Below are 43,383 nucleotides of genomic sequence, written 5' to 3' on the forward strand. Positions count from 1 at the left end.
TTCCGCTTCCTCCGAATGCGTATCTGCTTTCGATCTCATCTCCGCTCCTTTTGGGGTTAAGATGAGCCAAAAACCCTCTCTTCCTCAATCGCTGCAAACTGTCCAACTTGTGCTGACGGGGAACACCTGCGTGCCGAAGCGCGGACGATCTGCACCTCCGTCAAGGACGCGAAAGGCGCCGGCGAAGCGGTGAAAAAGCACTTCACCCGCGAACGGATCGATAACCTCCGCGCGCTCAAACTCGGCGCCGGACTCGACGCCGCAATGTTCGGCCGAATGGTCACCGGCGATATTCTCGCCCGCGTCGATGCTGCCCTCCATGTCGCTCATGCCTTCACTGTTCATGCGGAACAGTCCGAAAGTGATTACTTCTCCGCAGTTGATGATCTGCTCAAAGACAGTCCTGAGGGTGGCCTGGGCAGCGGCCATATCAACTCTTCCGAGCTCACCACCGGCCTCTTTTATGGCTATGTCGCGATCGACGTTCCCGGCCTGGTCCGCAACCTTGGCGACGATCGCGCGCTTGCAGCCGAAGTCACCCGCCGGATGGTCCACCTGATCGCAACGGTCACGCCCGGAGCCAAGCTCGGTTCAACCGCACCGCACGCCTATGCCCATCTGATGCTGGCGGAAGCCGCTAGCGCGCAGCCCCGCACCCTCGCCAACGCTTTTCTCACCCACGTGCGGCTGGAGCCAGATCCGCTCGCGAACGCTTACAACGCGCTGTCCACCCATCTCGGTGAGCTCGACCGGGTTTACGCCCGCACCGCGCGCCGCGGCTTCGCGCTCGGCCATCCCAACCTCCTGGCTCCCGTGCTTGAAGCCGAAGAACGATCGCCGTCGCTCGCCGAACTAGCCAAATGGACGGCGGCGTGCGTGGAGGAAACCGAATGATCGACGCAATAATCCTGCGTTTCGACGCGCCGCTGATCTCGTTCGGCGGCGTCGTGATCGACAATAACGGCGTCACGCGGACGTTTCCGGCGCGCTCGATGCTGGCCGGAATGCTAGGCAACGCCCTCGGCTACGACCATCGCGACGCCGCCGCGGTCCAGGCGCTGCAGACGCGCATCGTTTACGCGGTGCGCTGCGATCGCCCCGGCGAATTGTTGCAAGACTTTCAGACGGTCGATCTGTCGCAACCATTCCTGTGGCAGGGATGGACCACGCGCGGGCGAGTTCAAGAGCGCGCTGGCGAGGGTGGAAATGAAATTCGATCTCTTATGAGAGCCACGCAGCGTGGTGAACCGCTCCCGCGCACCGAAAAGACCACTCATATCCGTTATCGCGATTATCTCGCCGACGCGGTTTACACGGTCGCGCTGGAACTCAAACCGCCCGACGCCGATCCCGACGCGGCTCGGCTCGAGGCCGCATTGCGGGCACCCGCTCGGCCACTCTTTATCGGACGTAAACCCTGCCTGCCGGCGGAGCCGATTCTCCTCGGCCGATATCCGGCCGATGACCTGCGCACGGCCCTCGTACGAGCGCCGCTCTCTCCGCGTGCATCCGATAGTCGCCGCCTGCGCGCATGGCTGCCCGCCGACGGCCCGCACGTGCGCGGCGCGCTGCCGGTGACCGATGACCGCGATTGGACCAACCAGATCCATGTCGGACGCCGCTTTATAAGGGAGGACTTCATCGATGTCTGACGCACCCATCTTTATGCTCCGCGCCGAGTTCGACCAGCCTGCGCTGATGCGCTTCGCCGTTCGATCCGGTCTCAACCTGCGTATCGCCGACGGCGGATATATCCTTCACGCCGCGCTGCGCGCCCTGTTTGGCGACGCAGCGCCGCTCCCGTTCGTGGTACACGACTGCCGCGCACGGCGCCTGACACTCTTCGGGTACACGCTATGTAGCCATCGCGAATTGGTTGATCGCGCTCGCGCGACAGCGGATCCGCTCGCCACCTCAGCAGTCGATCTCGAATCTATTTGCTCCAAGCCGATGCCTGACACTTGGCGTTCCGGCGCGTCCTACCATTTTGAAACCCGCGTCTGCCCAGTCGTTCGTATCAGTGGACGCGCCGCCGGCGAAAAACCCCGCGAAGTGGACTTGTTCATCCATCGATGCCTGCGCGTCGGGCCCGATACCTTCGTCGATCGACAGGCCGTCTATCGCGAATGGCTTGCCGGCGAACTCGGCCGCGGCGGAGCCGCACGGATGCGTGACGCGCGCATGGTCCGATTTCGGCGCCAGAGTCTCGCTCGCCGCGATCGCTCCGGGAGCCAATCCCGTCTCGAACGCTGCGAACGCCCGGACGCCACAGTCGAAGGCCTCCTCGAAGTCGCCTCCCCCGCAGCTTTCGCGGCGCTCCTGCGCCGTGGCGTCGGGCGCCATCGCGCCTTCGGTTTCGGGATGCTCCTGCTCCGCCCCGCAGGTGACGGCCATGCTTAAGGGCCGCCTCGGACTCGAAACCGCGCGTATCCCGCAAGCGGATCGGCACGGCCTTCTATGGCTCGGGCGCGGCAACCTTACCGTCGAGGACGGGACGTTGCGCTTTACTGCGGCCGGCGATCAGGATCTGGCTCCTGGCGAGTACCTGATCCCGTTCCAGATGGTCTCGTGCTTCTTGCTCGGCCCAGGAACCACCATCAGCCACGATGCGCTGCGGCTGCTGGCGCGGCATGGAACAGGATTGGTATTCACCGGCGAAGGCGGAGTCCGTCTCTATGCCAGCATGCCCTTCGGCCCCGACGATTCCGCCCTGGCCCGCGCGCAAGCCCGAGCATGGGCCAATCCTGATACGCGGATGCGTTTGGTCCGCCGGATGTACGCGTGGCGCCTCGGCGAGATCGTGCCTGATACCGACCTTGACGCCCTGCGCGGACTCGAAGGCGCCCGGATGCGCGAGACCTACAAGCTGCTGGCGCGCCAGTTCGGAATCGAATGGTCCGGACGCCACTACGATCGCCAGAATCCCGAAGCCGCCGACCTGTCAAATCAAGCGATCAATCACGCTGCCACCGCCGTTGAAGCCGCCGCGATGGTCGCGGTCGCCGTCACAGGAGCCCTGCCCCAGCTTGGCTTCATCCACGAGGACTCCGGGCTTTCCTTCTGCCTCGACATCGCCGACCTGTGCCGCCATTCCGTCACCCTGCCGATAGCGTTCGGCGCGGTGCGCCAGTGGAATAGCGACCGACGCGGCGTACAAACGATCGAAGCAATGGTTCGCAAGCTTGCAGGGCGCACCTTTCGCAAGGAGCGCCTCATCCCGAAGATGATAGATCAAATCAAGGAGTTATTCGCCGATGACAGTGGTAGTAACCCGTGATGTGGCGCCGCGATTCCGTGGCTTCCTGGCGTCGTGCATGCTCGAAATTGGACCGGGGGTTTATACCGCTCCACGTATGAACGCGGGCGTGCGAGAGCGCGTGTGGGCTGTGATGCAGGAATGGTACTCGGAGCTCGGCGGCGGCAGTATCCTGATGACCTGGACCGATTCGCAGGCGGTCGGAGGGCAGCAGATTGCGGTCCTTGGAGCACCCTCGTACGAGATGTTTAACCGCGACGGTATTTTTCTCGCGATGAAGAGAACGCTGACGTCGGTCGAGTGACCGAAGGGTCCGCAGCCATCGAGGTTTGCGGCTGTTCTTTGAAAACTTAATATGCTCTAAGCGTGGATACGGGGTGTCCACGCTTCGTAAGAGGTTCCCCCGCGCACGCGGGGATAGACCTGTTGTTGCCATATTGAACGCATTCAGACCGCCGGTTCCCCCGCGCACGCGGGGATAGACCTTTTGATAATGCGCGGATTCTTTATATGAAGGCGGTTCCCCCGCGCACGCGGGGATAGACCTTCCATACGTGGCCTCAGACGTCAACAGCTTGTGGTTCCCCCGCGCACGCGGGGATAGACCTCCCTAGTCCGCAACCACCACGATGTGGCAGCGGGTTCCCCCGCGCACGCGGGGATAGACCGCAATCCCGGTAGTAGGTGGCGTTGTGCGCTGGGGTTCCCCCGCGCACGCGGGGATAGACCTGCCAGTATAAGGTCGGCTGGGCGATTGGTGCCGGTTCCCCCGCGCACGCGGGGATAGACCCAGCTATTATGCTGAGGTCAGGATTCTTTACTGGGTTCCCCCGCGCACGCGGGGATAGACCTTGCCTTCATCGGGCGCGAGACGTCGAGTAGAAGGTTCCCCCGCGCACGCGGGGATAGACCTTGATCTCGGTGATGATTGCCCCGGGGTTTGTGGGTTCCCCCGCGCACGCGGGGATAGACCCGATTCTTGTACGATGGGAAGGGTTTGAGGCCGGGTTCCCCCGCGCACGCGGGGATAGACCTCAGCACCTTCCGGCTTTTCGAGCTGTTGAACGGGTTCCCCCGCGCACGCGGGGATAGACCCCTAGCAGCGGGCGTGAATTCGATTCGGACCACGGTTCCCCCGCGCACGCGGGGATAGACCCTACGAGTTCACGGTGCGCGGCACGCAGATGATGGTTCCCCCGCGCACGCGGGGATAGACCGTATCGAAAAGTGGGGGAGTTTCATTTGTCATCGGTTCCCCCGCGCACGCGGGGATAGACCCTGGGCTGAACGTGGCTGTCCTGACCTCGAGATGGTTCCCCCGCGCACGCGGGGATAGACCCAGACTTTGGTAGCGCGCAGCGTTCGCTTAGAGGGTTCCCCCGCGCACGCGGGGATAGACCCCGTATACCGTTCAAGCAGCCGAGTCCGATGGAGGTTCCCCCGCGCACGCGGGGATAGACCGTCCACCTGACACCGTCGACATGCCGCCATCGTGGTTCCCCCGCGCACGCGGGGATAGACCCTAACATTCCATTTCGCAAAGTACATGTGCGTAAGGTTCCCCCGCGCACGCGGGGATAGACCTTATTGAGTTGAGTGCTCCTTCTGAAATTTACGGGTTCCCCCGCGCACGCGGGGATAGACCATATCGGCACCGACTGCGCGGCGATTTGTCCCGGGTTCCCCCGCGCACGCGGGGATAGACCTGGATATTGTTGCACTGGCGGATGCTGATGCTAGGTTCCCCCGCGCACGCGGGGATAGACCTGTTAGGTTTGTGGCTCCACTGGTGAGTGATGAGGTTCCCCCGCGCACGCGGGGATAGACCCGGAATCGGAAACCACCGAACGGATAGCCGCAGGGTTCCCCCGCGCACGCGGGGATAGACCGTCAGCAGCTTCTTGGCTGCCTTATCATCACCCGGTTCCCCCGCGCACGCGGGGATAGACCTGATGCACCCTTGGGCACCCTCCATTCTACCCCGGTTCCCCCGCGCACGCGGGGATAGACCTTGCAGATACAGATACGGGTCGCCGAGCTCGGCGGTTCCCCCGCGCACGCGGGGATAGACCTTGGACGACCGCAAAGTTATCATCCTGCGCCAAGGTTCCCCCGCGCACGCGGGGATAGACCTGATACCTTTGCCATAGAGATAGGCAGCAGTGTGGTTCCCCCGCGCACGCGGGGATAGACCGTATATGGCGAACAAAATCGCCGCGCTCGAAAAGGTTCCCCCGCGCACGCGGGGATAGACCCTCTCCACTCGATTGGGAGCTCTACCATGTCCCGGTTCCCCCGCGCACGCGGGGATAGACCGCGATGCCGATGGACGACCTGGTGCAGGCATACGGTTCCCCCGCGCACGCGGGGATAGACCCTCTTTGCCGCTTCCGCATTGCACGCAGCCGCCGGTTCCCCCGCGCACGCGGGGATAGACCCTCATCGGGAATCCCGATGATCGGATCGTCGTAGGTTCCCCCGCGCACGCGGGGATAGACCCTTAAAAAGTCGATGACCGCGGCCGAGATCGCGGGTTCCCCCGCGCACGCGGGGATAGACCCTGTTATTGCCGCTCGCCACGGTCACGAGCATGGGTTCCCCCGCGCACGCGGGGATAGACCGGTCACGGCGGCGGTTACGACGGCGGCGGAACGGTATGGGGTTCCCCCGCGCACGCGGGGATAGACCGTATTGTTCCCCGTCAGCACACAAGAACCCTTCAGTCCACGGGACACTTTTTGCACGGCTTCGGCGACAGTAAGCTGCGCCACCGCTTGATCGGCCGGTTGGTGCTGCTGTGTTATGCATCCCACAAGGCTTACTACGATGGCACATGCGAGTGCGACAATTGCGTAGGCATAGGGCGCGCACTTCAACAAGCAAGAAACGACTTCTCTCCTTGGCACGAAGCGTTGCGGCGAGTTCATCTGTTCACTGTCCTCTCTGTGCCTGACCTTGCCATAGATAGATTTGATCCTGCGCGGCGCGAGCGTCAGGAGCGTTGGGAACCAGCATCAAATACTTCTTCATTTCAGGGATTGCATCGTAGTAGTCGCCTTTGCTGGCCATGATTTGGGCGACGTTATAGTGAGCACCCGGAATCCATGGCGCGACTTCTAGCGCCTTTTGATAGAGAGAAATCGCGTCATCGTCGTTTCTGTTATTGAGGGCGCCCTGCGCCTGCACCATGTAGGCTCGCGCCTGCTCGGGAAGCGGCGGCTTGACCGCCGCTGAGCGGTATTGGTCTGCTATCTCTGCGAACGCCGCATCTTCCTGTCTCCGAGCTTCTGCCGCTCCGTGAGAAAGTACATAAGCAGCATTAACAAATTCCTTGGCTCGTTCCGTCGCCCCCGCCCCCAGCCATGCCAGTCCGTCCATCTTGCATACCGTCAAATCGACATACGCGTAGTGACCTAGGGGGTCGGCGTAAACCTGTGTGTTCGCAATCCTGCTAGTCGAGAGAGAGCATGGGGACCAAGGGGCATCATGCTGGTTGCTAAAGATCAGCGTAACTTTTGCCCCTTGGTCCTCGAAGCGGACTTCCTCGATTTTGTTGAAATTCTCGGTACGAGTGTAAAAGTCTATTGCGTAAGCTGCTTCCGTGAACATTGTGCGTGCCTGAGGTAGGTTCATTCCGGCGACGGTAGCTTCGGACGGTGTATAGGTCTCGGAGCAGCCCGATACGACGAGCGCGGCCAGAATTGCCAACCAGAACTGCGGCCAAGTCAGTCTGTGAGTCATAATTGGAGTGATTTTCTTTTCACCCTAGCGCATCTGCGCGACGATGGCAGACGCCATTGCGGTCGCCATAAAATCTGACTCATCTCAGCGCCGGAAAAGAACAGTTTTCGTTGTATGCGGTTCGCGCTGGGGAGACGTATCGCAAAGCGATCAGGCTCGGCCTCAGTTTCCGCTGCCGTCCTTGTAGTTTTCGTACACTCCCGCACCAGCGCCAAGGGCCGCGCCACCGACGGCTCCGGCAGGGCCTGCCACTGAACCCTCCTCAGCCCCTTCCGCTGCTTGTACCGCCACTTTCGCCGCGTTCACCGTCGCACGCTCTGCTTCCGGGCCCTCTTGGCCGACATCCTCATATTCCTGCGAGCTTGCTTGGTTAGCAGATCTTGCGGCTGCATCCTGACGCGCTTGACCCGATAGACCGTTATCGTAAGCCGACTGAGGCGGGTTCGGTGGCGCCGACGCGGCGGAGGGAAGCGCGTTCGCATTGCCGCTTGGCATCGGCTCTCCGACCGGCGCACCGCATTGGGGCATCCCGTTCGCATCGAGCGGGCACGGGCCGCCCTGCTTTACCATCGAAGGATCGACAGTCGTGCCTGCGCCGCGCAGATCGACCGCGCCAGCGTCGGCTTGCGGTGGCGGATTGGTCCCGAACAGATCGTTGCCGGTCTTGAGTTGAAGCGGGCCGCCGCCGGGCGGGCCGCCGCCGCTGGCGTCATCAATGCTCTTCAGTCGAACCGGCTCGCTGGCGGTGCCGATGCCGTCGATGCCTTTGAGGTTGGCCATCAACTGTTGATGGCGCCGCTCCTCTTCTTCTTGGCGGCGGGCGGCTTCGGCCCTTGCCGCCGTTTCTGCGGCCTGCCGGGCAGCTTGTTCCTGGGCCGCTCTGGCCGCACCTTCCTGCTGCTCTTGCTGCTGCTCTTGCTCGCGTTGTTGCCTGATTTTCTGCCCGAGAGCTGTTCCAAGGTTCCACATGCCCTGCATGTAGGCGCTCCCCATGTTCTGCATCATCTGCTGCTGGACGGGTGAAGGTCCGCTGTAGGTGGAAGTGCTCGCGCTGGGAGCCTGATACGTCGGCGCCGCTGGCGGCGGCGAGCCGCCGCAGTTGGCAACGCAAACGCCCTGCTGCGTCGGTGGAGGAGGTGGAAGACTATAGCCCCCGCCTCCGGCGCCGTCCCAATTCTGGGCGCGCACCGGCGTAGGCGAAATCGTGGCCAGTACGAAGACCGCAAGGGCAAGAGTCAAAAGTCCGAGACGAGCCTTCCCTTTGGCGAGCAAGTAATCCGCGTTTCCGGCCGGGTCAGAACGCATCGTAGTTCCTCCCAACGGTATTGATTACGCCTTGTGGGTGGTATCGGTCAATTGACCGGAATCCCCGTTTTTGACGCCCCAGTAAAGGAAGCCAATTTTCAAAGGTCGCCCTGCATCGCGACGTTTGCACTTGGTTGGACGACCACGCGGAGATGGGAGCTTGCCGCCTTTGCTGACAAACCGGCCGGTTATGCGGCGGCCTGATTGCCCCGAGCACTCCAGCCTTCACGCCGCGCAAGGGCGAATAGTTCAAGCTTGGGCAGTGCTTACTTCGGATGGACCGCGCGATTAGACCGACAGGCCGCTGTGAACCTCTCTTACGTGGCGGTGTCAATCGTTCTTCTCAGGCTTCTGCCGTCGGTTCCTTGTCCTCGAACGAGGTCCGGTACAAGGCCTCTATCTGCTCTGCTTCTCGGTCCGTAAGAGCGCCAAATTCATTCTCCCGAGCGCGTTTGGATAGCCGCCCGTTCTCCTGGCGCAGGAATCGATGCAGGAGCTCAATCTTCTCGGCAGGCATGTCGGCAATTTCCTGGATGCCATGCGCGAATCGATCGTAGGCCTGCAAATAGGCGACCTCCTCCGGAAGATCATGCTCAATCGTCTGCTCCACGCATCGATAGAGAAACTCGGCGTGCACGGTCGCGTCGAAATATCGATAATAGTCGCCAGTGTCGTTCAGAACCTCGATGTTCCCATTCGGCGCAGCGTGCCAGTCGATGTAGTCCAACAGGGGTCGGGAGTGCGATTCAAGGACTTCTCGATAGCTTTGGATGTTCCGCAGAATCGCCGCACTCACCGGAAAGACCACGCCTGGCGGATTATAACCCGCGGCTGCGAGCACGTGATGGATGAGCCATCGATGCAGTCTGCCGTTTCCGTCGCTGAACGGATGGACGTAAACAAATCCGAACGCCACAGCCGCCGCGATGACCACCGGATCGACCCGGCCAGCGACCCCACGCGCCGCATACGCAATCACTCCTTCAACGAGACTCGTGAGATCCTCGGGACGCGCGCTGATGTGGTCCGGAATCGGTTCGTTATTCGTGCGGTCGTGCGTCCCCACGAATCCACCTTCGGCACGCAGTCCAAGATGCACGAAGCGCACGTCGCCGATCACGATCTGCTGCAATCTCTCCAACTCGACGATGCTGAGCTTGCGCGAACCCGCCTCACCTATGATCTGACCCCAACGCACGGCGCGCTTCGGAGATGGCCGTTCGCCCTCGATCGAAAATGACGACTTGCTATCACTGAGGAGCAGGAAGGCAGCTGCGCGGGCCATTATATCGGCGTGAATGCGACCCACCACGTCGCGGGCAATTTTGTCGAGGCCTTTCGCCGCGTACCCTTCGAGGGTTTTGGTACGCCGCACCATCGGGCAGAAGGCGCGCGTTCCTGGAAGATTATCGATGACTTTGTGCCGCGAAGAGACCTTTCCGCCTGCGATGGCGAATTGTTTGGTCGGGTCGACGACTGCTACCGCTCGCACTTTTCCCGGATCCCTTATGTCGAGCTGCCGGCCGGTCAGCCACTCATGCAAATACCAGAGGCGCCGGGCGTAAGCGCCGGTGGGTTTGGAGCGAACGGCGGCGGCGATCTCCTCGTCCGGTACGACCTTGAACAGCGCGGACAGAACACTGAGATCGACGCCCTCCCATTTGAGGGCGAACTCGAGGTGCCCGCTGAGCATGTCCTCTGGTGCATGTCGGGGAGTGAAGAGCTGCCAAGCTTCTGTTGACGCGGGGTGATGTCGGGATGCCGTCGCGGCGAGTCGAGGAGGCAATGGAATCTGCAGATTGTAGCGCTCGATTAAGGCCGCATAGCCGACGGGACGCGCTGGTTCGGGCAACGAGCGACCGCGAAAATCTGTCACTAGATGAGAATTGTCTTCACCCATCAGAAATTTCGTGATATTTCGTCACGAACCCAGTCATGCTCGTTCTTGGCCTGAATTGGTTCTGCGCGAAAACCTTTCACCTTTTGCGTCAAGGCTTCACTAGTCTCATTCATTGCGAATATTAGTCACCAAAGTGCCATTTGTAAAGAGGGCCGGTGCGGACGGCGCCTGTCCACGCCGTCGGGAGCCTTTCATGAAAAATGACGCTTTCACCAAACGGTGAAACCAGTTGCGCAGACGGGTAGTGGGTCAGTTTGAGTTTCCCGGCTTCCCGGCAAAACCGCGCGCTCGATTCAGTCGCCAAGCGATTCGGCGAGGAGGCGGTGACGCGCGGCTTCGCCCACGCCGATCGCGCCGCCCCGACGCCGCGGATCAAGTGAGGTGCGCGATTAGTGCGGCAAAAAACCGCAATGCGGCGGAATCCGACACTGGTTGCAATTGCCGGGTTCGGCTCGTAAAGCTGTGACAGTCAAAATGGAAGTTCCCGCTTACGGAGGCGTTTATCGTGTCAGACCGGCAGATAAATTGGAAAGGACCTTTCTTGGTGGAGAGCGAAAACGCCACCTATAGTTCTCAACTCCCAGACTCACCCGGGATCTATCGAATCCGAGCGTTAACTTCTACGCAGAAGCCAGCAAGCATTCCTCGGTGCAACGGAACGGACCCGAACGGAATCCTTCACATTGGTGAAACCAAATACCTGCGAACGAGGGTCAGAGACTTTCGCAATGCGGCATTCCACAGTGGAGAGGCCCATGCCGCCGGCTGGGAATTCTGTGATTCTGGGTTCACTTCTCAATTTTCCAAAGAGATGATCTATTACGATTTTGCCGAGCGGGAGTCGAAGGAAGCCGCAGAAGAGTGCGAGCGAGCGTTACACGAGGAATACCGTAAGCGTTTTCACGACAAGCCGCCTCTCGATGCCAATAGGGGGAAGAAGGAGAGGAAGCCGTAGGGCAGTAGTATGGCCTTAGGCACCTGCGCCAGCTGCGGTCACAAGGTTTCAACCACCGCACGTTCCTGCCCAAAATGTGGCGCATCGCCGCCTAAGTCCGTTTATTGCACTAGGTGCGGCGGAAGCATGCTTGACAGCGTAACAGTATGCCCCGCATGCAGCGCCGCTCGATATGACAGCACCCCCACAGGCAGCTTTGAGAAGCGGGGGGACCTATCACCCGCAAATCAACCGACGGCAGTGCCGCCGCCGTGCTCTACCACAAAAGAAGCTGCTACCAGCCAGCCAATATGGCAGTGCCCCAAGTGCAGAAGTGAAAACGTACAGAAACTCTCTGTGATTTTTTCGGAGGGTACGACCTCTACTAGACAGGGGATCATTGGATTAGGGCTTGGCGAGAGCGGAGCGATTGGAGGTGCGGTGGGAGGTGGAACGAGTTCAACCACCTTGGCCAAGAGCGTTGCACCACCAACCGCCCCGGAAGAACCGCCAGCGGTGCGGGACATGGGGGGCGTGGGCGCTGCATTTGTAGGTTGTTTGCTATTCTTCCTTGTCGGTTTTCTTGCTTTCGTAATGGTGATGGGAATATTCGCCGGGTTGAGCGACGATCAGCCAAATGCGTCCCCTGTCTTACAGTTCTTGCTGGCCGTGGTAATTTCGTTCTCGCTTGGTTTGTGGGTCGCTCGTTCTGTTGCAAGCTCCTCTAAGCCGAAACTAGATGCAGAGTACCAAGCCAAGCTCGCAGCCTACAACAAGGCGCTGCCTATCTACAACGAGGCACTGGCTATCTACAACGAGGCGCTGGCTAAATGGCAGCGATCTTATTTTTGTCACCGCTGCGGAAACGTCTTCGAGTTGCAAAGCTCATAGACCTAACTGCATTGGCCTGCCTCACGAGATTCCTATAATCCGTGGGTACCGGCGGGACTGCGTGGGCTTTGCGCGGTGCGCACTGGTTCATGAGATACTGCTTGTTGCGAGCAAGCTAAACAGGAGGAGCAAAAGACAATGGTTCTTACAGCCGAGCATATCGAGGCCGCCCTAACCGACATCGATCGGAACAGGCTGCCGGCCAGAAGACGGTCTACTCGCTACTGCCTCGTGCGCAGGAGGACACGCATACACTACCCTCCGAAGTACGTTGTGGGGTTGGCACATGCCCATGAACGCAACGGACGCGAGTGGAGAGCAGACGAGCATTATGGGGGCGAACCAACCAATCGCGTTCTCCGAGATCTTGGCTTCGTGGTCATCACATGTGACTGTCGGAATGATCCTTCGAACTCAAACTGAACCAGCTTTGCGCGGTGTCACCATCGCGCGGCAGCCACGCTCGGAAATGGCGGTGAAAAGCTTCGCGCGGACGGCAAATCAAACTGACCCACTACCCACAGACGATGGCCGGTGGCTATGTCCTTCAGATTTTGTATCCGGCCGGGGATCGCGAAATCAGGGCGAGCCTATGATCCTCACAGAAGACCGGTCTGGGCGGTGTGCTTGGCCTGTTGAGTTGCCGAGCCGCGACCAGCACGGCCGGTTGGCTTCAGTTCGGGGTGGGCTAGGAAATCACGTTACCGCTTGCGGGCATCCGTACCGTGGGCCGGGACGAGGCCGAACTGCCGTGGTTGTTGGCGGCGGCTCTGTCGCCAGCTTCGAGACTTGCGCCCAGCGAGTGGGCGCCTTGCGAGGCTGAACCCGATTCAGCTCCGGTCATGCCTTGGTTAGAGAGAATCCGACCCAAACCATAACCGGCCATCGCGGCTTCGAACGCGTGGCTTAAATTGAGCGAAACCGCACCTCCGACGATCGATGCGGCAGTGTTTGGAATGGTCCAAGCGAGAAGCGCGAAGATCATCGCTCCGCCTGCGATCGTTAGGGGAAGGGATGGGTCGCCGGCTGTCCAACCGATCAGAGCGGTGTTCCAACCCGCCGTGATAGTCAGTCCAATCCCGACCATCAGATATAGGAAAAACAGTTTGATCCCCACTCCCACGATCCAGCCTAAGAAGCCTTCCGCAAACTTGATCGTCCAGCGTGACCCGCTAAATCCCAGAAGAAGCACACCACCTCCAGCGCCAACGTATGCCTCGCAAAGAGCCAGTAGCATTTGGGCGGCTATGAGGGCGAACGATAAGAACATGATCAACCCGGCGATCAATGCGATCAGAGCTGCCAGCGTTACGTGAAACCAACCGAGGCTCCCGAAGCCACGATAAATGATCTGAAAAAGTGCGAGCCCACTGTTGAAAGCGGAGCTGGGGCTGAGCCCCGGTATACCTGCGGCTTGTCCACCTATCTGCTGGAAGCCCTGGATAATAGCGCTGAACCATATTGGCGCGTTGACGATCATCGCGTACAGAAAGCCGAGAGCGAGTGACTTTTTAACGAACTCGGCGAGAAGGCGGGTGGGCTCATCTTGGTCGGCGAGGAAGTGCACGCACGTTATGATTATCTCGACGAGTACCAAACCCAGAAAGATCTTCTCCGCAAAGGGCTGCATGATCGCCATGTATCGCTGACCGGCCCATTGAAATGTCTGGCCTATATTGTCGAGGTTGTTCATATTCGCTGCCTCTAGTGGCTTGGGCTTCCAGTTGGTTGCGGCTGCAGTCCGAAGGGAACGTTGGCGCCTCCTCCCAACCAGTGTTTCGCGCTGGGATTCTCCGTTTGGCTGAGGACTGCTGCACAGTTCGCATAATCCTGATGTGCGGGCTGGCTGCAGAAATCGAAGGCGCGCTGCCATAGATCAGTCTTCCGCTGGAACTCGTCGCTCCAGAAAGCGGGACCATATTGCTGACTGGGACTGTTCGACTCTAGAGCCGCAAGCGCGTCGTGCGTTTGGTCAGTATTGTTGTTGTGGCAAGCGGTAACGATGAACGCGGAGACTAACAAACAGAGCGCGACACGTTTCATGGCGGGCCTCTCTCGGTTCTATTGGCCGCCGGTCGGCGCCACTGAAAATGGGACGGTCGGGCCGGCACTAAGCCACTGCTGGGTGCTGGCGTCTTCGGCCGCCTGCCGATTGACCGCATTCGCAGCGGCGACGTTCTGCGCGTTGATCATGGCGACAACCAACTGCCTCAGCATCTGAATCTGTTGCACCTGTTGCAAGGCGATTTCGTTGCCCACCTGGATTGCCTGCAAGTTTCCCGCAGCGGTCTTGTTCATACCTTCGAGCCCGGTGAGTTGCGCCTGCTCGTTGGCAAAATTCTGCGCTTGCAATTGAGCGGCTGCCAGAGTGCCGTTGAGGGTGTTCAAGGTGGTGGCGATGTTGCTGGCTTCCTGTTGGTTCGGATTGGATGGCACAATGTAGCCGGGAAATTGTTGCTGGAATTGCGCTTGCAGATTACTGAGCGTGTAAGAAAGTCCGCCCTGCTGCTCAATGATCCCGCCCAGTTCGTCGAGCATAGACTGGCTCGATTGCCACCCGCCCGCGTATCCGCCGGTGGTGTTCCTGATCATGTACTGGAGCTGCTGCGCTTCAGTGAGGACGGTTTGAGTCTCTTGCTGAAGCTGTTGAAGCTGGCTCGCATACATCGTCGGATCGAACACCACGTCGCCGACTCCGAACAGAGCGTGCGCAGGAACACACGTCAACGACAGCCAAGCGATGGCGACCACGATTGTTGACAAGAATTCGAAGAATCTTTCTCTCTTCATTGATCTATCTCCGCTTGTTTTGCCGTGCCGTTGATGTAAGGCGGCGGCACGCGGCTATTGCTGAGCAAGGGCCTGCCGGGCGCTTCGACACGAGCGCAGAGTGTGCCGAGGTATTCCGCCCAGTCGCCGAATCCTCTGACGCGGAGCCATTCGCCCGCCCAGCAATCTCCGTGTTTTGTGATCAGCTGTCGGGCCTGAAGGATGTCCGGCTTCGATCCAGCCCCGATGAAAGCCAGCGTGGCCTCTCCCAGCGCGAGATCGAAGAGGCGACGGCCGGCGGGCGAGAGGTAGTAGTACTGGCGCTTCGGCACTGCGAACGACAACATCTCGATCTGCCTGCTCGTCAGGCCGAACTTGCGATAGAGGTCGGCAGTCACGGGATTCTGCGCCTCGGGATTGGGTAGCAGAATCTTGGTTGGACACGATTCGATAATCACATCGCGTTGAGGCGAGTTGGCGACTTCAACGAGACTTTGGGTGGAGAGGATGACGGCGGCGTTCTTCTTGCGCAGCGTTCGCAACCAGTCTTCGATCTTCGCACCAAACGCACCGTTGGCGAGCATCACCCATGCTTCATCGAGCACGATGAGGGTCGGTCTCCCGTCCAGGCGCTGATCGATCCGGTGAAAGAGATATGTGAGTACGGGTAGGAGGACCTTCTCGCCCATCGCCATCAGCGCCTCGATCTCGAAAGTCTGAAAGCGGCTGCTGCCAAGTACGTCTTTGTCGGCATCGAGGAAACGGCCCATCGGGCCGTGGAGGGAATAGAAGTCGAGGCCGTCGCGGAGCGTCTGATCCTGAAGCAAGCGAACCAGATCGGTAATGGTTCGGGCGTCAGATCCGCTGTCTCCCAAGAGCTGCAGAGCACGCCAGATGGCTTTCCGATGCTGCGGAAGTAGCGTCACGCCTTGCAGATTGAGCAGAGTTTCGAGCCAGTCCTGCGCCCACATCCGCTCGTTGTCGTCGTTTACATTCGCGAGCGGGCAGAAGGAGATTTCGCTCTCTCCGAGATCGTAATGGTCGCCGCCTGCGGCTTTGGTCAGCACGAATGCCGACAGGCCTTTGTCGAAGCAGAAAACTTGCGCGTCCGGGTAGCGGAAGAACTGCGCGATTAGCAGGCCGAGCAGCGTCGATTTGCCGGAGCCAGTCGGACCAAAGATCAGGGTGTGGCCGACGTCGCCAACGTGCAGGTTGAGGCGAAACGGCGTTCCGCCAGTCGTCGCGGCGTAACAGAGCGGCGGACTGTGTTCCGGATAGAAAGGGCACGGGTTGATCTCCTCTCCTGGCCACACGTTGGTGGTCGGCATGAGGTCGGCGAGGTTCCGCGTATGGATGAGCGGGCGCCGGACGTTGCGGTAGCCGTGGCCGGGAAGGGAGCCAAGATACGCCTCGTTCGCATTGACGTGCTCGATGACTGCGGGGAAACCGTGGTGTTGCAGTTGCTTTGCGATCTCTCTTGCGTTGGACTCGGCTGCCAAACGATTCTCGTCCATCAGGATGATGGTGCTCGTGTAGTAACCAAAGCGGACCCGGTTCGAGCTCGCCTCGGCAAGTGCGTCGTCCGCGTCCTCGGCCATCGCGAGCGCATCTTTGTTCTCAAAGCTCTGAGACGCGCCGTTGCTGAACACCTGTTTGATCATACCGGACAGTCCATGGCGCTTCTGGAACCAGTTGCGCCGCTGGATGCGAAGAGCCCGTTCGGCTTCGGCCGCATCGAGGAAGATGAAGCGTGTCGACCAGCGGTACGGAATTGCAAGTTCATCCAGGAATGCGGTGACTTCGGGCCACGAGTGGAGCGGAAGACCGGTCAGGCCGATCAGGCGAATGTGAAGGTCATCCAGCATGGGCTGGAAGCCCGCATGGAATTCATGATTGCCGAGCAGAACGTCGAGAAAGTTCCCCTCGGCAGGCGGCCGGATCGGATCGGGGCGTGCGGTGATGCAGGAGTTGAGGTGCGACAGGAGCGAAACGTCATCCATGCGCTGCATCAGGAATCTGGCGCTCAGAGCGTCTTCATTTTCCGCGAGGCTGCGCCTGAAGAGGTCGAGCGTCTCTTCCCAATCGGTTGCTCTGCGGCCTTGAAAGAATAGTCCCGCGGCCCGCGACTGCATCTCGGTGGGTGGCGTCCAGGTGAGAGTCAACGCGAAGCGACTCTCGAAGTGCTGGCCTTCCTCCGTGTAGTGAAGTCGGCGCTCGTGATCTATCAGCGCGGTGACGGGGTCAGGAAAAGCTCCGGCCTCCGGATAGCCGACGCTCGGCTTGCGGATGAGATCGACGTTCATCATCCAGCCGTCGCCCAACCGCGCGAGACCGGCATTGACCTGATGAACGAGAGCCGTCATTTCCTCGGGACTTGCTGAGTTCAGGTCAGGGCCGCTGTAGCGCCAGCCGGCCAAGAGCGAGCCGTCCTTCAGCAGAACGATGCCGGGGTCTATCAGCGCCGCGTAGTTGAGGAGGTCCGGAAAACCTCCAAGTCGATCTGACTGGCGCCGAAGGTTTCTGAATTCTCTGAACATTATTGCTGTCCCCTAGTATTTCCGAAGCCTCGGCACTGCCGGATGAACGGGTGCCGGTGGGGCGGTGATCGCGGCGCGCGGCGGATAGCACCGCTGGTAATGCAAGTGCCGGATGTAAACCTCGCTCAGTTGCGCATCGAACTTGGCTGCCTGTCGAAGCGCCCAGTGACCCGCGGTGCCTAAGATCGTCGCGATCGCAACCGTGTATAGATGCAGGCCGACCCCGAAAATCAGCGCTGCGACTATCAGCCAGTTCAGGATCGCAAGCCGCCGTTCCGCGCCTCCAAGCAGCACTGGCCGCGTGAGCGCCTGATGGATCAGCGTTCGTTGAACCTCGGTGTCCATCGCTGCATACGCTCCGGTCGCCTGATTAGAAGAGGGCGGGCGCGAATGGAAACAGCGCCGTCATCAACTGCGTTGCTCCAAGCGCCGCCGCTCCTCCAAGGGCAACGGCGGACATTTTCCGCGCGCCAGTGCCGTGCTCGCTAAAGGTCCAGGTAAGCCCGCAGCCGATTACGGCAATTGTTGTCGCGGCATGGGCGACGGTGCCCTGCAGGTCTCCCTGAATCGTCGCGAGCGGCGCGTCCCACGGCAGAGTACCGACTCCCGTGGTTGCGAGCGCTTGCGCAGGCCACAGAATCGTTACCACGGCGATCGCGTAGCTCAGTTTACTGAACCACTGGTCGGTACGGGAATGAATCCTATTGATGATCGACTTCATGACGGCCTCCTATCGAACTGATTTTGAAACCGAAAGCGGGATCGTAGCCTTCAACGCGAACCATCTCCGTCACGCGCCGCCCCTTGGGCGTTCGCATGACAAAGGCCAAAACATTGACGGTCTGTGAGATTAGATCCGGCTGGGGCGGTACTCCCGCCTCTTGAACGAGACTGCCCAGTCGAGTGAGCGCGGCGGTGGCGCTGTTGGCGTGCACTGTAGTCACGCCGCCGGGATGGCCGGTATTCCAGGCCTTGAGCAGCGCCAGCGCTTCTCCGCCGCGAACTTCACCGATGATTATGCGGTCGGGACGCGCTCGCATTGTGGTGCGTGTAAGGAAGGTGAGGTCTGCGGCGACGGTCGTATGAAGCTGCATCACGTTCGGCGCGTCGCAATGTAGTTCGAGAGTGTCCTCGATGATGATGAAGCGCTCGTTTGGATTTCCGAGCCGGACCATCTCGTGAAGCAGGGCGTTCGCCAGCGTCGTCTTGCCCGAGCCGGTTCCGCCGGCGAGCACGATGTTCTCGCGTCTGGCGACGGCGCCTCGAAACTCTTCGGCCTGGTTGGCGTCGATGATGCCGTGGACGAGATAGTCGTCAAGCGTATAGATGAGTCGAGCGTGTTTGCGGATCACGAACGACGGAGAGCTGACGACGGGTGGCAACCAGCCGGTGAAGCGGCTTCCGTCCAATGGCAGTTCACATTCGATGACCGGACGTTGATCGTTCGCGACGGTATTGAGGGCGAATGCCACGGTTCCGATCAGGCGTTCGGCCTGGACGGCGTGCATTTTTGTTCCTGCGGGCCGCATTCCTCCGCCGTGAGATTCAAGCCAGAGGGTACCGTCCGGATTGAGGATGATCTCGATCACGTCCGGGTCGTCGAGAGCCGCCAGCACGGCAGGGCCAAGCTCGCGCCTGAGCCGCTCATCCAGCCGCGTGGATTGAATCGCTGCCAATCCCATCGCCATTCTCCTTTTGGTCGTGTCGCCGGTCGGCGGGCTCCTCGATCTGTTGTGCAGTCGGAGAATCGGTCTCGGTTAGTTCCATCACCGCGTGACGCCAGTTGTTGTAGAGGCGGGTTCCGGCCGTCAGCGCGGTTTCGCGCAGTTGGGCAGGAATCTCGGGCAGGTGTACCAACGAAACGAACGCGAGCCGGTCGAGCATCGCGAGTAAGACATGCAACTCGTGGTAAAGCGAATTGACACGCCCGCTCTGCACTTCGATGCTGCGAGCGAGCCGCTGCTCCATCTCGACTAGCGCGAAGCCGTTTGGTTCTCGGTTGCCGTTGGTGCTGAGACGCTCGTAGTCGAGCAGGCACTGCCGGAGGTACCGAGACAGCGAGATTTTGTTTGAAGAAGCCGCCTCTCTGAAATGAGCGGCTTCCTCGATACTCAAATAGCAGGAGACTTCTCGCGCATTGTTTCTCACTTGAATAGCCACTCCTTGCCCGAGTCCCTCAGAGCCTGTTCGCGTTCCTTGTGCTCCGGCTCCGCGGTTGAATGTCGGTCGTTCGCTTCTTCGGTGCATCGATTCTCATGATTCGCACCCGAGACCGGCGTCTCTGGCGACTCGCAAATGCGGCCGATTCGATCCGAGTGTCGGGGCGGAGCGATCTTGGCGCGCGCCGAAAATTCCTGGTCGAGGTAGTACCGAATCTTGGTTCCGTAGATCGGTGGACTTCCTGGAGCGAAGATCAGCGCCGCGTCCTCGGGCAATCGGATCGTCTCGTCTGGCGTGATCAATGGGCGCTGCATAGAGGGTTCTGACACCGTGGTCCGACTGTCCGAGTAAGTGCGGTGCTCGTGGCGCACCGTTGCCGCGCCTGCCATCTCGGATATCAGCCGCGCGGTTTCAATCTTGTTGGGCGCGTATGCGACACGAACCGCGCAGTTCGAGACGATCGATTCGTCGTGGCCGTAAGCGGCATAAAGCTGGCTCAGGTCTTGGGCGATCAAGTAAGCCTTGATTCCGTAGCCTGCCGCGTAAGAGAGCGAACTCTGGAAAAAGTCGAGGCGTCCGAGCGCAGGAAATTCGTCCAGCATCAGCAATAGGCGACACGTCGGCACCGCGTGTTGATTTGAAGGCGAAGTCTCGGTGAGCCGTGCGGCGATCTGCGCGAGCAGGAGGCGCATCAATGGCCGAGTGCGCGTCAGGTCCGACGGCGGCACGGTGAGATAGAGGCTCACCGGCCGACCGTGGTGGGTCAGATCGGCGATGGAAAAGTCCGACGCGGCCGTATTCGCGGCAACGATCGGATCTCGATACAGAGTGAGGCAGCGAGTCGCTGTGCTGAGGACAGAAGTGCGCTCATTGGGGCTTTTGCTGAGCACCGCTTGCGCCGCTCCGGCAACCACGGCGTGCGTGATCTCTTGGGCGTGCGGGGCGTCGATCATTGCCTGGACCGCTTTCTCCTGATCGCGATCCGGCGGGTTCAGGAATTTCAGGCATCCAGCGAGTGTCTTGTCGGCCTCGGCATGGATCACGTGAAGGATCACGCCGGTGAGGAGATCATGCGCGGTCAAGTCCCAATGATCGCGGGGGGCGTTGCCGACCGGATCGATCAGCATGTCCGCGATGTTCTGCGCGTCCTTGACCTCCTCGGGACCAATGCGGATTTCAGCGAGCGGGTTGTACCGTGCTGCTGTGCTGTCAGTGCATGTCGGATCGAACCGCAGACAGAGGCTGCCAAGGCCTTTCTGTCGCCAGCCCGCGGTTAGCTTCCAGTTTTCGCCCTTGATGTCGTGGACCACGACACTGTGGGGCCAACTGAGCAGGGTTGGGACTACCAGTCCCACGCCTTTGCCGGTGCGGGTTGGCGCAAAGGCAAGCACGTGCGATGGCCCCGAGTCGCGCAGATAGTAAGTTCTCCTTCCATTTCGCCATGCCCCGACATAGACACCGCTGTCTGCGTCGAGCAGCCCGGTGGCGCTGATCTCCTTCCTGCCGGCCCAGTGAGCTGAACCGTGTAAATCGTCTGCTCTGGCTCCGACTCGCCGCGTAAAATGAACGGCGATCATCGCCACGACCGTTACAGTCAAGGTTGGGTATTCGAATATGCGCATTCCTGCGCTTAGCATCGGCTTTGCGGCGGCCACGTGTTGCCATTCCCATGCCCAAATCAGAATGCTCCACGGCCGGTAAAAGGGTCCGACAAAGGGCAGAGTCGCGAGAGGTGCGCCCAACACTGCGGAATGTCTGAGCAGCGCGGCGATGTGTTGGGTTGCAATCGCAAGCGAGAACGCCGCGGTGAAAGCGACTGCCGCTGTCGCGGCGAGGCGTACGTCCCGCTCTGCTACGGTGCGGAAAACTGGCATCCTATACGGTAGCAACTGATTAGCCATTAGCGTGTTCGTCCCTTCTCTCGCTCGGCAACCTGAACATAGATGACCTTGCGCCCGTTCTTCTCGAACTCCGCGCCGCTGACGGTCACGACCGCGCCCACTTTAAGCCGCTGCTCGCCGCGCGCCTTTTCGATTGCCGGGGTTTGGCGGATGTAATGGAGTTTGCCGTCGTTGCCTTCGATCAGCAGATAACGCCGGTCGGTGGTCTCATTCTCGAGGCCGGTGCCGATCACCCGGCCGGTCACCCGTTCGCCCGGTTTCAGTTCCGTGACGCGAAGCGGGGCGCGCCTGTCATGAATCTGATCGAGGTGGCGCGCCCTGGTCTTGATGATGTCGATCGAGAGCTGGTGCTGACGGAGCGTCTGTTCGAGGTCGGGCGATATCTGCCAGGAAAGTTGATCCACGCGCCGCGCAAGTCCCATGCTTTCAAGGAAGCCGAGCCTCGCGGCGTTTTGCGCCTGACGTTCACGTGCGGTTTCGTTCCGGTGCTGCACGTCATTGAACGTGACGATGTTCCGCGAGTCCGCCTGCCGGAGCAGGACACGATCTATTTCCGTGAACTGGTCGCGCGTGACGGCCTGGCCTCTCGACTCCAGAATGTCGCGCTCAACCCTGAGACCCAACTTGCGACTCGCGATCTCCTGGCTCCTGTCCCGGATTCCCGACTTGATGTATCCGCGGTCAATCGAAAGCGCGTTGCCCGATTCGGTGACACCACGAATCAGAATGTGGACGTGCGGGTTGTCGGTGTTGTGATGATCGATCGCCGCCCACTCAAGCCGCGTTCCTAGATCGCGTTCCATCTGAGCGACCAGCTCGCGCGCGTGCTCTTTGAGATCCATTTCAGCGCCGTTCTCAGGCGAAACGATGATCCGAAAGAGCCGAGGGTCCCCCGCCATCTGCCAGCCGGCCAGAAGCTGCGAGAGGCTAATGTCGTCGCGGGTCGCGTCGAAGCCCAATCCCTTTGCGTCGTCACGCTGCGCGCCTTCCCGCGCGAGATATCGTCCGTGCGCGGCCCACGATGCCGACCTCGTATTGCGCGAGTACGAAAGCTTGACGACGCTCCGTTGCATGAAAGCGCGAGGCTCTCGCGATACACCGGCGCCTTGCCCTCCGAGCCGCGTGTTCATACGGCTGGGCTGCCCTGCCCGTCCATGCCGCTTCGCCGCCGCGAGCCACCATTGCCTCGCGCGATGCTGTTCTCCGCGCCGGCGCGGAGGACGCGGTTGCATATCTAGGTCGCGGCGCAGCAGGTCACTCATCTGATGTTTCCCCGCCCAAAAGCCGCAGCATCATTCGCGGAAGTTCAGCGGAATTGCGTGGCTCGTCGCCGTTCAGCGCGCCGATGATGCGCCGGATGTGCTCGCTCGAAAGCGTTAAACTGTGCAGCTCCTTGGATCGACTCCATGACTTCCAGGCACGCTTCGAAGTCGCGCGGGCGTCGAGTTTCGCTCGCCCTGCCAAGGCGATCGCCGTGCGGCGTGTGGCGGGAAGGTCCGGCAGACGCGCGGCAAGTTCGAGCAATCCACCGAGCAGCAGGTCGGGCGGCTCACGGTCGAGCCCCGCAATCGCAACCAGCCCGCCGAGATTCGCGAGATGATGGACTCTAAGTCCCTGCTCTCTGGTATGCAGTTCGTCCGCCATGATTCACCAGGTGAGAACCGGCTCCAGCGCGGCTCGAACTGAGCTCGCTGGCACCGGCCCGAAGTAACGAGAGTCCCAACTTCGCGCGTCTTTGGTTCCGAACAGCCACACCTCTCCCGGCTGCACCGTGTAGCGGCCCCACGCGACGTGGTGTACCGATCCGCCGCGGCTGTCGCGCGAAAGCGTGGCCGAATGCTCCAAACGTTGGCCGTTGACTGCGACGTAATCGCGCATGACTTCAACCGAGTCTCCGGGGAGCGCACTGAGTCGTTTGCCGACCGGCTCGATGCCGTCGCCGCAACCGCGTCCGCGCAAGAGATAGCCGCGCGTGCACCCGAACCGTGCGATCGCATCTGGCAGACACGCCAGCACCAAGTCGCCGCGCGATGGTGCGCGGTTAACCATCCGGTAGATTCCTGGCGGACACGCGCTGTCCGTGAGTCCGATCTTCAAACCCAGAAGCTGGAAGCCAAAGACTGGTATTGCGATTCCCGCGCAGAGGACGACCGGAAACAGTGCTCGTCTTGCAATTGTTCGGATACGGGGCGAGGCGATGCGGTACGGGGAAGAAAATCCGCGCCATACAAAGGGAATATGCTCAAAAGTGCGCACAGTACGGTAAAACCTTTATCTTGCTCTACGAACGCATCGCCCCGGCTGCCCCGTTCTTCTCCTCCCTCTGCATCAACCGCTCCGCCCCTCCTTCCCGCTTGCTCCGCCAACCTCGGAAATCACGATCGCTCTCAACGAAATGCTTCAGCATCTCGATCGCGACTTCCTTGGCGTCCGTCTCCCGATGCAAGCTGTCGTGCAAATACCCGACGTATTCGTCCAGCGACGCCTTGAGGCTGCCCGGCAATGTGAGCCGCAACTGTACGGGAGGTAAGTCTTTGTCTTTGAGTCTGAGTTTCATCTCTCCAGCTCCTTTCAATCCGTTTCTTCAATTCCTATACGGCCCCGGCAATACGAGGTCGTTCGTCACCATCACGTTGAACTGGTAACCCGGCCGTATCTCCAGGGTGGGCGGGATGTTCATTCCGCGCTGAAGACTGCTCTGCGCGACTTGTCCGAGTTGCTGACTTGCCGCCGCGCCGCCCATCTCACTGAGTAATGACATTTGGTTTGGCGTCGCGTAGCCGTACCCGTAGGGGCCGGAGAATCCGGTGCCTCCGCCGAACGCTCCCATCTGCCCAACCATTTGGCCGGCGCTGATCACGGAAAGGAGCGCCGCGGTGCCGAACGTCTTCAGGTAGTGGTTGTTCACCTCATCGCTGAACCCTGCGTAGCCTGCCTGGTCGGCGCCCGGCATCTCCGGGATGTCCATGCTTGACGCGTTCGGGAAGATCAGCCGCTTCCATTCGATCTGGGCGCGCTGCTGTCCATACGCTGCGTTGGTCTGGTACGAGCCGATGAGCTTAGAGCCTTGCGGGATCAGAACCCATCGTCCGGTTGCGGTATCGAAGACGTTCTCGCGAACCTGTGCGAGAATTGGTCCCAGCAGTTCCGAGTTGACGCCGCTGATCAGAACCGCCGGAATCACGCTGCCTGCCGTGATCAGAAAAGGAGACGCTGGCGGCTTGAGGTTCGCGATCGCGCTGGTGCCGTTGCTCTGGCCAGATGGCGTGATCGTAAGCTCGTACGGCCTGGTTGCCCCCGCCTGACTCGCGATGCTTGGAACTTCCAGCGTCTCGCCGTGGTGAAACGCTTGGACCATCGGTGGCGCGGAGAGCGCCTTCACGTATTCCTCCTCCTGCAACGCGGCCAGCCTGCTCGGTGGACGTGCTGGTAGGGGAGCGGCAGGAGCCTGCGTCGCTACCGTGGGCAATGCAAGCGGAACTGGAACAGAATTGATCTCAGCAGGCTTCGGCCTCCTGGCCTTCGCTTCCAGTTCCGCGATCGCGGCGCGTTCCTCGTTGGATGTCACAGTGGCTGCGTCGTCGCTCCGGACTGCCGGGCTGGAATCCGGCGAGTCCGAATGCAGCGCGACGATCATCACAAGCAGTGCTGCCGCGATTGCGACGCCGGCGACAATAACCAGAGTGCGTGTCAGCCGTGCGCCGCCCCCGCGCGGTTGGTGAATGCGCGGGCCGGTCGGTCCAATTGCCGCTGCCGTGGCCATGATTCACCTCGCCGTGCCGGTGTACCGGATGTTCACGCGGTCTTGTTCGCGGCCGACGCCCGAAACCAGCACCGCCTGGTCGAAGAGTTTGTCGACCACGTAGTAGTCGCCCCTGACGCGATAGTTCACCATCTCGCTGCCGTTGCCCGCGGCGACCAACAGCGCGGGAGCTTCGCTCGACTTTGTAGTCGCGGGCATCTGGATGTAGATGTGTGTGCCGTCGTCGAATGCTCGCACCGGTTTCCACGGCACCTTTGCTCCAGACACCGCGTAAGAAAAATTGAGAGCGCCCGGATCGAGCGAAGCCAGAGCAGCGACCACTCCGTCCGGCTGTGATTGCGAGTCGCGCGCCTTCGCGGCTGTGTGGTCGGCGTCCTGCATCGCCTGCTGGAGTTCCTCAGGATAATAGAAGGCGACTTCCTGCATTTCGCGTCCGGCGCGCGAGCGCAACATCAGGTGGTAAATGTGCTTCGTGGTGTAGATCGTGAGATTGGTGCTGATGCCGCCCGCGGTGGGCTTGATCGCAAGGTGCGGAGTCGGATTGCGCGGATCGCCCGATGCGGCGGGCGTCACGAGCCAGCGTTCGCTGTCGCCGCTGGCAACGTCCGTGATCGTCTCGCCCGGCTCAAGCTGGATGTCGGTGGTTCGCAATGGAGCGCAGTCAACTGCAGGCTCTTGTCCTTCTTCATACGGGTAAAGCTCGCGGTGCGGCATCTTATAAACCTGCCACGCGCCGTCTTGCTGATGTTGTTTAATCGCCTCCCGAACCTCTTGGGGCTGCTGCGCGAGTATCTGGGCGCCGCTTAGCGGTGCGGGCTCCGGCTCGGGAGATGGTGCTGCTTTCGTGACAAGCGTCAGCGGCGGCGGTGGCGTTTGCTTTGCCGAGCAAGCGGCGAGCGTCAGCGAGAGCGCGACGAAACCAAATGTGCCAATGCACTTCATCGTGATCCCCTCCTAACTTCGCTGCTCGGTCCAGTTGAGCTGCGTGACGTAAAAGCCGAGCGGGTTCTCCAGGATCGAGGCGTCAGAGGTCGCCGAAATGATCGTGGTGTCGAGCGCCGCTTCCCAATGCGTCGTGGCGACCGGAGAACCGTCGAGCCCTGATTCTTCCTCAGTCCATCTCACCTGCCACGTCGCTTTCGACAGCGGCAGGATCGAATCGATCTGGACGCTCACAGATTGGTGCTGAGCAACCTTGAACGGATCATGCTCAAGTTCGTTCTCGTGGTAGTAGTTCTCCAGAAACTTGTAAGCCGGTCCGCGGGCGCGGCTGTACACCTGCCCAATCAGCTGGTGCTCGGCTGCCGGATCGGTGATCACCTCGCGAGCGTTGCGGATGAAAGCCGCCAGCTCGTACCGCACCATCCGGTCTGTGCTGATCCGAGTCGGGTTTTCAGTGAGCGCGCTGGGTGCGGCCAGCGCATAGCCAAGCTTGTCAACTTCGACGACGTAAGGAACGAACTTGCTTCGCGTGCTGAGCCAAACCATTCCGAAAGCCAGCACAAGCGTGATGACCATCATGCCAGCGGCGGTGATCTGCCAGTTGCGTTTGCCGAGAACCAGATCAGCGTACCGCTCGTCCCATTCCTGCCGCGCTTTGAGATAGACACTGCCTTCCATGCCAACGCCTCGCTGCTAGCGATCGAGCACACGTTGTGAATTTCGTGCTCGCTGCTTTCAGCGAGTGAGCAGCTTCCGTGCCACTTGCCCTCCGCACGAGCGTTGGCCTAAGGGCTGCCAACTGATTCGGGGCGGGGATGCGTAGACAATACAGACCGGCGGATGGCAGTGCGGCGAGCTTTCGATCTGAAAGCGCTGAGGAACCGAGGTCGCGGACCGGAAACCTACGCCACCTTCGGGTTCCGGTTTGCGTTGACGAACCGCAGTTCGACCCGTTTGTTCAAGGCATTGGCGACGCGTCTGAGCATCGTAAGTGAGTGGCCCTGGTAGTCAGCGTCTTCGAGTCTGCAAATGACCGAAGTGGTGGTGCCGACCAGCTTGGCGAGCTGTTGCTGGGTGAGGCCCGCGCGCTTGCGGAGCGCAGAAATCTTGCGGGCAACCGTATCGTTGGCCTCGGCCTCCGCCAGTTCGGCCATCCGCTCGGGATGCCCTTCATAGTACCGCCGATGAATGATCTCGATCGCGTCCGGGGTCGGCTTCCGCTTTCCTGCCACTTTCACCGTTCACGACTTCTCAAACGTGTGGAGCTTGCGATCCTGCTCGTATCTTTGCTTCCGCATAAATGCCGCGTCGATGGCGGCGCCGGGAACTCGATCCTCTTTTGTCAGACCGTGCGCGAGGATTGCTGCGACTCTCCCGTGAAAGAAGTAAAGAATTCTATAGTTCAGACGTCTCGCTCCAATTTCCGATGTCACGCACGTTTCCGCTGTACCGCGTCCTCCAGCGCCTGGCGGATGAAGCGCTGGTAGGGAACTCCCGCCTTGGCCGCGGAGGCCCGCACCGCATCGAGCAGTTGCCGGGGCACGCGCATGTTGACTCGCTCGCTCTTGGGCTGAAACTCGAAGCGGATCGGTCGCATCGCGGACAAGTCGTACTCGGTCAGATCGGCCTTTTCGACAAAGTCCTCGGCTTCTTTATCGCTTCGGAAGCGTGGCAGTTTCTTTTTCATAGTGGTCCATTTCCTTCCTGTGCATGTACCGTGCGCTGATCGGCCGAATGAGTGTTTTGCCGCGCTGCGTCCGCAGGGTGAACACGACGAGAATCCCGCGACCTTTATCGGTCTTGCCAATTGCCTTGAAGCGTTCCTCAGGTTTCGAGTGCAGGGGATCCGGTAAAACGGCGATCGGCCTGTGAAATAGGAATTCGATCGCGGCCGTCGAAACGCCGTGCTTCTGGCACTTGGACCGGTTGCTTTCATCCCAGTCGAATCCCGCTATCCGCATTTAGGTCTCAGCCGCTGGGCTCGTTAAGTATGTACGTTTATCCATCCATTCGTCAATATCTCTGGATGTACGGGCGCTCGAAAAATGAGTGCGCTCAGTGCCCACTCAGTGCCCACTTCCGGATTTATCCACAGGATCTGGGATGATGCCGGTTGGCCAAAAACCCTTATATTTCCTGCATTATATGACATGAGCTGATCTCGGAAAACATGGCGGCCAAGCTTAGGAATCCTGTGCTCTATCCATCTGAGCTAAGGGGGCACCCGGACAAGTGAGAAAGTTACGCCGATGCGCGTCGCGGACCAAGCGGGCTGCGCCACGCTAAGGTAAAATCTGCAACCTCACCCGCGCCAGGCGCGCGGCCGTGTGTCTGCGACACCTCCAACAACAAAGCGGGCGATGCAGGTAACAAGTCGCGCGGAACGCTACATCCTGACTCGGGCGAATGTGTTCAGGAATCGTTGCTTCGCCCATCCTTCGCGAAGCGGTGCGATGAAGAAAATCGCGGCATTGCGCATCTCGAAGCGCCACGCGCCTGCGTCGCGCCGGTAGCGATCGAAGTAGCGGCCCGCGCCGACTACCGCTTCGCCGGAGGTCCGATCGACGGCGGTAAGCTCGAAATAGCAGTCGCCTGACGCGCGGTCGCCGTCGATGGAGACGCGATGATTGTGGACCGTGTGCGCCATGTCGCGCAGCGCAGCCGGCACCATGACGGTGAAGAAATTTCGGAGCTCGGCGCGCCCGCGCGACACCATCGGCGCCATCTGTTCGCCACCCGCGCCACGAAAGTCGCAGCACGCGTCCTCCGTGAAGAGGCGCTCAACGAGTTCGTCGAAACGCCCGTCGTCCACGAGAAAGCAGTAAGTGGCCGCGAGTTCGCGAATCTGCTCGCGATCCTCGAGAATCCGGAGTCGTTGTTCGATGCTAGAGCCGATGGTGTCCAACGCTTTTTTCCCCTCCCGTTTTTGTCCGGATTCCGGCGGGCGGACTTCGCTACAGCATCGAGGCCGCGATCAGGCCCAGGTAATTGTTCTCGCCGTCCGCGATCGTGCACGCAGTGGCGTCGCGCAGGAACATCTCGGCCGCGTACTCGCGGGTCATTCCGTTACCGCCGTGAAGCTGCACCGCCATGGTCGCGACCTCGAACGCCGCGTCTGAGCAAAAGACCTTCGAGGTGATCGAGTGATCGAGGCGTGCGGGCTCGCCTCGCGAAAGCCGGGTGATGTTGTAAACGTAAACGTCGCGCGAGAGCGCGTGAGAGGCTCGAACCAATGACGCCATCCGGAACAGCCTGGCACGCACCGATTGATGCTCGAAGATGGGACGTCCGCCCTGGATGCGCGTTTTGGTGTAGGCGAGCGCGCAATCGAAGGCCGCGCGCGCGATCCCGGTCGCGAGCGTCCCGACCGCCGCGTTGAAGGCGGTGAGAGTGGCCTCGACATGGGCGGGATAGTTAGCACCCTCGGCGATCATGTAGCGGCGCGGGATGCGGACCTCATCGAAGAAAATCTCGCCTTGCGGCAAAGAGCGAAATGCATGCTTGTCGAGGGGACGCCCGCGCGATATTCCGGGAAGATTGAGCGGCACGAAGCATACGCCACCGTTGTCCAGTCCGTCGCTCGAGCCGAGCTGCACGTTCACAACGGCCACGGTTGCGATGGGTGCGTTGGATACCCAGGAGGATTTCTGCCCGCTTAGGACCCACGAGTCTCCGTCGCGCCGTGCGATCAGGTTGCCACGGCCTTTTACTTTGAGGTCGGGCCGCATCACGCCAAGCTGGTCGGAGCCGTGATCCGGTTCCGTGATCGCCCAGCATCCGATAATCGAGGCGCCCGCCTGGCTGAAGTAGGGCGCTGAGAACTCGGCGATTAACTCGCTATTACCGGTCGCCAGTGCGGCTCCTGCAGGATAGGGAGCAAGAAAAATGGCGCCGGCCAGCCCAACGTTTCCCCACGACAATTCCTCGAGCACCATGTGCGCGGTTGCGGGCGACGCCTCAAGCCCGCCAAGCGCCGCGGGTGCGTTGAGCTTGGTAAAGCCCAGCTCAGCCGCCTGGGTCAGAACCCTGTAAAGCGGCGAGCCCGGCGCGATCGCCGCCTCAGGCGTCATCCTGTCGATCGCAATGCCGGCGGGACGCAGTACCTCGGCGGCGAAACGGCGAGCAGTGTCGCGGATTTGCAGTTGCTCGGCGGTCAGGCTTAGATCGTACTCAAAGGCTTCGTACACATGCGCGGCGGTTTCCATCTATGGATGTCCTCGTTTGTGCGCTCTATAGACCCGACGGCCTCCCTGTGCAAGGTTCCAGGCGGGTTTTGTTCCACGGCCTTTGCAGCGCCGCGGGAAGCGCGTAATCTCAGGTCGGACTTTTGTTTTCTGTCGCATTTTGTCGAGAACAAAATAAACCGGAGCCTGAACAATGAAATACACAACTAATTCCGCAGTGGCTATTTGTGTTGCTATTGCGATGGTGTGGCTGGCCGGCTGTGCGCCTAGTACTCATGTCACGGAAACCACGACGACCAGCGAATCCATGAGTGCGAATCCGTCGGTGTTGGCGCCAGCTACGAATTCAAGCACGACCACGAGCACCCAGCCTGGCAACGCCGCCGCGCAGGGGACGTACACGCCTCCGGATAAGAACACACCATACCGGTTGACCCCTACAGGCGGTTACTACGTTCAGTGATGGCGCATTCGAATCCATCAGGCTGCTCATACCCGGCATCGCGGCCAAAGCCGCCGTGCCCATCGAAAAGCTGAATCATGGCAGAGTTAGTAAAACCCCATCCTATCGACTGGACTGAGCGGCTCAAGAACTGGCGCGAGGCGCTGCTCACGATGAACCTGCCCGACGAGCGCATGGACGGCGTCTCGCGATGGCTCATCATCACGCGCGCGGGCGTTATCCCGATGACGCTGACGTCAGGACTTATCGGCGGGCTGCTTGCTACGCGCGCGGCCAATCCGAACTGGTTATATTTCATCCTCAGTCTGATCGGGCTGGGCGTCGCGCACGCCTGCAACAATCTCATCAACGACTACTTCGATCTGACCGGCGGCATCGACACGGTGCTAGCGCCGCGTGCATTGTATGCGCCCCATCCCGTGCTCGCGGGCTGGGTTACCAGGACAGAGCTCATACGCGCCATCGTCGTGCTCAACCTGATCGACGCGGCAATTATGGTTTTCCTCTTCGCGGTGCGCGGATGGGCGGTGGTCCTGTTCGCATTGGCTGGACTGTTCATCAGCGTGTTTTACGTTGCGCCACCGGTGCGTTTAAAGCATCTCGGACTGGGCGAGCCCGGCGTGTTCATCGTATGGGGCCCGCTGATGGTCGGTGGCACGTATTTCGTCACGACTGGCGGGGTACCTGCCTGGGTCTGGGTTGCGTCGCTTCCCTACGCGATCCTCGTGACGAGCGTACTTATAGGCAAGCACATCGACAAACTTCCCTACGATTCCGGAAAGGGCGTGCGCACGTTGCCGGTGATCCTCGGCGAGAAGCGGGCGCTCCTCCTCAACCAGGCGCTGATGATTTCGTTCTACTTAGTTGTCGTAGCGATGGTCCTGACGGGTACGCTCGGGCTCGGCGCCCTGGTCGTGCTGGGCGGGCTGCCGATGCTCTTGCGGGTGCTCAAGGTTTATTCGGAGCCCAAGCCGAGTTCGCCGCCGCCAGGATATCCGGTATGGCCGCTGTGGTATGTGTCGGCGGCCTTCGTGCATACGCGGCGCGCCGGCGCGCTGTTCGTACTCGGTCTTTTCCTGAACTGGATCTTCGGTATGTAGTCCGCCGCCTCCACAGTCGCTATCGGGCGCATCATCTGGGGCAGAGACAAATCTTACGCGAGGCGATGAGAATGACGACGACCGTGGTGCGCCGCATTTTAATGCGCATCTCCTTCATCAGTTCCATAGATGGATTTTAAGATGGATTTTAATCCCAAGCGCGCTCCGATCTACGAGGATTACGTTCGTTCATCCGGACGATGGGTGCTGGCTCAATATGCGGTGAGCGATGCAATCGTTCAAAATGGTTCCGTTCGTGACGCACCACTGGTGGCATTTTCCGCGCACAATTACTAAAAGAAAGATGGTCGGCTCCGTTTCCCCCGAATGGAGCCGAAGGCACGCTTGGCCACATGCCCTCATGGTGAAGCCTATGCGTGCCTTTTTTTTCGATTGTCCAAAACTGGCCTGAGGCGAGGAGCGCGGGTCTTGCGCTCAGCCTTCCACGATACGGCGCGCCGCCCAAGTGCCGGTTTCGATCGCCGATTCGAGCAACGGCATCCCCATGTAATCGCCCGCCAACCACACTCGGCAGTCCCGCGGCCGTGTGCGGCGGTACTCGGCAAGCGCCCGTGCGCGCCCGACCGGCGATTTCGGCATCCCCTCTCGCCAACGAACAACGCGCGTGAAATTCTCCGCGGCGAACGCTCCGGGGAACAGCCGCTCGACGTCATCCGCGACCGCGCTCACCACCTGTTCATCCGTCCAATCCATCATTCGCTCCGCGTTATCCGGCGTAACGAACAAGTTGAGCATTTCGCCGCCCTTGGGCACCCGCTCAGGGTCCTTGGCCGATTCAATCGTGACGGAAACAATTTGTCGGCGCTCGGCGCGCGGTATCATCATCGCCCACACGTTGCTGAGCCCCGGATCGCCGGACCAGTCGCGCTTCGTCGCCAGACCGACCTTGATCACCGACCCGTAGGGCGTCGCCATGAGCTCGCGTTCGATCCTGTCTCCAGCGCGATAAATTCCGGCCGCCGCCGAAGCTGTAGTTGCCAGCACCACCGCGTCAGCGCGCACCGTCTCTGACGGCATCCGCACCGTCACGCCGTCGGGCGTGGCTTCGACCGCCTGGACGGGAGCCTCAAGTTTAACATCGACCCGCGCCGCCATCGCACGGGGCAGCGAGTCGTTGCCGCGCGCCAGCGTCATATCCTTGCTCCGGCCGTTGGCGGTAATCGCCAGCACTGCCAGCGCGCACGCGCGCGAGGTATCCTCGATCCGCTGCATCATGCCACCGGCGAGTACCGGTTCGAGCAGGAACTCCGCGCCCCGGCCCAAGCGCGGCGCGCTCCAACTCGCAGCATCCTGGTCGTCGTAGTCCGCCCATGCCGAGTAGTTATCGAGCGCCGGCCATCGCAAGCTGGTGGTATGCCAGGTGAATCGAACGAGGTCCCGCACGCTCAGCAGTCCGCTGGTCAACGCATACACGGCAAACAGCAGTCCAGAGGGCACCCGATGCGGTCGCCCATCTTTGAACACCGTTATCCACGGACTGGTCGGTCTCAGCTCGGCCTGGAGTCCCATCTCCTTGATGAGCCCCAATGCGTTGCGATAGGTGGAAGTGAAGAATTGCGTCCCGCGCTCGTATAGGTAGCCGTCGTGGGTCTCTGAACTCGTCCGTCCGCCGACGCGATCGCTCGATTCGAATACTGTGACCTCGGCGCCCGCATTGCGCAGACGGAGCGCGGCGCTGAGTCCCGCGATACCTGCTCCCACCACCACTACGCGCCGATTGGCCATTTGGTCCATTGACTCCGGATTCCCGTTTTCTAAGTCAACTACGAATTTTAATAAAATGCGAGGCAGGGGTGACCGCTGCACCCAGTGTTAAGAGCGCGCTCCGTTGTCGCGCGCGGGCAGGGGTGACCCCTGCACCCAGTGTTAGGTGAAAAGAGAATCGGCACCGCCGCGGGATGCGGGCTTCGCCCTGTTAGAAGGGTTAAGGGGAGATTTACCTCGCCCGAGATTTCACGAGATCCGCTTGCTCGACGAAATCCTCGTTCCTGTAATGAAAAAGCTGTTTCCCTTCGAGCCGCTCTACTATTACTTGCGATGATTCGATCTCGATCCCGATCCACCTTCGTTTCTTTGTCTCGCAGACGGCGAGCGTTGTGCCGCTTCCCGCGAAGGGGTCAAGTATCAAATCGCCTTCGTCGGTGCTCATCTCCACAACTCGGTCGAGGAGTTTAGTCGAAAGGGCATTAGCCTTCCGCTTCTTAGATTTGAATTTCCAATGTCGAACAGGGGAGATGTCGTGCCAAACATCAGTAAGGTTTATTCCATTGGGGTTGAGCGCTTTTCGGTGTCCGCCATAGTCTCTTATGTCTCCGTCACAGTGACGGCACTTTTGAATGCGAGTACGGATATTGTGAAATGTTTTGGCCTTACCTTTGCTAAAGTATAAAAGACTGTAGTGACTGGGATAGAGTCGACCAGGGATCGGTAACCCCAGCTTAATATCAACCACGATCCAGTCACGAAAGCTCATGCCACGTTCGAGTAGGAAGTTCGCGAGAATGATGTTCCACTTCGGTAAGTTGTACGAAAACAATGAGCCGCCATTTTTCAAAATTCTTATGCTCTGGTCGATCCAACTATAACACCACCTGAGATAATCATGCTCGGCCCGGCGGTCGTTCACCGCCAAACCATATTTCTTGCCAATATTGAAAGGTGGATCAGCAAACACAGTGTCGACACACTCTGCCGCGATGGAAGGCAAAATGGCGAGAGCGTCACCGTCAAACAACGCGCCAAGCTTGGTTACGTATACTGGGGCTAAGTCTCTATGGTTTAGGAACGCTGCAACATCGAATTCAGGGAGCTTAGACCCCGCTCTTGTTTTGCCTTTACAGGCCTGACCCTTCGCGGCGGTTAAGCCGTTATGCGTGCATTTCGCTGCAATGTTCTTTCCGTTCTTCATAACAGCGCTTCCAAATAGGTCGGGTACTGCCTGTAGAACGTCCGGTAGTTATCTAGGAGCGTTTGCTCGAGCTCAAAAGTAAGGTTGCCGGCACGAAGCGTAGGGTTCAGTCGGTGGTTCAGCCACTGCGTTTCGCGAATTGTGAGCGGGGGCACCGAGATTTGCAGAGATTCACTGTCTCGCCGAACGAAGCGATGCTCGAAGATTCCACGTGTTTCAAGCGCTTGGTCATCTCGCTCTGTGCCGATCCTCCCGCCGACGGTGAGCATTGGCGCTCCGTCTCGATAAAAGAAGTTGAAAAGCTGAATGAACCGGAGAGACGGGTTTTGACGCGCCAATGTCTGTCGTATTCGCTCCAATATCACTTCATAGAAGAGAGGGTCGACATGCGCGCGCGCGACCAGTTCCTTCGTAATCCGTGAGTTTGAATACGGGCCGAACCAGCTACGGTAGGTTTGAAGCGTTACGCGTTCCCTCTGCTGTGAAGCGCGTTCCCTCTGCTGTGAAGACTGTCCCTGAAGATCGAACTCGTCCTCTGGCAGCTTTGGCCGGGCATCGACGGTGACAATGAAGATGCTTGTTGGGCAGAGGCGGCTGAGGCTCCCGTCAATATCCTGAAGAATCTCCGGGTCGAGCGGACGATCATAGTCCAGCCAAACAAGCAAGCGCTCTCTGCGGCGAATGCTCGGGATATATTGCGAGAATGGTTTGAGCTTCAATTTGATGAATTTGAAGGGTTTGTTGAAACGCATCCTTTTTTCGATGTCGCCCCACTCGATGCATACCATCTTCTCGATGAACAGGTATTTATGGAACATGACGAAATCTACATAGGCGACCGAGCCAAAACCCACGTATGAGTATTCACTAATGTTAAATCCTGCTCGGGGCAGCCGAAGCAGGATTTCCATTATGATTTTTCGCTCTACTTGCTTGGATGGGCGCAAAGCGTAGTCAAACTGCTTGAATGAATCTGTCGGAGTCGCCATCTACTTACAGTTCTTGTCGTAAAACCAGTCGAAAGTGTATTGACCGATGCTTGAAGCTGACATTCTGGGTCGTCCGAGCGCTTCCTTTATGCTTTCCAACTGCTTCTTGGGTCGCTTGTACAAAATCGCTAGCAGAGTATCATCGGTTTGTTTCTTAACATTTGCCTTCCAAGCTGTATTTGCTCGTCTGGCAACAGACTGCGGCGAGACGCCCTTAGCGGATTGGAAGAGAACGTGCTCCGCCTCGCCTTCCTCCTTTACGTCGGGGTAGAGGTCGTTGAGAAAATTGAGGACGGGCCTACTAAGGATCCACATTTCCGCTAGAGCGCGCTGGTATATTGGCGACTCTTGGTCCACGTCATCTTTCGTTGTATTCCACGGTAGCTTATGGCCGTGTTTGCTTCGAAAGTAAACGTAGCCGAGGAAATGGTTGTATTTGGCATGGAAGGTGGGATGAGAGTCGACGTTCCACCCCGTTCGGTGAGTCTTGTCGGCGTCGAGAACCATACGACCGTTACAGAAGACGTACCAACCGCGCGGAGTCTTATCGGTGGGGGGCGAGAGTCCGGCGAGCACGAGGACCTCGACGCCGTCCTCCTTAACCAATTGTCGGACCGCCCGAAGGCCAAGCGTTTCCGCTAACTCTGGAAACTCCGGATGATGCTCCTCCCCGTTGATCGTGATTTTCGCTCCTGCCTTGAGAAATAGAGCATAGGCCCTGGAAACCTTTTCTGACAGTAGAGTTCGAAAAGCCGTAGAGGCGAACTGCCTGCCAATGACTTCATGCAAGTCGGTAATTGCGATGGTCGTGCCTCCGGAAGTTGATTTTTTTGGCCGGCCATATGTGAAAGGGAATGGCCATTCCTTTTTCTTCTTCCAGGAGTCAACGTCTATGTCGATTTTGAATTCCTCGTCCTTGGTATGCGACATGAAGGAAATGCTTTTGCCAATCTTAAAGAACGCGCGCTTCATACCTATTCCGTAGACTCCAAGTCGAGTCCCGGATGTCTCTTCAGCCGGATTACCGAGCAGAAAAATGTGCTTCTCAGCTTCGCTAATCGAGATGCCGCCACAATTATCGCTAATCGTAAACCGCGAGGGCGTATACGAGATCGCGATTTGAGCCTTAACAGACTGCGCTTTTGTTCCCGCGATGAGATGTTGGCTAACGTCGAGATCGGATGCTGCGATTAGGCTGTCAATAGAATTGTCGATCAGGTCCAATATACATACCGAAAGGCGAATATCGCGGGTAAGCATATCGATGAAGAACGCCTTACTCGGCTCAGCTTGGGCAACGAGATTTTGGCCGTTATGGTTCACGCTTCTCGAACCTCCGTTTTGACGACCATTCTTCACTTCAGGCATCGCTAGAAGGCAGACTGTATTTTGTGCCCTTGGCGCCGCCCCAAAAGGATCGACCAAAAGTTAACCGGAGAGCTTCACGCGCGGCATGCCGGTCACCAACGCGACCCAGTGATGGGGAGGTTGGCCGCGCTACCCCTCGGGGACCTTCTACTATAGAAGGGTGGGCAAGACAAACAATTGTGCGAAATGCAGTCACGCAGCGCCCTCGGCCTCTCCGCACCGGAAGCGGGGAATTCAGCAGGAAAAGAATCGCGGATCCGGGGTCGCTCCGCTTCGGTCGGGATGACGGAGAGGAAGGATCATGCGGCGCATCGGACATTCGCGCCGCAGATGTCCCTCAGCCGCGCCGAAGGCGCGGCCTCGCCCTGTCAGGGCGAGGCACAACTAACGCCGGACGCGTTCTGGGCAGAGGCAGACCCGTTGGCACGGGAGGCCAGTATTAAAAGACCGCGCGCCTGCGACAGTGGCCGCGCGCGACAACGGAGCGCGGTCTTAACAGTGGGTGCAGGGGTCACCCCTGCCCGTGGCGACGGCAGCGCAGTATTAGGACCCGTTGACAGGGGCCGCGCGCGACAACGGAGCGCGGCGTTAACAGTGGGTGCAGGGGTCACCCCTGCCCGTGGCGACGGCAGCGCAGTATTAAGACCCGTTGACAGTGGCCGCGCGCGACAACGGAGCGCGGCGTTAACGTTGGGTGCAGGGGTCACCCCTGCCGGCGAGCTAACGCTCCAGCGTTACTTGGCGGTCGAGCAGCCGCGAGAGCAGGTCCGCCCTTCTCTCGGAGGTCCACAATTCGAGGTCGGCCTTCTCGTTGTTGGAATCGACTCCGATGATGAGGCGGCCGGGAGCGTAGCGAACTTCGATATTCTTGACCACGCTTAAGTGGCTTCGGTCCAGCGCGTCGGCGACGCGCAAGACGGCGGCGAGACCGCGGACCAAGCGCCGCTTGGAGATCGGCAGGCCGTTCAATTCGGGCGAATCGAGCTTGGGCACCTGCTTGCGGTGGCCGCGCGCCGCCTGCGCGATTACCTCGACTTCGCCCGGATCGAAACCGAACAGCTCCGCGTTCTTGATCAGATAGTACGAGTGGCGGTTGTGGCGGTCGTGATCGATCGCGTGGCCGATGTCGTGGAGCAACGCCGCGTATTCCAGCAGCTCGCGCGCGCTCTTGGGCAGCGCGAGCACCGGCGCGGTCGCGTCGAAGAGCTTCAGCGCCAGCTTCGCGACCTGGCGCCCGTGCTTGTTCACGCCGACGAAGCGGCTCGCAAGCGCATTCACCGAGAGGCGGCGCACGTCCTCGCCGGCGCCGCGAATGGTCGTGCTCGCGAGGCTGAGCAGCAGGCCCTCGCGCAGCGCCCAGGTGCATGCGACCAGCATCGGCGCCGCCGAGCGCTTGAGCACAAAGTCCACCAGCGCGGCCGCCGCCGGCATCAGGTCAATCCGCTTCGCGTCGATACCGGGCAGTTCCGAGCGCAGCGCCGAGTTTGCCGAGACCAGGTCGCCCGTGAGCAGGCTTATCTCCGCGGCCGTCGCACTGGCGCCGTGGAGGCGCTCCAGTTCATCGCCGCGCGCCGCGCGCGCCATCGCGACCAGGGTGTTGATGGTGCCCGAGGTTCCGATTGCGCGCATCACTCCCGCCTTGCGCGCCTTCTTCAGCAGCGCGCCGATCTCGTCGTTGAGATGGCGTTCGAGCCGCTTGAGTTGCGCGCGGCTGGGCGGGTCGTCGGTAAGGTAGCGCTCGGCCAGACGCGCCGCGCCCAGCTTCACGCTCTTCATCCACAGCGGCCGACCGTCGCGAACCAGCACCAGCTCGACGCTGCCGCCGCCGACGTCGATCAACAGATGCGGTCCGCCGTCGAGTCCGAGCGCGTGGCGCGCGGCGAGGAAGATGAGCCGCGCCTCCTCGGCGCCGGAAATGATCTGCACGTTGAGACCGGTCTCGCGACGGATCCGCCGGATGAAGGAGACGCGGTTTTTCGACTCGCGCACCGCGCTGGTCGCCACCGCGCGCACCTTGGCCACCTTGCGGATGTGCAGGATGCGATTGAAATTGACCAGCGCGCGCACCGCGAGGTCCATCGACTCGGGCATCAGATAACCGGTCATGAATGCGCGTCGGCCCAGCCGCACCGTCTCCTTGACCCGATCAACCACCTCGACGTGGCCGTCGCGGCCGACATCGGCGACGATCATGTGCACCGAATTGGATCCGACATCGATCGCGCCAAGCCGCATGATCAGAAGTTAACCCCTCATGCGCGCGATGTCACCTACGGCAGGGGTGAAGGAAGAATCACCTGCGCGGTGGGCGGCAGGGGTGACCGCTGCACCCAGTGAGAAGACGCGAAAATCTGCGCAGCGCATCTTTTCGCGACTACACGATGGGAGGAGTGACCGCAGGGGTGACCCACCGTTAAGGCCGCGCTCCGTTGTCGCGCGGCAGGGCTGAGCCCTGCACTCAGTATTAAGGCCGCCCGCCGTTGGCGGGCGCGGCCCCTGCCAACGGCTTAATACTGCGCTGCCGTCGCCATGCTGTATCCAGTCGATACGATATTGTTGTTTCCCAATGATACACTCTTGCTTCTTCCAAAAGGCTGTCCAGCTTAATCAACTCATTCCTAAGCCTGATATCGGTTGGAATTTTCGGCGCCCGGCGGACGGACGCACTCACGCGGCCGCGCCAAACGCAATGGCATATTTAATGCTGTTTCGGCGCTGAACGGCACGGGAATTCCGGTCAACCCAAAGCGCGCAGAGGGAAACACGATGGCTGAGCAGAGCCGAGGCGGGGATCCAATCGCGAGGCAGACGGTTTCCGAAGCCCCGCAAAACTACTGGAAGTGGGACCGTGTTCGATGGGGGACGCATCGCGTCAACTGTTATCCGGGGAGCTGTCCCTTCAGGGTTTATGCGAAAGACGGCCGCGTGATCCGCGAGGAGATCGCATGCAACATCCCGCAGATCATCGACCCCGAGTATCGGGCCCCCGACTATAATCCGCGCGGCTGCCAGAAGGGCTACCAGCATTCACGCGCGATGTACGGGGCGGAACGGCTGCTCTACCCGATGAAGCGCAAGGGCGAGCGCGGCAGCGGCAGTTGGGAGCGCATCAGCTGGGATCAGGCCTTCGACGAAATCGGCGCCAAGCTGGCCGACGTCATCCAGTTTCACGGCCCGAATTCAATCATCATCGACCAGGGCACCAACGGGGCCGGGGTGCTGCGCGGCGGCGGCGAGGGCGCGGGGGCAGGACTGGCCACCCAGCTCGGCGGAGTGTCGCTGGACCTTAACTTTTCGATCGGCGATTTTCTGCCCGGACAGTATCTGACCTTCGGGCAGTTCCAACAGTGTCCCGGCGTCGAGAACTGGTTTTTGGCCGATACCGTGGTGGTTTATGGGAACCCGGTATACGCGTGTATTTCCGATTATCACTATGTACTCGAAGCCCGCTACCGCGGGTCGAAAGTGGTGCAGATCTCACCGGACAAAAGTCCCAGCGCGCAGTTTGCCGACATGTGGCTTCCGGTCAACTGGTCGTCCGATCCCGCGCTTTGGCTTGGGCTGTGCCGCATCCTGATCGAGAAGGGATGGATCGACCTCGATTTCATCAAGGAGCAGACCGATCTGCCGGTGCTGGTGCGCAAGGACGACGGCCGCTTCCTGCGCGAGGCGGACCTTAAGGAGGGGGGCGACGCTGAGCAGTTTTACGTAATTGACGCCGCCACGGGCAAGCTCGAGGTATTGCCGAAGGGCACGCTCCAAATGGAGTGCGACCGGGTGCTGGAGGGCGCTGTTGAAGTCCGGCTCAAGGATGGGACGCGGGTCGAGGCGGCCACGGTTTTCACCCTGCTGCGCAAGCGCGTGGCGGAGTACACGCCCGAGCGGGTTTACGAGATTGCGGGGGTTCATCCCGACCAGCTCAGCCAACTGGCGGAATTGTGCCGGCCGCCGCGCAGAATATTCTTTTTCTCCGCGGCGTTCCCCGGCAAAATGTATCACGGCGACCTTTGCGAGCGGGGCGCGTGTTATGTGCTGGCGTTGACCGGCAATATCGGCAAGGCGGGCACCGGAAGCCACGGCTGGTCGGCAGGGGCCGAGTTCAACGCGGGGTCCGGGTTCGTGGGCAGCATGCCGCCGGAGATACTGGAATCCGATGACCCCATCGGCGGCGCGCTGAATGCGACGCAAAAGATGCAGGACGCCTACAAGACCATGTTCGCGATGGACCCGACGATGCCGGTTCTGGAGGCCGCGCAGGGGATGTTGCGCGAGGGAATGAAAACCACCGGCACCCTCTCGCCGCCGGCTTTGTTTTGGTACTACCACGCCGGCTACAAGGACGTCTGGGACAAGCATCTGGAGGATCCCAACGCACCGAGGAAGATCAGCGCTTACGCCGAAGAGGCGGTGGCCAATGGCTGGCTGCAGGGCTACGACATGCTCGCCAAGGAGGGCGCCAGCCCCAAGGCGATGTTCGTTTCGGGTGGAAATCCGCTGCGCCGCACGCGCGGCGGAATGAACACCTACGTGCGCACGGTGTGGCCGAAACTCGACCTGATCGTGGTGATGGATCCGCGCTGGAGCACGACCGCGCTGCACGCCGATTATGCGCTTCCCGCCGCATCGTTTTATGAGTATGCGGACACCAAGTTCAGCTGTCCCAATACCCGTTTCAGCAATTTTACCGACGAGTCGGTGCCGATGCGCGGCGAGTCGAAAAGCGATCGCCAGATCATCCATGGCATTCTGCGCGCAACTACGGGCGAATTGAAAAAACGCGGCATCAAGAGCTATAAGGCCGGCCCGCGCGAAATCGACGTGGATAAAATTTTGTGGCGGGCCACCTACGGAAACAGATATGGCGACAGCAACAGCGACGAAGAGCGGCTCGTGAACGATGCCTATCGCGCGCTGGGCGAGGTCGGATGGTTCACCAGCCTCGACGGCGAGAAGCTCGACCTTGCGAATTTGCGCAAGAATGGCGGCTCATGGCTGAGCGGAAGACCGACCTTCCCCGCGATGGTCGCGCAGAATGCGGACATGGTCGCGGGCGAAGTCTTTTGGTGCTTTCGCGATCAGGTTGAGCAGAAGGTGCCCTACGTCACGACCACCCGGCGGATCGAGTTCTACCTGGACCATCCGTGGTTCGTCGAGGCCGATGAACACCTCGTGCGCTACAAGCAGCCGCCGTACATCGGCGGCCATCAGCCGATGCGTCTGACCAGCGGCCATCTGCGCTGGAGTATCCACTCGAACTGGGTCACGGCAGAGGAAATGCTGAAGCTGCACCGCGGCGAGCCGTTCGCCTTCATCAATTCCGCCGTGGCGCGCGGCAGGGGAGTCGCCGACCACGACTACATCCGGGTGTTCAACGATTACGGCAACTTCATGGTCAGGGCCAAGCTGACCGAATGCGTGCGTCCCGACCAGCTGGTCATCTACCACGCCTGGGAGCCCTATCAGTATCCGAACTGGATGCCCTACGATGGATTGCTGCCCGGGCCGGTCAAGGGCCTGCACTTCGCCGGCGGCTACCGCCATTATCAGTACATGCTGTGGAACTGGTCGCCCGCTCAGGAGGATCGCCACACCAGCATCGACATCGAAAAGGCCGCGTTCCAGGGTTGACACAATGATAAACGGCAGGGAGGGACTTTCATGCCCTTGGCGCTTACATCGGCTGCCTTCGAGAACGGAAAGGAAATTCCCGCCGTCCATACCTGTGATGGCAAAGACGTCTCGCCCGCCATCGCATGGTCGGGCCTGCCAAGCCATGCGCGCAGCCTTGCGCTGATTATGGACGATCCTGACGCGCCCGATCCCGCCGCGCCGCGGATGGTGTGGGTCCACTGGGTGCTGTACAACATCCCGCCCTCGGCGGGAGGACTGCCGCAGGCCGTCAAGCCCGAGGCCTTGCCGGCGGGAACCTGCCAGGGGCGCAATGACTGGGGACGGACCGGATACGGCGGTCCCTGCCCTCCGACCGGACGCCATCGATACTTCTTCAAGCTCTACGCATTGGATAGCCTCCTGTCGGATCTAAACCGGCCCACGAAAGCGCAACTGGAAGCCGCGATGCAGGGACACATCGTCGAGCATGCAACGCTGATGGGAACCTACCAGCGCAGCCGCCGCTAGGGAACCTCTGCATAAGTTGATCGATTGGTGTACAAAGGAACTGGTTGAGTGGCGGATGAGGAGGTGCGGTGATGGGTAATCAGCGGACGTTTGCTTCGGTGGCTTGGACGCAG

General features: G+C 60.3%; 40 protein-coding genes, 1 pseudogene and 1 CRISPR repeat array. Of the genes and pseudogenes, 12 read left to right on the forward strand and 29 right to left on the reverse strand.

Annotated features, from left to right (window positions below; translation table 11 throughout):
- The first annotated feature begins 147 nt into the window (after window positions 1–147).
- From cas7e to cas2e, 5 genes are read left to right on the forward strand one after another with little or no spacing between them, the layout of a single operon-like run.
- Entirely contained in the window at window positions 148–894 is a 747-nt protein-coding gene (gene cas7e / locus ABR989_RS16425) for a type I-E CRISPR-associated protein Cas7/Cse4/CasC (RefSeq protein ID WP_428130431.1), read from the forward strand.
- Window positions 891–1,652, forward strand: a complete 762-nt coding sequence (gene cas5e / locus ABR989_RS16430) for a type I-E CRISPR-associated protein Cas5/CasD (protein ID WP_428130395.1) — start codon at window positions 891–893, stop codon at window positions 1,650–1,652. The genes cas7e and cas5e overlap by 4 nt, the downstream gene beginning before the upstream one ends.
- 46 nt (window positions 1,653–1,698) lie before the next feature.
- On the forward strand, window positions 1,699–2,400 hold the full coding sequence (gene cas6e, locus ABR989_RS16435; RefSeq protein WP_428130432.1) for a type I-E CRISPR-associated protein Cas6/Cse3/CasE: 702 nt from the start codon (window positions 1,699–1,701) through the stop codon (window positions 2,398–2,400).
- Entirely contained in the window at window positions 2,393–3,277 is an 885-nt protein-coding gene (cas1e, locus tag ABR989_RS16440) for a type I-E CRISPR-associated endonuclease Cas1e (RefSeq protein WP_428130396.1), read from the forward strand. Before cas6e ends, cas1e begins: the two co-directional genes overlap by 8 nt.
- Entirely contained in the window at window positions 3,255–3,560 is a 306-nt protein-coding gene (gene cas2e / locus ABR989_RS16445; RefSeq protein ID WP_428130397.1) for a type I-E CRISPR-associated endoribonuclease Cas2e, read from the forward strand. Before cas1e ends, cas2e begins: the two co-directional genes overlap by 23 nt.
- 92 nt (window positions 3,561–3,652) lie before the next feature.
- A CRISPR array of direct repeats spans window positions 3,653–5,944; the repeat unit is 28 nt; unit sequence GGTTCCCCCGCGCACGCGGGGATAGACC.
- A 243-nt stretch (window positions 5,945–6,187) separates the two neighbouring features.
- Here cas2e and ABR989_RS16450 read toward each other — a convergent pair.
- The 3 genes from ABR989_RS16450 to ABR989_RS16460 form a co-directional block, all read right to left on the reverse strand.
- Window positions 6,188–6,865, reverse strand: a complete 678-nt coding sequence (locus tag ABR989_RS16450) for a hypothetical protein (protein WP_428130398.1) — start codon at window positions 6,863–6,865, stop codon at window positions 6,188–6,190.
- Between the two features lie 294 nt (window positions 6,866–7,159).
- Window positions 7,160–8,002 (reverse strand): hypothetical protein, encoded by an 843-nt coding sequence (locus tag ABR989_RS16455; protein ID WP_428130399.1) that lies wholly within the window; start codon window positions 8,000–8,002, stop codon window positions 7,160–7,162.
- A 643-nt stretch (window positions 8,003–8,645) separates the two neighbouring features.
- Window positions 8,646–10,202 carry a Fic family protein gene (locus ABR989_RS16460; protein WP_428130400.1) on the reverse strand — a complete coding sequence of 519 codons (1,557 nt, stop codon included), beginning with the start codon at window positions 10,200–10,202 and terminating at the stop codon, window positions 8,646–8,648.
- Window positions 10,203–11,166: 964 nt separating this feature from the next.
- On the opposite strand from ABR989_RS16460, the pseudogene ABR989_RS17485 reads away from it, so the two are divergent.
- The 3 genes and pseudogenes from ABR989_RS17485 to ABR989_RS17490 all read left to right on the forward strand — a co-directional run.
- Window positions 11,167–11,241: pseudogene (locus ABR989_RS17485) on the forward strand (zinc-ribbon domain-containing protein); the annotation flags it as partial.
- A 363-nt stretch (window positions 11,242–11,604) separates the two neighbouring features.
- Window positions 11,605–12,027 (forward strand): hypothetical protein, encoded by a 423-nt coding sequence (locus ABR989_RS16465; RefSeq protein ID WP_428130401.1) that lies wholly within the window; start codon window positions 11,605–11,607, stop codon window positions 12,025–12,027.
- A gap of 138 nt (window positions 12,028–12,165) precedes the next feature.
- Complete coding sequence (locus ABR989_RS17490; RefSeq protein WP_490338420.1) at window positions 12,166–12,450, forward strand: ScoMcrA-related endonuclease; 285 nt, start codon at window positions 12,166–12,168, stop codon at window positions 12,448–12,450.
- Window positions 12,451–12,715: 265 nt separating this feature from the next.
- Here ABR989_RS17490 and trbL read toward each other — a convergent pair whose 3' ends face one another.
- From trbL to ABR989_RS16570, 21 genes are all read right to left on the reverse strand, one after another.
- Window positions 12,716–13,720 (reverse strand): P-type conjugative transfer protein TrbL, encoded by a 1,005-nt coding sequence (gene trbL / locus ABR989_RS16470; RefSeq protein ID WP_428130402.1) that lies wholly within the window; start codon window positions 13,718–13,720, stop codon window positions 12,716–12,718.
- Between the two features lie 368 nt (window positions 13,721–14,088).
- On the reverse strand, window positions 14,089–14,817 hold the full coding sequence (gene trbJ / locus ABR989_RS16475) for a P-type conjugative transfer protein TrbJ (RefSeq protein WP_428130403.1): 729 nt from the start codon (window positions 14,815–14,817) through the stop codon (window positions 14,089–14,091).
- On the reverse strand, window positions 14,814–17,333 hold the full coding sequence (locus ABR989_RS16480; RefSeq protein ID WP_428130404.1) for a VirB4 family type IV secretion/conjugal transfer ATPase: 2,520 nt from the start codon (window positions 17,331–17,333) through the stop codon (window positions 14,814–14,816). The genes trbJ and ABR989_RS16480 overlap by 4 nt, the downstream gene beginning before the upstream one ends.
- 12 nt (window positions 17,334–17,345) lie before the next feature.
- The gene (gene trbD, locus ABR989_RS16485; RefSeq protein ID WP_428130405.1) at window positions 17,346–17,678 is read right to left on the reverse strand and encodes a conjugal transfer protein TrbD; all 333 of its coding nucleotides are present in this window, start codon (window positions 17,676–17,678) and stop codon (window positions 17,346–17,348) included.
- A gap of 25 nt (window positions 17,679–17,703) precedes the next feature.
- Complete coding sequence (locus ABR989_RS16490; RefSeq protein WP_428130406.1) at window positions 17,704–18,054, reverse strand: TrbC/VirB2 family type IV secretion system protein; 351 nt, start codon at window positions 18,052–18,054, stop codon at window positions 17,704–17,706.
- A complete protein-coding gene (gene trbB, locus ABR989_RS16495) occupies window positions 18,035–19,015 on the reverse strand; it encodes a P-type conjugative transfer ATPase TrbB (RefSeq protein ID WP_428130407.1) in 981 nt (326 codons plus the stop codon). Before trbB ends, ABR989_RS16490 begins: the two co-directional genes overlap by 20 nt.
- On the reverse strand, window positions 18,978–19,481 hold the full coding sequence (locus ABR989_RS16500; protein WP_428130408.1) for a hypothetical protein: 504 nt from the start codon (window positions 19,479–19,481) through the stop codon (window positions 18,978–18,980). The genes trbB and ABR989_RS16500 overlap by 38 nt, the downstream gene beginning before the upstream one ends.
- Window positions 19,478–21,394: a type IV secretory system conjugative DNA transfer family protein gene (locus tag ABR989_RS16505; RefSeq protein ID WP_428130409.1), complete on the reverse strand. Its 1,917-nt coding sequence runs from the start codon at window positions 21,392–21,394 to the stop codon at window positions 19,478–19,480. The genes ABR989_RS16500 and ABR989_RS16505 overlap by 4 nt, the downstream gene beginning before the upstream one ends.
- Window positions 21,394–22,656: a DUF3363 domain-containing protein gene (locus ABR989_RS16510; RefSeq protein WP_428130410.1), complete on the reverse strand. Its 1,263-nt coding sequence runs from the start codon at window positions 22,654–22,656 to the stop codon at window positions 21,394–21,396. Before ABR989_RS16510 ends, ABR989_RS16505 begins: the two co-directional genes overlap by 1 nt.
- Complete coding sequence (gene traD, locus ABR989_RS16515; protein WP_428130411.1) at window positions 22,649–23,038, reverse strand: conjugal transfer protein TraD; 390 nt, start codon at window positions 23,036–23,038, stop codon at window positions 22,649–22,651. Before traD ends, ABR989_RS16510 begins: the two co-directional genes overlap by 8 nt.
- A gap of 3 nt (window positions 23,039–23,041) precedes the next feature.
- The gene (locus tag ABR989_RS16520) at window positions 23,042–23,650 is read right to left on the reverse strand and encodes a S26 family signal peptidase (RefSeq protein WP_428130412.1); all 609 of its coding nucleotides are present in this window, start codon (window positions 23,648–23,650) and stop codon (window positions 23,042–23,044) included.
- Between the two features lie 25 nt (window positions 23,651–23,675).
- Window positions 23,676–23,951 (reverse strand): DUF2274 domain-containing protein, encoded by a 276-nt coding sequence (locus ABR989_RS16525; protein ID WP_428130413.1) that lies wholly within the window; start codon window positions 23,949–23,951, stop codon window positions 23,676–23,678.
- Between the two features lie 27 nt (window positions 23,952–23,978).
- A complete protein-coding gene (locus ABR989_RS16530; RefSeq protein ID WP_428130414.1) occupies window positions 23,979–25,157 on the reverse strand; it encodes a TrbI/VirB10 family protein in 1,179 nt (392 codons plus the stop codon).
- A 3-nt stretch (window positions 25,158–25,160) separates the two neighbouring features.
- Window positions 25,161–26,099 carry a P-type conjugative transfer protein TrbG gene (gene trbG / locus ABR989_RS16535; RefSeq protein WP_428130415.1) on the reverse strand — a complete coding sequence of 313 codons (939 nt, stop codon included), beginning with the start codon at window positions 26,097–26,099 and terminating at the stop codon, window positions 25,161–25,163.
- A gap of 12 nt (window positions 26,100–26,111) precedes the next feature.
- Complete coding sequence (locus tag ABR989_RS16540; RefSeq protein WP_428130416.1) at window positions 26,112–26,777, reverse strand: VirB8/TrbF family protein; 666 nt, start codon at window positions 26,775–26,777, stop codon at window positions 26,112–26,114.
- A 224-nt stretch (window positions 26,778–27,001) separates the two neighbouring features.
- Window positions 27,002–27,337 carry a helix-turn-helix transcriptional regulator gene (locus ABR989_RS16545; RefSeq protein ID WP_428130417.1) on the reverse strand — a complete coding sequence of 112 codons (336 nt, stop codon included), beginning with the start codon at window positions 27,335–27,337 and terminating at the stop codon, window positions 27,002–27,004.
- A 191-nt stretch (window positions 27,338–27,528) separates the two neighbouring features.
- The gene (locus ABR989_RS16550; protein WP_331958825.1) at window positions 27,529–27,786 is read right to left on the reverse strand and encodes a BrnA antitoxin family protein; all 258 of its coding nucleotides are present in this window, start codon (window positions 27,784–27,786) and stop codon (window positions 27,529–27,531) included.
- Window positions 27,752–28,060: a BrnT family toxin gene (locus ABR989_RS16555; RefSeq protein ID WP_428130418.1), complete on the reverse strand. Its 309-nt coding sequence runs from the start codon at window positions 28,058–28,060 to the stop codon at window positions 27,752–27,754. The genes ABR989_RS16550 and ABR989_RS16555 overlap by 35 nt, the downstream gene beginning before the upstream one ends.
- A gap of 425 nt (window positions 28,061–28,485) precedes the next feature.
- Complete coding sequence (locus ABR989_RS16560; RefSeq protein ID WP_428130419.1) at window positions 28,486–29,004, reverse strand: nuclear transport factor 2 family protein; 519 nt, start codon at window positions 29,002–29,004, stop codon at window positions 28,486–28,488.
- A gap of 49 nt (window positions 29,005–29,053) precedes the next feature.
- Complete coding sequence (locus ABR989_RS16565) at window positions 29,054–30,304, reverse strand: acyl-CoA dehydrogenase family protein (RefSeq protein WP_428130420.1); 1,251 nt, start codon at window positions 30,302–30,304, stop codon at window positions 29,054–29,056.
- A 252-nt stretch (window positions 30,305–30,556) separates the two neighbouring features.
- Window positions 30,557–30,703 carry a hypothetical protein gene (locus ABR989_RS16570; protein ID WP_428130421.1) on the reverse strand — a complete coding sequence of 49 codons (147 nt, stop codon included), beginning with the start codon at window positions 30,701–30,703 and terminating at the stop codon, window positions 30,557–30,559.
- A 120-nt stretch (window positions 30,704–30,823) separates the two neighbouring features.
- Between ABR989_RS16570 and ABR989_RS16575 the strand changes: the two genes are divergently transcribed.
- Both ABR989_RS16575 and ABR989_RS16580 read left to right on the forward strand, forming a co-directional pair.
- Window positions 30,824–31,846 (forward strand): prenyltransferase, encoded by a 1,023-nt coding sequence (locus ABR989_RS16575; protein ID WP_428130422.1) that lies wholly within the window; start codon window positions 30,824–30,826, stop codon window positions 31,844–31,846.
- A 141-nt stretch (window positions 31,847–31,987) separates the two neighbouring features.
- Window positions 31,988–32,143 (forward strand): hypothetical protein, encoded by a 156-nt coding sequence (locus tag ABR989_RS16580; RefSeq protein ID WP_428130423.1) that lies wholly within the window; start codon window positions 31,988–31,990, stop codon window positions 32,141–32,143.
- A 138-nt stretch (window positions 32,144–32,281) separates the two neighbouring features.
- Here the strand turns inward: ABR989_RS16580 and ABR989_RS16585 are convergent, their stop codons facing one another.
- The 5 genes from ABR989_RS16585 to ABR989_RS16605 all read right to left on the reverse strand — a co-directional run bounded on the left by ABR989_RS16585 (window position 32,282) and on the right by ABR989_RS16605 (window position 39,367).
- Window positions 32,282–33,592, reverse strand: coding sequence for a protoporphyrinogen/coproporphyrinogen oxidase (locus tag ABR989_RS16585; RefSeq protein WP_428130424.1), 1,311 nt, complete (start codon window positions 33,590–33,592; stop codon window positions 32,282–32,284).
- A 211-nt stretch (window positions 33,593–33,803) separates the two neighbouring features.
- A complete protein-coding gene (locus ABR989_RS16590) occupies window positions 33,804–34,775 on the reverse strand; it encodes a DNA-methyltransferase (RefSeq protein WP_428130425.1) in 972 nt (323 codons plus the stop codon).
- Window positions 34,772–35,764 carry an O-methyltransferase gene (locus tag ABR989_RS16595; RefSeq protein WP_428130426.1) on the reverse strand — a complete coding sequence of 331 codons (993 nt, stop codon included), beginning with the start codon at window positions 35,762–35,764 and terminating at the stop codon, window positions 34,772–34,774. Before ABR989_RS16595 ends, ABR989_RS16590 begins: the two co-directional genes overlap by 4 nt.
- Window positions 35,765–37,132 carry an ATP-binding protein gene (locus ABR989_RS16600; protein WP_428130427.1) on the reverse strand — a complete coding sequence of 456 codons (1,368 nt, stop codon included), beginning with the start codon at window positions 37,130–37,132 and terminating at the stop codon, window positions 35,765–35,767. It lies immediately after the preceding gene.
- Window positions 37,133–37,852: 720 nt separating this feature from the next.
- Window positions 37,853–39,367, reverse strand: coding sequence for a Ppx/GppA phosphatase family protein (locus ABR989_RS16605; RefSeq protein ID WP_428130428.1), 1,515 nt, complete (start codon window positions 39,365–39,367; stop codon window positions 37,853–37,855).
- Between the two features lie 531 nt (window positions 39,368–39,898).
- Between ABR989_RS16605 and ABR989_RS16610 the strand changes: the two genes are divergently transcribed.
- Both ABR989_RS16610 and ABR989_RS16615 read left to right on the forward strand, forming a co-directional pair.
- The gene (locus tag ABR989_RS16610; RefSeq protein WP_428130429.1) at window positions 39,899–42,760 is read left to right on the forward strand and encodes a molybdopterin-dependent oxidoreductase; all 2,862 of its coding nucleotides are present in this window, start codon (window positions 39,899–39,901) and stop codon (window positions 42,758–42,760) included.
- Window positions 42,761–42,790: 30 nt separating this feature from the next.
- Window positions 42,791–43,270: a YbhB/YbcL family Raf kinase inhibitor-like protein gene (locus ABR989_RS16615; RefSeq protein ID WP_428130430.1), complete on the forward strand. Its 480-nt coding sequence runs from the start codon at window positions 42,791–42,793 to the stop codon at window positions 43,268–43,270.
- Window positions 43,271–43,383: the final 113 nt, after the last annotated feature.

The organism is Binatus soli (SeqCode), assembly GCF_050015535.1.
Classification (GTDB): domain Bacteria; phylum Desulfobacterota; class Binatia; order Binatales; family Binataceae; genus Binatus; species Binatus soli.

Coding starts and splice junctions, on each gene's coding strand:
- cas5e (WP_428130395.1), top strand. CDS start 891: ATGATCGACGCAATAATCCTGCGTTTCGACGCGCCGCTGATCTCGTTC.
- cas6e (WP_428130432.1), top strand. CDS start 1,699: ATGCGCTTCGCCGTTCGATCCGGTCTCAACCTGCGTATCGCCGACGGC.
- cas1e (WP_428130396.1), top strand. CDS start 2,393: ATGCTTAAGGGCCGCCTCGGACTCGAAACCGCGCGTATCCCGCAAGCG.
- cas2e (WP_428130397.1), top strand. CDS start 3,255: ATGACAGTGGTAGTAACCCGTGATGTGGCGCCGCGATTCCGTGGCTTC.
- ABR989_RS16450 (WP_428130398.1), bottom strand. CDS start 6,865: ATGTTCACGGAAGCAGCTTACGCAATAGACTTTTACACTCGTACCGAG.
- ABR989_RS16455 (WP_428130399.1), bottom strand. CDS start 8,002: ATGATGCAGAACATGGGGAGCGCCTACATGCAGGGCATGTGGAACCTT.
- ABR989_RS16460 (WP_428130400.1), bottom strand. CDS start 10,202: ATGGGTGAAGACAATTCTCATCTAGTGACAGATTTTCGCGGTCGCTCG.
- ABR989_RS17490 (WP_490338420.1), top strand. CDS start 12,166: ATGGTTCTTACAGCCGAGCATATCGAGGCCGCCCTAACCGACATCGAT.
- trbL (WP_428130402.1), bottom strand. CDS start 13,720: ATGAACAACCTCGACAATATAGGCCAGACATTTCAATGGGCCGGTCAG.
- trbJ (WP_428130403.1), bottom strand. CDS start 14,817: ATGAAGAGAGAAAGATTCTTCGAATTCTTGTCAACAATCGTGGTCGCC.
- ABR989_RS16480 (WP_428130404.1), bottom strand. CDS start 17,333: ATGTTCAGAGAATTCAGAAACCTTCGGCGCCAGTCAGATCGACTTGGA.
- trbD (WP_428130405.1), bottom strand. CDS start 17,678: ATGGACACCGAGGTTCAACGAACGCTGATCCATCAGGCGCTCACGCGG.
- ABR989_RS16490 (WP_428130406.1), bottom strand. CDS start 18,054: ATGAAGTCGATCATCAATAGGATTCATTCCCGTACCGACCAGTGGTTC.
- trbB (WP_428130407.1), bottom strand. CDS start 19,015: ATGGGATTGGCAGCGATTCAATCCACGCGGCTGGATGAGCGGCTCAGG.
- ABR989_RS16505 (WP_428130409.1), bottom strand. CDS start 21,394: ATGGCTAATCAGTTGCTACCGTATAGGATGCCAGTTTTCCGCACCGTA.
- ABR989_RS16510 (WP_428130410.1), bottom strand. CDS start 22,656: ATGAGTGACCTGCTGCGCCGCGACCTAGATATGCAACCGCGTCCTCCG.
- traD (WP_428130411.1), bottom strand. CDS start 23,038: ATGGCGGACGAACTGCATACCAGAGAGCAGGGACTTAGAGTCCATCAT.
- ABR989_RS16525 (WP_428130413.1), bottom strand. CDS start 23,951: ATGAAACTCAGACTCAAAGACAAAGACTTACCTCCCGTACAGTTGCGG.
- ABR989_RS16530 (WP_428130414.1), bottom strand. CDS start 25,157: ATGGCCACGGCAGCGGCAATTGGACCGACCGGCCCGCGCATTCACCAA.
- trbG (WP_428130415.1), bottom strand. CDS start 26,099: ATGAAGTGCATTGGCACATTTGGTTTCGTCGCGCTCTCGCTGACGCTC.
- ABR989_RS16540 (WP_428130416.1), bottom strand. CDS start 26,777: ATGGAAGGCAGTGTCTATCTCAAAGCGCGGCAGGAATGGGACGAGCGG.
- ABR989_RS16550 (WP_331958825.1), bottom strand. CDS start 27,786: ATGAAAAAGAAACTGCCACGCTTCCGAAGCGATAAAGAAGCCGAGGAC.
- ABR989_RS16555 (WP_428130418.1), bottom strand. CDS start 28,060: ATGCGGATAGCGGGATTCGACTGGGATGAAAGCAACCGGTCCAAGTGC.
- ABR989_RS16565 (WP_428130420.1), bottom strand. CDS start 30,304: ATGGAAACCGCCGCGCATGTGTACGAAGCCTTTGAGTACGATCTAAGC.
- ABR989_RS16575 (WP_428130422.1), top strand. CDS start 30,824: ATGGCAGAGTTAGTAAAACCCCATCCTATCGACTGGACTGAGCGGCTC.
- ABR989_RS16580 (WP_428130423.1), top strand. CDS start 31,988: ATGGATTTTAATCCCAAGCGCGCTCCGATCTACGAGGATTACGTTCGT.
- ABR989_RS16585 (WP_428130424.1), bottom strand. CDS start 33,592: ATGGCCAATCGGCGCGTAGTGGTGGTGGGAGCAGGTATCGCGGGACTC.
- ABR989_RS16590 (WP_428130425.1), bottom strand. CDS start 34,775: ATGAAGAACGGAAAGAACATTGCAGCGAAATGCACGCATAACGGCTTA.
- ABR989_RS16595 (WP_428130426.1), bottom strand. CDS start 35,764: ATGGCGACTCCGACAGATTCATTCAAGCAGTTTGACTACGCTTTGCGC.
- ABR989_RS16600 (WP_428130427.1), bottom strand. CDS start 37,132: ATGCCTGAAGTGAAGAATGGTCGTCAAAACGGAGGTTCGAGAAGCGTG.
- ABR989_RS16605 (WP_428130428.1), bottom strand. CDS start 39,367: ATGCGGCTTGGCGCGATCGATGTCGGATCCAATTCGGTGCACATGATC.
- ABR989_RS16610 (WP_428130429.1), top strand. CDS start 39,899: ATGGCTGAGCAGAGCCGAGGCGGGGATCCAATCGCGAGGCAGACGGTT.
- ABR989_RS16615 (WP_428130430.1), top strand. CDS start 42,791: ATGCCCTTGGCGCTTACATCGGCTGCCTTCGAGAACGGAAAGGAAATT.